Here is a 44,042-nt window from a genome sequence, read left to right on the forward strand (position 1 = left end):
CCTATGGCCGCTACACCGGGCAACAGATGTATGAGCCGAAGTACTTCAACGTCACCGCCGGCGGCAATTACAGCCTGCAGAAATCCTGTCGCGGCATCTTCAATGGCCTGCGCAGCGATCGGGGCGAAGGGTATTTCTCCATCAAGCCTGACTTCACCCTCGAGACACCGGGCCTCGCCGGGTTCACCCTCGTCATCGCGGTGGTCAGCGATTGCGACAGTACGCTGCTGATCAACACACCGGCCGGAAACTGGTATTACGACGATGACGACAACGGCAATCTCGACGCGATGATCAGCCTGACGGCCCCGTCTTCCGGCATCCTCGACATCTGGGTGGGCACCGCCGACGGCCAATATTGCGACGCCCAACTGCGGTTGGAGACGTTCTAGCCGCCGTTCACCGGCATCGCCCGCAACACCTCGGCCAAGGCCGCGCCGTGCATGTCGCGGTCGCGGCTGCTGCCCTGGATCTGCGGTCGCGGCAGGCTCAGCTTCACGACGTTGAGGTCGGGCAGGTCGAAACGCTTGACCTTGCCGACGCCAAGCCGGGCGGCAAAGGTCTCCGTCGGGATGGCGGCCACGATGTCATAGCCGTCATCATCGCAAAAGATGTCGATCGTGATCCAGAACGGCCCGGCGTTCTTGGACCGGATGCGGTTCGCATGATGGCCCAGTTCAGACATCCATCACCTCCAGTCGAAAGGCATCCATCGAGTCGTCCAGCGGCAAGACATGATGCAGCACGAATTCGTACTGCGGCCCAAGGTCGATTTCCGGCGGGCTGAACGGGAAGGCAAAGGTCGGCATCGGTTCTTCTGCCGTCAACGGATGATGCAGCAAAAGGGGGTTTACCGCCTTGGCAACCTCGCGCGCGACGGCCGCATCGGGGGCGATGACCTGTGCCATCACGCCGATCTCGTTCGGGGTGGCGGTCCCCGGCTCCAACGCGCCCAGCGTCGCGTCGAGGCCGATGCGTCGCAGTTCCAGATCGTAGGACACATCGCCCATGCGTTCGGTGATCTTGGCGCGGGCGCGGGCCTCCAACGAGACGCACCATTCATCGATCTGTGCGACGTAGCGCGGGTCGCGCACCAGCACGAGGGACATGACCCCCTGCCCCGCCACGCGCGCGCCTTCCAACTTGACGGTATAGGGCGCGGTGATCCACTCCGACCCCTCGACACGCACGGCCTTGCCATCGGCGGTATAGGTCGCCGCCGTCACGTCGAGGTATCCCCCCGGCTCATGCAGAACGATGGGATCGGAGTTCTCATAGAGCAGATGCGCCGCCACGGTGCGTTCGGTCGCGACGCTGGCCTCGGCCATCGGCATGACCGTGAAACCGGTCTCGTCGAACGTCAGTTCGATCACGCCGGTATCGGGATGCGTGCAGCATAGCGCACCGCATTCCCCGACCTTGGCCCCATGCCATGCCGCGCCGGGGTGGCAGCCGACGGCAAGGGGCAGCGCCGCGATGATCGCCGTGTCGGTGGTGCGCCCGCAGATCACGATGTCGGCGCCGGTGGCCAGCGCCTCCTGCACCTGTTCGACCCCTGCGAGGGCGACGATATTGGTGCAGTCGGACAGATCCGCCGCGCGGGTATCCGGCGCACCGGGCAGCGGGGTCACGACCTCCCACATCTCAGCCAGATGCTGTGGGTCCTGATCGGAGTAGAGCAACGCCACACGCGCATTGCGCCCCGCTTCCGACAGGCATTCCTGCGTGATCTCATACAGCCAGTCGACCGCGCTGCCCGCGCCGCAGGTGCCCGCCGTTCCGATCACCAGAGGGCACCCGGCGCGGTGGGCCGCATCGATCAGGGTGCCCCATTCCGCCTTGGTCTGGGCCCGTGAATACTTGCTGACGCCCCGTCCGAGGTAGGCAGGTCCGCTATCTGTGGATCCGCCGTCGATCGCGATGATGTCGGGGCGCCGCGCCAGCCCCGCCTCGAGGGCATCGGCATCCCAGCCGAGCCCGAGGGCACCGGCGGGCACGAGAACACGAACATAGCTCATGCGCGCACCTCGGGCATTGCAACGTACCTAGTCGATCGGCTTGGCATGATCCGGCGTCTCCATCGGTGGCACTACGGGTTTCCTGATGACTCTACGCAGGAAAATCGGGGCGACGAAACCCAGGATCGCCGCCGCCCACAGCCCGATCGAAATGCCCGACGAGAACAGGAAGGACACATCGCCATCCGACAGGATCATGGCGCGGCGCAGGTTGTCCTCCATCGCGTTGCCCAGAAGGATGCCGAGGATGATCGGCACCGTCGGGATGTCGAGCTTGCGGAACAGCCACCCCATGACGCCGAACCCGATCATCAGCAGCAGGTCGAAATAGCTGCCCGTCAGGGAATAGATGCCCACGAAGCTGACCATCATCACGCCGGGCAGCAGCAGAGCGGGCGGCACCATCAGGATCTTCACGAAGACCTTCACCATCGGCACGTTCATCGCCAGCAGGACGAAGTTCGCAATCAGCAGCGATGCGATCAGGCCCCAGACGACCTCGGGGCGGTCCGCGAACAGGGTCGGACCCGGCGTGATGTTCAGCGTCATCAGAACGGCCAGCAGGACGGCGGTGGTCCCCGACCCCGGCACGCCCAGCGTCAGCATCGGCACCAGCGCGCCACCGGCGGCCGAGTTGTTGCCCGCCTCGGGGGCGGCGACGCCCTTTGGTACGCCGGTGCCGAACCCGGCTTTGTCACCGCCGATGGATTTCTCCATCATGTAGGTCAGGAAACTGCCCAGCGAGGCCCCCGCGCCCGGCAGGACACCGGCGACGAAACCAAGGGTGGAAGAGCGCAGCATCGTCCACTTGGTGTCCCACAGGTCGCGCCAGGGCACCGTCACCTTGCCTAGCTTGACGCCCAGCGCGCTGCCCTTGCCGTGGCTTTCGATGAAGACGAAAACCTCGGAGACGGCGAACAGGCCGACAATGGCGACAAGGAAGTCGATGCCGTCGAAAAGGTGCAGGTTGCCGCCCGTGAACCGTGGCAGGCCGGTCTGGTTGTCCAGTCCGATCATCGCGATGCCAAGACCGATGGCCGAGGCCAGCGCCGCCTTTGCCTGGTTCTTGGACGCGATGCCACCAAGCGTGGAGAACGCCAGCAGGTAGAGCGCGAAATATTCCGCAGGCCCGAACAGATAGGCCACCCGCGCCAGCATCGGCGCGATCAACAGCAGGGCGATCGTCGCCAGAAGGGCACCGACAAAGCTGGCCACGCCCGAAATCACCAGCGCATCGCCCGCACGCCCGTTCCTGGCCATGGGATACCCGTCGAGACAGGTCATCATCGCGGGTTCGTCACCCGGAATGTTCAGCAGGATGGAGCTGATCCGCCCGCCATACATCGCGCCGTAATATACAGCCGTCAGCAGGACCAGCGCCGCCGTTGCGTCCAGCCCGAGCGAGAACGTGATCGGGATCAGCAGCGCCACGCCATTCGACGGGCCCAGCCCCGGCAGCGCCCCGACGATGGTGCCGATGAAACAGCCCAGGATCGCCAGCATCAGGGTCCAGGGGCTGAGGGCGACCGAAAATCCGAGCGCAAGATTCGAGAGGATATCCACCAGTGTCTGTCCTTGTCATCGCGCGGTGCCCCATACCGTCGGACCCGCGTCTTCAGTGAATTGCGCAGCAGCCGACAGCCGTGCCGCGCCTTTGCGCACCTGCTTGATTACGTCAGCACCGGCTTACCGGTCCGCACCGTATCGCAACCGATCAACGCCGCCTACAGGCCCGGAAACGCAGTCAGGCCAAGGCCCAGAACGAACTTGAAGATCACGAAAAGCCCGACCGACAGGCCAAGCCCCGCGATCACGGCGCCCTTTGCCTTGGGTTCGATCTGATAGGACAGAACCCCTGCGGCAATCGCGGTCGGGATCATGAAACCCAGCGGCTTGATCGCATAGGCATAGCCCGCCAGCACCGCGACGGACACGAGCAGCGACAGCAACGTCTTGCCCATCGGCCAATCCGGGGCATCGTCCGGGCGTGCCATCATCACCAGACCGCAGAGCGCGCAGACGCCTGCAACGATCAGCGGAAAGGTCTTGGACCCGACGGGATCCGTCATGAAGCCGGTCTGTAGCTGTAGGGCGGCGGCAGCATATGCCACCGCCCCCAGCACCACGACCGCGCCGAATGTGCGGTCGTTCAGTGTCACTGAATCACACCGATTTCACGCGACAGCGCTTCGACGTCGGCGATGTTCTGGGTGATGAACGCCTCGAAGTCGTCGCCCGTCACGAGGAACGGGGCCAGACCGTTGGCCGCCATGGCCTCGGCCCACTCATCGCTTTCGCCGACGGCCTGAAGCTTGTCGGCCCATGCCTGGAAATGCTCGTCCGAGACGCCCTTGGGCACGTAGAGGCCACGCCAGTTGACGGCGACCACGTCGAGACCCTGCTCCACCGCGGTGGGGATGTCATCGAAGCCCGGCACGCGCTCTTCGGTCAGGACGGCCAGAACGCGGACGTCCCCGGACTGGATGAAGCCCACGACTTCGGACATGTCGCCCGTCATCCCTTGGGTAAAGCCACCGACCGTCTGGGTGATCGCATCCGCGCCACCGTCCACACCGATGTACTTGATCGAACGGACCTCATCGATGCCGGATGCCTTGGCGAGTTGCAGGACCTTGAGGTGATCGAAACCGCCGGCTGCCGATCCACCCGCAAAGGCGACGGATCCCGGGTCGGCCTTCATCGCGTCCATCATGTCGGACAGCGTCTGGAACTCGCTGTCGGCCCCGACGACGATCACGCCGGGGTCGGCACCGATGGCCCCCAGAAAGCGGACCTGGTCGGCCGTGGCTCCACCATAGGCATTCTGGGCCAGACGCGTCGCGGTGGCCTGACTGGCCGCGATGATCAGATCTTCCTCGTCGTTCCGCTCGTTCACGACCGACTGGAACGCCAGACCGCCGCCGCCGCCCGCCATGTTCGTGACCTGAACGGGCTGCTCCGTCTGGCCGATGTCATACAGGATCTTGCCGATCTGGCGGCAGGTAAAGTCCCAGCCACCACCGGGGTTGGCCGGCGCGATGCATTCGGCGGCGGTGGCAGCGCCACCCACGAAAATGGCGGCACCCGTCAGCAGGGCGCGAAACGTGATTGTCATGTAGTCCTCCCAAAGACCGTAAGGCCCCCTCCCCGAGGGCCCTTGCGAGCGCAGTTAAAGCCCCGCAACCTGACACCAACCTGTCACGAACGCGAAAACACGGCCCGACCATGCGATTCCTGCTTATCGAAGATCATGCACAACTGGCGCAGACCGTGGCAGAACGGCTGGCGCTGGACGGCCATGCCGTCGATCACGCCGCCACGCTGTCGGATGCGCGCGACTATCTGGCGGTCACGGCCTATGACCTGATCCTGCTGGATATCATGCTGCCGGACGGGGACGGACGCGACTTTCTGGCCGACCACCGCGAGGGACGGTCCGGCGACACCCCCGTAATCGTGATGACGGCGCGGTCCGACGTGGCCGACCGCATTGCCCTGCTGGATACGGGGGCGGACGATTATGTCACCAAGCCGTTCGACACGATGGAACTGGAGGCGCGCATCCGTGCCGTCCTGCGGCGCCGCGCGGGCCAGTCGCGCCCGGTCATCCGGCACGGCGACCTGACCTTCGACGTTCTGTCGGCGACACTTTCGATTGCCGGGATCGAGGCACCCTGCGAATTGCGCAACCGGGAAATGCGCCTGCTGGAGATCCTGCTTTCGGCGCCGGACCGCATCCACCCCAAGGCACAGCTGACGGACCGGTTGTTCTCGGCTGCCGACGATGTCAGCGAAAATGCCATCGAGGTCTATGTCGCGCGCCTGCGTCGCAAACTCGAAGACTCCTCGGTGCGGATCGAGACGGTGCGCGGCGTCGGATACCGCCTTGCCTGATCGCGACCGGACAGCCCCCGCCGTGCATGGCGACTGGCACCCCGGCCTGTCGATCCGGCGGCGGCTGACCCTTCTGCTGCTGGCGGGGGCTGCGGCGCTGTCGATCATCCTGTGGCTGCTCGTGCGTGATGTGGCGAACGAGGCGGCGCAGGACACGCAGGACGGGATACTGGGGGCCGCGACACGTGCCGTGGCCGACGAAATGCGGGGTGGGACAGATGGGGTCGAGGTCGATATACCTTTCATGGCCTTCTCGATCCTCGGCGCCGTCGGCGAGGAACGCGTGTTCTACCGCATCGACGTCTCCGGCGAGACGGTGACCGGCTACGGCGATCTGCCCCTGCCCCCGGCGCCCGCCACGCTTGGCCCACGCTTCCTGTCCGCCACTTACCGGGGCGAACCGGTCCGCGTCGCCGTGATCGATCGCACCTTGCTGGCCGATGGGCGGTCCGTAGACGTGCGCGTCGCCCTTGCCCAAGGCAGCCGGTCCCGCGACGCCCTGGCCGGGGGGCTGTCGAACCGGGCCGGGGCCGTCGGCATCGGCTTCTTCCTGCTGGCCGCCGCGATGGCGGTTCTGACCGCGCGCAGCGTGACACGCCCGGTGCGCAATCTGGCCCGGGCAGTCGCGCGCAGGGGGCCGGGCGACCTGCGCCCCGTCGACCGCCCCGTCCCGTCGGAGCTGGTGCCGCTGGTCGATGCCCTGAACGGGTTCATCGCGCGGCTGGAATCCAGCGCGAACCGGACCGAAACCTTCATCGCCGAAGCCGCGCATCATATCCGCACGCCCCTGTCCGCCCTGCGCGGACGGGCCGAGATCGCGTTGCGCGGCGCCACGCCCGAAACGCGCGACCACCTGCGTGCTATCCTGCGCCTGACGGATGCCACCGCGCGCACCGCGGGGCAGCTGCTGGATCATGCGGCGGTGGTCTATCGCTCGGATCAGGCGGGACAGGCGCCGGTGGATCTTGCGCGCTTGGCCGAGGAGGTCGTGCGCACGGCGCGCCCCCTCGCGGAACTGCGCGATATCCAAGTGACCCTGCACCACGAGGGATGGGATCGGGCCATCGTGCGGGGCGATCGGGTTCCCCTCGAGGCGGCGCTGCGCAACCTGATCGACAACGCCGTGAAATATTCGCCCGAGGAATCGGAGGTCGTCATCGATCTGACGGGAACGCAGCCCGTGGTCCTTGCTGTCTGCGACAGGGGGCGTGGCCTGTCCGCCCCCGCGGCGGACCTGATGCCGCGCTTTGCGCGCGGCGACAACGTCACGGATGTCATCGGCTCCGGTCTGGGCCTGTCGATCGTAGAGGCAGCGGCAACCGCGATGGGTGGCAGGCTGACCCTGATGCAAAGACCGGAGGGCGGCACATGCGCCACGCTTACCTTGCCAGCGGCCTGATGGTCCTGCTGTCCCTGCTGCCGCTGGCGACACGGGCCTACGAGGTCGAACAGGACGTGACCTTCGAGGGCGGCGGCGCGACCCTTCTGTCGATCATATCGACTACGGACACGGACGTCTTTGCCCCAATCGTGCGGGCCTTTCAGGCGCTGAATCCCGGAATGGACGTCAGATACGTGACGGCCGCCACCACGCAGGTGCACAAGGCAATCGAAGCCGGCGCGCCGTTCGACCTTGCCATCTCGTCGGCGATGGACCTTCAGATGAAGCTGGCAAACGACGGTCTGGCCCTGTCCGCCCCGGGCACGCCGGGATGGCCCGCGCTGGCCCGCTGGCGGGACGAGGTCTGGGGGTTTGCGCAGGAACCGGTGGTGACGGGCATCGCACCGGGGGCCTTCGCGGGCCAACCACCGCGCACCCGATCCGACCTGATCGCCGCGCTGCGCGACGCCCCCGACAGGTTTCGCGGTCGTGTTGGCACCTATGATCCCGGCCGGTCCGGCGCGGGCTATCTGTTCGCAACACAGGATGCGCGGCAGTCCGAAACCTCCTGGCGGCTGGCCGAGGTGATGGGCGGCCTGCATCCGCGCCTGTATGCCTCGACCGGGGCGATGCTTGCCGATCTCGCGTCGGGGGATCTCCTGCTGGCGTACAACATCCTCGGGTCCTACGCGGCCGCAGAGGGCACGCAGGTGTTGGAGATGCTGGATTACACCCACATCCTCCTGCGCACGGCGCTGGTCCCGCGATCATCGTCCAATCCGGATCTCGGGCGCGCGTTCCTGACCTTCCTGCTGTCACCTGCCGGGCAGACGGCCGTGGCCGAGGCGGGTCTGCCACCGATAGACGAAACCGCCCTTGCCCGTGCGCCTCACCTGCGGCCGATCCGTCTGGATACGGGCCTTCTGGTTCATGTGGACCCGCTCGTACGCGGGCGATTCCTGCGGGAATGGACCAACGCAGTGCGGCAGCCGTGACCGCGCGTCAGACAGCCCCACGCCGCCGCAGGTCCGCGATGTCGTCCGCGGCGTAGCCCAGTTCCGACAGGACCGCGTCGGTATCCTGCCCCAACGGCGGCGGGGCGGCATCCACCGCCGGGGCCTTGCCGTCGATATGCATCCCGGTCCGGAACAGGCGCACGTCGCGCCCATCCGGCAGGTGATAATGCGCGATCTGATCGCGGACACGCATCTGATCCTGGTCCAGCGCCTGTTCCATCGTCAGGATACGACCGGCCGGAACGCCGATGGCATTCAGCTCCTCCTCCCAGTCGGCGGCGGGCCGGGTGGCCAGCACGCCCCCGATCCGGGCATTCAGGACGGTGCGGTTGGTCTTGCGATCCAGCCTCGTCGCGAACCGGTCATCGGCCAGCATGTCGTCCAGCCCCAGATGCCGGGCCAGCGCCTCCCATTGCTCCTGCTTGTTGGCGACGATGTTCAGCGGCCCGTCCGCACAGGGATAGGCCGCCGACGGGGCCGACGTCAGGTTCTCGTTGCCCGCCGGCACGGGCGCCACACCGCCGATCAACCAGTTCGAGACGGCCCACCCCATCGTAGCCAGAAGACTGTCGAGCATGGAGACATCGATGAAGCATCCCCGTGGCCGCGCGTTCAAGGCCGCCGTGATCGCCATGGCCGCCGTCAACCCGCCGACCGTATCGCTGACCGGCCATCCGGCGCGCAGGGGACCGGACGCCGCATCGCCGGTCACCGCCATCGCCCCCGATATGCCCTGCACGATCTGGTCGTAGGCCGGGCGCTGCGACAAGGGCCCATCCTGACCGAAGCCCGATATCGCGCAATAGATCAGCTCGGGTCGCAGGCCGCGCAGATACACAGGACCGACGCCCAGACGGTCCATCACGCCGGGCCGGAAATTCTCGACCAGGACGTCGGCATGCTGCACGAGGTCCTCCAGAACCTTGCGGCCCTCTGGTGTCTTCAGGTTGACAGTAACGGATCGCTTGCCTGCGTTCGGGGCAAGGAAACTGATGCCCATGCCCTGTTCGGACAGGGCTTCGTCCTGCCCGAGCTGACGCGCGAGGTCACCGCCATCCGGCAGTTCCAGCTTGATGACATCGGCGCCCAGATGCGCCAGCTGATGACAGGCGAAGGGGCCTGCCAGAACGTTGGTCATGTCCAGCACACGGATGCCGGCAAGGGGGCGAGATGTATCCATGGCCCCTGTCTATCCAAGCAGGAGGGGCGATTGCCACCTTTTCCCCACTGATTGCGAGGGTTAGTCTTGCGCCGTAGCATCGCAGAGGGAGAGCGAGATGAGCATGGCAGGACAGGTGGCAGTCGTCACCGGGGGCGCACAGGGGATCGGTCTGGCGGTGATGAAGCGCCTGCTGGCCGAAGGGGTGCGCGTCGCCAGCTGGGACATGAGCGACGACCGCAACGCGGAGGCCGTGGCCGACGAAAAGGACGCGATCGCCGTGCGCTGCGATGTCTCGGACTATGCCTCCGTCGAGGCCGCCCTGGCCAAGACGGTCGACGCCTTCGGCGCGCCGTCCATCGTCGTGAATTCCGCCGGGATCGCGGGTCCGAACGTGCCCGTGGCGGACTATGGTCTGAAAGACTGGGCCAAGATCGTCGCGATCAACCTGACCGGCACGTTCCACGTCAATCGCGCGGTCGTGCCGGGCATGCAGACCGCGGGCTATGGCCGGATCCTGAACATCGCCTCCGTCGCGGGCAAGGAGGGCAACCCGAACGCCTGTGCCTATTCCGCCTCCAAGGCCGGGGTGATCGGTTTCACCAAGTCGCTGGGAAAGGAATTGGCGGGTCAGGACATCGCCGTCAACTGCGTCACCCCCGCCGCCGCGCGCACGCCGATCTTCGACCAGATGAGCGAGGAGCACATCGCCTACATGCTCTCCAAGATCCCGCGTGGCCGGTTTCTGGAGGTCGACGAGGCCGCCGAAATGATCGTCTGGGCTGTCAGCCCGGCCAATTCCTTCACCACCGGCGCGGTCTTCGACCTGTCCGGTGGGCGCGCGACCTATTGAGCGGTCGGGCGGTGTCGCATGACCACTGAGGCCCGCCCCCCTGCACGGGCCGCCGCCGCGACCGAAGCGTTGCGGCGGTTGATCTTCGATGGCACCCTGCCCGCAGGGTCCGACCATCTGGAGACTGAACTGGCCGAACGGCTGGGCATGTCGCGCACGCCCATTCGCGAAGCCGCGGTGCAACTGGCCGCGCAGGGCCTCGTGGAACTCCGTCCCCGCAAGGGCCTGCGCATTCTGCCGATATCCCCCGACGACATGCGCCAGATCTACGAGGTGCTGACCGAACTCGAAAGTTTCGCCGCAGGGCGTGCCGCCGAGGCAGGGCATTCCGATGCCGCCCTGGCCCCCCTGAATGACGCGATGGCCCAGATGGACGCCGCGCTGGCGCGGGAGGACCGGCAGGCGTGGGCCGAGGCGGACGACCGGTTTCACGCGGCATTGATGCGCCTTGGCGGCAACGCGCGGGCCGAAGCCGTCGTCGCGATGATGGGGGACCAAGTGCGCCGCGCACGGGCCGTGACCCTCTGGACGCGCTCCCTGCCCGTGCAATCGAACGCCGATCATCGCGCCGTCGTCGACGCCATCCGCCTTGGCGACGCCGACGCCGCCCGCGCCCTGCACCGTGCCCACCGCCAAGCCGCGGGAAAGATGCTGTTGGCATTGATCGAACGGACAAATCTGCGCGCGATCTGACACGCATCAGCCGGGGCATATGTGCCGTTGTCGCCCGACTCGACTGGTCGACTAGTATCAGATCGAAGACCCAAAGTGCCTTTCAACCGATCAACAGGCGGTCGATAGATCGCCATTCCCCGCCTTTCTGCTGCTTTTTTGTGCGTTTCGCTGCAATGCGGCGTCGGACCCTTGCGAAAATGTGGAACCCGCCACTGCACGGATCGCACGGTCCGCTGCGTCACCATCTGGGGAGAGACACAAATGATCCGCACACCACTTCTGACCGCAGCACTTGCCCTTGCGACCGCACCGGCCCTTGCCGACGGGCACGTATCCTGCCCCGTCAAGGTCGGGGTCCTGCATTCCCTGTCCGGGACCATGGCTATTTCCGAGACGACGCTGAAAGACACGATCGAAATGCTCGTCGATCAGCAGAACGAAGCCGGCGGCCTTCTGGGGTGTGACGTGGAGGCCGTGGTGGTCGACCCCGCCTCCGACTGGCCGCTGTTCGCCGAAAAGGCCCGCGAACTGCTGACCGTCGAGGAAGTCGACGTGATCTTCGGGTCCTGGACCTCCGTGTCGCGCAAATCCGCGCTGCCGGTTCTGGAAGAGCTGAACGGCCTGATGTTCTATCCCGTCCAGTACGAGGGCGAGGAATCGTCCAAGAACGTCTTCTACACCGGCGCCGCCCCCAACCAGCAGGCGATCCCGGCGGTCGACTACTTCCTCGAGGAACTGGGCGTCGAACGCTTTGCCCTGCTCGGCACGGACTACGTCTATCCGCGCACGACCAACAACATTCTGGAATCCTACCTGAAGTCGAAGGGCATCGCGGAGGAGGATATCTTCGTCAACTACACGCCTTTCGGCCACTCCGACTGGGCAACCATCGTGGGTGACGTGGTCGAAATGTCCGAGGATGGCCGCCAGGTCGGCGTGATCTCGACGATCAACGGCGACGCCAACATCGGTTTCTACAAGGAACTGGCCGCCGCCGAGATTTCGGCCGACGACATCCCTGTCGTTGCCTTCTCGGTCGGTGAGGAGGAGCTTTCGGGCCTCGACACCACGAACCTCGTCGGTCACCTCGCCGCCTGGAACTACTTCCAATCCGCCGAGTCCGACGCCAACACGGCGTTCATCGAGACGTGGAAGGCGCGCATGGGCGAAGACCGCGTGACCAACGACCCAATGGAAGCCCACTACATCGGCTTCAACATGTGGGTGAACGCCGTCACCGAAGCCGGCACCACCGACGTCGATGCCGTCCGCGATGCGATGTATGGCCAGGAATTCCCGAACCTGACCGGCGGCACCGCCGTCATGCTGCCGAACCACCACCTCGCCAAGCCGGTCCTGATCGGCGAGATCACCGAGGACGGCCAGTTCGACATCATCAGCCAGACCAGCGAAGTCGAGGGCGACGCCTGGACCGACTACCTGCCGGACTCGGCAGTTCTGACCTCGGATTGGCCGGGCCTCGGCTGCGGCATGTACAACACCGAGACCGAGACCTGCGTCCAGATCCAGTCGAACTACTGATCCCGACCTGACGTGACATGCGCCGATCCCCCGATATCCCGGGGGGTCGGCGTTCCCCTGCCCGACCGGATATTCACCATGCCCTTCGCCGCCCTGACCCGCTGTCTCATTGCGCTGATGCTTCTGTCCCAGCCCGTGTCCGCGCAGGATGCGCCGGTGCAGACCCTGCTTCAGACCCACGCCGAGGATCTGGCGAAACCGTCCCGTCGCACAATTCAGCCCGTCATCGACGATCTGGCGGAATCCGGCCTGCCCGGCATCCCGTCGTTCCTCGAGGCTTGGGCTGACAAGGGCATCGTTCAGCGCGACGCCGACGGGTTGTTCTTTTTCGGAACGCGCGAGGGTGACCTCTATGTCCTGCGCGATGTAGACGGAGGTGCCGACGCGGGCACCGTCGGCCGTCGCGAGGCGACCGAGCTGAAACCGAACGCCGGTGTGCGTCGCCTGATCGGCACCGCCCTCGTCCGGTTCCAGCTTAACGACCCGGACCCGGACCGCCGCCGCGCCGCCCTCGAAAGCCTGACGCGCAGTCCCAGCGAAGACCTCCTCGCCCCCCTGCGCGCCTCCATCGACACCGAGGAGGACGCGGCAATCCGCGCGCGCAAGATCGCGCTAGACCGCCTGATCACCGTGCAGTTCGGCAGCGACGTGCCCACCCGCCTCGCCGCGATCGACTGGATGTCCGACCAGGTGTCGCTGGAGGCGCGCGCGGCACTCAACGGGTTGCTGACGACCGACACGCTTGTCGGGACGCCACCGGCCGGGGCGAACGTCGCCCGGATCCTGCAGGTCGGTCGCGACCTGACGGAGCGGCAGGCGCTGGAGCTTCTGGCAGCCGAAGATATCCTGCCCCCCGATGTGACCCGCGCCGACCGCGATGCCGCCCTTGTCGCCGCCATCGATGCAGGCACCGTGAACGGCATCCCCGTCGCCAGCCTGTCGACCGAGGAGGCGCGCTGGTCCGCCTACGAAACCCTCGTCTCGGCCGGCACCGCCCCGCCGCGCCCCCCGCTGGACGCGATCGAGACGCTGCTGTCCGACAACCCGATTACCGAGGTCTATGACGAAGACGATCCCGTCATCACCACCGCCGCCGAGGCCGCGCTGGCCGAGGTCGAATCCCGCGTCGCGCGTGCCCAGGCGGCCGATCTGGGGCTCGATGCGCTGTCGCTTGCGTCGATCTACTTCCTCGCCGCGATCGGCCTTGCGATCACCTTCGGCGTGATGGGCGTGATCAACATGGCGCATGGCGAATTCATCATGCTGGGCGCCTACACCGGCTATGTCGTGCAACAGGTCGTGCCTGACTACACCGTGTCGCTGATCATCGCGCTGCCGCTGGCCTTCGTGGTGGCCGCCGCCGCCGGGGTCGCGTTGGAGCGGCTGGTCATCCGGCACCTCGCCCATCGTCCGTTGGAAACGCTGCTTGCCACCTTCGGGATTTCGGTCGCCGTGCAACAGATCGTCAAGAACATCTTCGGCACCCAGGCCGTCCCCCTGACCTCTCCCGACTGGCTGGCCGGGGCCTGGACGCTGAATGACGTCGTCGGCATCAGCTACATACGTATCGGCATCTTCGTGCTGGCCGCGCTGTTCCTCGGCCTCTTGGTCTATATCCTGCGCCGCACCCGGCTGGGGCTGGAGGTGCGGGCCGTGACGCAGAACCCCGGCATGGCCGCCTCCCTCGGGATCGACCCGGACCGCGTCGGCATGGCGACCTTCGCGCTCGGCTCCGGCATCGCGGGGGTGGCCGGCGTGGCCATCGGCCTGTTCGCACAGGTCACCAGCGAAATGGGTGCCGGATATATCGTGCAGAGCTTCATGACCGTCGTGGTCGGCGGTGTCGGTTCCGTCTTCGGGACGCTGGCGGGTGCGGGCCTGATCGGCGGTCTGCAGAAGGGGATCGAGTTCCTGAACCCGTCCAACACGTTGGCCGCGCAGACCTACATGATCCTGTTCATCATCCTGTTCATTCAGGTCCGCCCCCGCGGCATCGTCGCCCAAAAGGGGAGGCACGCCCAGTGAGCCCCCTTCTTCCCTTCGCAAATATCCCGGGGGTCCGGGGGCTGGCCCCCGGCGCTTTCAGAAGGCGCACCGCATCATGCTGATCCGCAAACCCTCCGTCCTGATCTTCCTGTGCGCGCTGGCCCTGATCACGGTTCTGGCGACGCTGATGGCGCAGATGGGCCTCGTCTCGACATCCTTCGTCAAACTGCTGGGCAAGACCCTGTGCCTGTGCATCGCGGCGCTTGCGATGGACCTCGTGTGGGGCTTCACCGGCATTCTCAGCCTTGGCCATTTCGCCTTTTTCGGCATCGGCGGCTATGCGATCGGCATGTGGCTGATGTGGGACCGGACCGAGGCCATCGTCATGGGCACGCTCGCGCAATCCCCCCTACCCGCCACCCCGCTGGAAATCGAGGAAGCGATCGGCACGCAGGTGTTCGGCGTCGTCGGGTCGTCGGAGGTGCCGTGGCTCTGGGCCTTTGCCGGGTCCCTGCCGCTGCAACTGGCGTTTGCCGTTCTTATCCCCGGCCTGATCGCGCTGATCTTCGGATGGCTGGCGTTTCGCAGCCGGGTCACGGGCGTCTACCTGTCGATCCTGACGCAGGCGGGCACGCTGGCCCTGTCGTTGTGGCTGTTCCAGAACGATAGCGGCCTGCGCGGCAACAACGGGTTGTCCGGCCTGCAGAATATTCCGGGCCTCGACGACGTGCCACAATCGGTGCTGTCGCTGTGGTTCCTCTGGGCCTCGGCGCTGGCGCTTGCGGGCGCCTACCTTCTGGCCGCATGGACCGTCTCGGGCCGTTTCGGCAGTGTTCTGCGCGGTATCCGCGATGACGAGGCCCGCGTGCGCTTCCTCGGCTACGAGGTGGAGCATTACAAGCTGGCCGTCTTTACCGTGACCGCCATGCTCTGCGGGCTTGCCGGGGCGCTGTATTATCCGCAGGCGGGCATCGTGAACCCGGCCGAGATCGCGCCCATCGCCTCGATCTATCTGGCGGTCTGGGTCGCGATCGGTGGGCGCGGACGGCTCTATGGCGCCGTCATCGGGGCGGCAATCGTCTCGCTCGCCTCCAGCTGGTTCACGGGCGGCGGTGCACCCGACATCAACCTCGGCTTCTATGTCATCCGCTGGACGGATTGGTGGCTGGTGCTGCTGGGCCTCAGCTTCGTTCTGGTCACGCTCTATGCACCCAAGGGTCTGGGCGGGTTGGTCGACCTGTGGACGGGCCGCAGGTCGCGGAACGTCGGGCCGATGGGGCCTGATGTGGGCGCCCTGCGGTCGAAGGAGGAACAGGCATGAGCGCGCTTCTCGAAGTCTCCGGCGTGACCAAGACGTTCGACGGGTTCCGCGCCATCAACAACCTGTCGTTCACCGTCAATCAGCCGGAATTGCGCGCCATCATCGGGCCGAACGGCGCGGGCAAGACGACGTTCATGGATCTCGTGACCGGCAAGACGCGCCCCGACTCGGGCGAGATCCTGTACGGAGAGCTGTCGCGCGACCTGACACGCCTGTCCGAAGCGCGGATCGCCCAGTCGGGCATCGGCCGCAAGTTCCAGAAACCGACCGTCTTCGAAGATCAGACCGTGACCGAGAACCTCGCGATGGCGTTGCGGGCGACGCGGGGGCCGTTGGCGGTTCTGCTGCGCCGTCCGGACGAAAGCGCACGTATCGCGGATCTGGCCCGACAGGTCGGCCTGACGGATGCCCTGCCCCTGCGCGCGGGCATCCTGTCCCACGGACAGAAGCAGTGGCTGGAAATCGGAATGCTGCTGGCGCAGGAACCGCGCCTGTTGCTGGTCGATGAACCCGCCGCAGGCATGACCAGCGCCGAGCGCGAGCGGACGACCGAAATGCTGGTCGAAGCGGCCAAGACCCGTGCCGTCGTCGTCATCGAACACGATATGGAGTTCGTGCGGCGCCTCAACTGCCGCGTGACCGTGTTGCACGAGGGCAGCGTGCTGGCCGAAGGGTCGCTGGATTATGTCTGCGCAGACCCGCGAGTCATCGACGTCTATCTTGGACGCCCGGAAGAGGAGGCCGCCAATGCTTGAAGCGAAAGGCGTCACGTTGCGCTATGGCGGCAGCCAGATCCTGCACGGCATCGACCTGACCGCCGCCAGGGGCCACGTCACCTGCGTCATGGGATTGAACGGGATGGGCAAGACATCCCTACTCAAGGCGCTGGCCGGGCGGCACCCGATGGAAGGCGTCGTGACGCTGGACGGCGTTGCCCTGCCGGATGGCGCGCGCGCGCGGGCTCAGGCGGGCATCGCCTACGTGCCGCAGGGGCGCGAGGTCTTTCCGCAGCTGACCGTGGCCGAGAACCTAGAAACCGGCTTTGCCTGCCTGCCGCGCGACCAGCGCGAAGTGAAGCAGGAGATCTTCGACCTGTTTCCCGTACTGCACGAAATGCGGGGGCGGCGCGGGGGCGACCTGTCGGGCGGACAGCAGCAACAGCTGGCCATCGCCCGCGCGCTTGTCACGCAACCCAAGGTCCTGCTGCTGGATGAACCGACGGAGGGCATCCAGCCCAATATCATCGCGCAGATCGGCACCGTCATCGCGGGCCTGCGCAAGCGGGGCGACATGGCGATCATCCTGGTCGAACAACGGTTCGACTTCGCATGGGGTCTGGCCGATCGCATTGTGGCCCTGCGCCGGGGAGAGGTGTTGCGCGACGAGGCGCGCGCCGGTGCCTCGCGCGAGGCGGTGTTGGCGGACGTCTCCGTCTGATCAGGTGCGTAAAGGGCGGAGGGGCCGCCGCCCCCACCTTTCGTGCCCCCCCGAGGTATTCTGGGGCCAAGGGAAGAGGCGACGCGAAGTTTCGCCCGACCGAAGTCGCAGAAAGCTATGCCAGCTCAGCGTTGCGCATTTTGCCAATCCGGATGGATCCAAGGCACCGCATTCGACCGGGGCAGCGGCGCGCGCCCGAGGATATGGTCCGCCGCCTTTTCACCCACCATGATCGATGGCCCGTTGAGGTTGCCGTTCGGAATGCGCGGGAAAATCGAGCTGTCCGCCAGCCGCAAGCCATCGACCCCGATCACGCGACATTCCGGGTCGACCACGGCCATCGGGTCATCCACCGCCCCCATCCTGGCCGTGCCGCAGGGATGATAGGCGCTTTCGACATGGGCGCGGATGAAATCGTCCAGCTCGTCGTCCGACTGAACCGCCTCGCCCGGCTGAATCTCCTTGCCCCGATACGGGTCGAAGGCCGGCTGGGCGAATATTTCGCGGGTCAGACGGATGCAGGTGCGGAAGTCCTCCCAATCCTGCGCAGTGCTCATGTAATTGAACAGGATCGACGGTTTGGCCGCCGGGTCCGGCGACGTCAGGCGCACGCGACCCCGTGAAGGCGACCGCATCGGTCCAACGTGGGCCTGGAACCCGTGCCCCTCGGCGGCGGCCTTGCCGTCATAGCGGACGGCAATCGGAAGGAAATGGAACTGGATGTCGGGGTAATCGACGCCCGCGCGCGAACGGATGAACCCCGTGCTTTCGAACTGGTTGGACGCGCCCGGCCCCGATTTCGTGAACAGCCAGCGCGCGCCGACGTATGCCTTGCCCGCAAGGTTCCAGTACTTGAACAGGCTGACCGGCTGGGTCGCGGCCTGCTGGATATAGAGCTCCAGATGATCCTGAAGGTTCTCGCCCACGCCGGGGCGGTCGGCGACAAGGTCGATGCCGTGGTCCGCCAGATGCGCCGCGGGGCCGATCCCGGACAGCATCAACAGCTTCGGCGAATTGATCGAGGATGCCGCGAGGATCACCTCCTGCCGCGCCTCGATGATCTCGGTCTTGCCACCGCGCGACACCTCCACCCCCGTGGCGCGCCCCTCGCGGATCACGACCCGGCGGGCCAGACCGCGCACAAGACTGCACCCCTGATGGCGCAGAGCCGGGCGCAGATAGGCATTCGCCGTCGACCAGCGCCGCCCCTTGTGGACCGTCATCTCGAACGGGGCGAACCCCTCCTGCTGCTCACCGTTGTAGTCGGCGATGACCGGATAGCCGGCCTGACGCCCCGCCTCGGTAAAGGCACGCGTCAGGGGATTGTCGCGCGGGCCACGCGTGACGTGCAGCGGACCGTCCGTTCCCCGCCATGCTGGGTCGCCCCCATGCCCCCGATCGTTCCACGCCTCCTGCCGTTTGAAATAGGGCAGCACGTCAGCATAGGACCAGCCGCGCGCGCCCGCCTCCTCCCAGTGGTCGAAGTCGCGGGCGTGCCCGCGCACATAGACCATGCCGTTGATGCTGCTGGAGCCGCCGATGACCTTGCCGCGTGGCGTGGCAAGCCGGCGACCGCCCAGATGGGGTTCCGGCTCCGACTGATAGCCCCAATCGTAGAGCGGCATGTTCATCGGGTAGGACAGCGCGCCCGGCATCTGGATCAACGGGCCCGCGTCGCTGCCACCGAATTCGATCACGATGACGGATTTGCCCGCTTCGGCCAAGCGGTAAGCGATCGCGCAGCCCGCGCTGCCCGCGCCGACGATGACGTAGTCCGCGGCCATGCTCATCCCGCCATCCCCTTTTCTTGTCGCGCAACGGTCCCGGATTCCCGTGTGTCCGAACGGATTGCCCCGCGGGCATCAGCCCCCATGCCGAACCGACGCATCAATACGCCGCCTCGACCGGCGTCATGCCGACGTAGATGCTTTGGACTTCGGTGAAGTGATCCATCGCCATCCGGGCGTTTTCCCGCCCGATGCCCGACTGCCGCGATCCACCGAACGGCAGTCCGGGCGGCGTCAGGTTGTACTGGTTGATCCAGCAACTGCCCGCGCGCAGCTGACCGACCACGCGGTGCGCGCGGGTCAGGTCGGAGGTGAAGACCCCCGCGCTGAGACCGAACTGCGTGTCGTTGGCGCGGGCGATCACCTCGTCCTCCTGCTCGAACCGCAGGACGGACATGACGGGTCCGAAGATCTCCTCCCGCACGCAGGTCATGTCGTCGGTCAGGTTCGTCAGCACGGTGGGAGACAGCCAGAAACCGTCGCCATCGACCGCATCGCCCCCGGCGGCGATGGTGGCCCCTTCGCTTCGTGCGGTCGCAAGGTGCCGCAACACGATATCACGCTGGTCGGCGGTGGCCATCGGTCCGAAGTTCGTCGCCTCGTCCAGCGGATCACCCATCACCATACCCGACAACCGTTCGCACAGACGCGCGACGAATGCATCGTGCAGATCGGCGTGCACGAACACCCGCGTGCCGTTCGAACAGACCTGACCCGAAGAATAGAAATTCGCGTTGATCGCGCCGGATACGGCGTTCTCCAGATCGGCATCCGCAAACACGATGAAGGGCGACTTGCCCCCCAACTCCATCGTCACATGCTTCATCTGGCCGGCCGCCGCCGCATAGACACGGCGCCCAGTCGGCACCGACCCGGTCAGCGACACCTTGGCCACCCGCGGATCCTGTGTCAGCGCGGCCCCCGCCTCGCCTGCGCCCTGCACGACATTGAAAAGCCCTGCCGGCAGGCCAGCCTCCGACAGGATCTCCGCCACCTTCAAGGCGCACAAAGGCGTGGCCTCGGAGGGTTTGAACACCATCGCATTGCCCGTGGCCAGCGCGGGCGCCCCCTTCCAGCAGGCGATCTGCGTCGGATAGTTCCATGCACCGATCCCGACGCACACACCAAGGGGGCGGCGAATGGTATAGGCCCAATCGCCGCCAAACTGCATCGTCTGGCCGGTCACATCCGCGGCAAGCCCGCCGAAATACTCCAGCGCGTCCGCCCCGGATGTCGCATCCGCGACAAGCGTTTCCTGCAGGGGCTTTCCCGTGTCCAATGTCTCGAGCTGCGACAAGCCGTGGTTCCGTTCGCGCATCAGATCGGCTGCCCGGCGCAGAATGCGCCCGCGCTCGGTCGGATCGGTCGCTGCCCATGCGGTCTGTGCCCTTTCGGCCGAGGCAATCGCCTGCTCGATGATCGCGGGTGTCGCGGCATGCACGGTCGCGATCACCTCGCCCGTGGCCGGATAGATCACCGGGATAGGGGCGCCGGTCGCATCCTCGACATAGGCTCCGTCGATGAAATGGCTTGCAACGGGCTGTGCATTCGGTCGGGTCATCTGCGCGTCTCTTCTTCCTGGGTCAAATACTCCGGGGGGTGGGCCGAAGGCCCGGGGGGCGGCGCCCCCCTCCCCCGCCTACTCACCACGTGGGAACTTCTGGTTCTCTTCCAGCACGTTGAGATCCATGTGGTTGCGCATGTAGCGCTCGGAGGCGACGCGCAGCGGTTGGTAATCCCACGGATAGTAGCCGCCCTGCCGCAATGCCTCGTAGACGACCCAGCGGCGCGCCTGGCTTTCGCGAACCTCGGCGTCGAAACGGTCCAGATCCCAGCGCCTGTCGACCTCGGCACGGAACGAGGCGATCACGTCCGAATGGGCAGGGTCATCGGCGAGGTTGGCCAACTCATGCGGGTCCGCGACCAAGTCGAACAATTGTTCCGGGTCCAACCTGCACTGGGTGTATTTCCACCGACCCTGTCGAAGCGCGACCAGCGGCGCATAGGACCCTTCGGCTGCGTATTCCATCGCCACCGGCGTCTGCCGCGGGGTGCCATGGCACAGGGGCAGCAGGCTCTCCCCCGTTGTCCAGGGCGCCACCTCGGAGGTGTCGACGCCCGCAATCGCGCAGAGGGTCGGGCAGACGTCGATGTTGGAAACGGGCGTCTCGACGAGGCCGGGCTCGATGCCCGGCGAGGCGAGCATCATGGGCACGCGGGCCGATCCCTCCAGGAACGACATCTTGTACCACAGCCCCCGTTCGCCCAGCATGTCGCCGTGGTCCGACACGAACAGGATCGTCGCCTCCTGCCGCGTGTCCTCCAACACTCGCAGCACCTCGCCGATCTTGTCGTCGAGATAGCTGATGTTCGCGAAATACGCGCGACGGGAGCGGCGGACATCCTCCGCATCCACGTCGAAATTGCCCCGGTCATTGGCATCCAGGATGCGCCTGGAATGGGCGTCGTGATCCTCGTACGCCCATTCCCCCACCGGCGGATCGAGATGCGCGCAATCCTCGTAGAGGTCCCAGTACTTGCGCCGCGCCACGTAAGGATCATGCGGATGCGTGAAGCTGACCGTCAGGCACCAGGGCCGTGTGTCGTGGCCGCGGGCCGCATCGTACAGCCACATGCGCGCGTGGTGCGCGACCTCGTCGTCGTATTCCATCTGGTTGGTGATCTCCGCCACGCCGGAGCCGGTGACCGAGCCCATGTTGTGATACCACCAGTCGATGCGTTCGCCCGGCTTGCGGTAGTCCGGCGTCCAGCCGAAATCGGCGGGATAGATGTCGGTGGTCAGCCGCTCCTCGAACCCGTGCATCTGGTCGGGGCCGACGAAATGCATCTTGCCCGACAGGCAGGTGCGCCACCCCGCGCGCCGCAGGTGGTGCGCATAGGTGGGGATGTCGGAGGCGAATTCGGCGGCGTTGTCATAGACCCGCGTGCGCGACGGCAGCAGGCCCGACATGAACGACGCCCGCCCCGGCGCGCAGAGCGGCGAGGCGGTGTAGCAGTTCGCGAACCGCTTTGATCGCGCGGCCAGCTTCTTGAGGTTCGGCGCATGCAGCCAGTCGGCGGGCCCGTCAGGGAACAGCGTCCCGTTCAACTGGTCGACCATGAGGATCAGGATATTCGGCTGGGTCATGCGCCCTCCAGCAGGTGGTCTGTGGTCGTTTCGATCATGCGGATCAGACGCGCGGCATCCGCCGGACCATCCTGCAGCGCCTCGCGCAGGTAGTGGCCGTCGATCAGGGCCGCGAGGGTATCGGCAATTTCTGGTGCATCCGGTGTCAGGGGGCGCAGATCATGGATCAGGTTCGACCGCAGCCGCCCCTGATAGACGCGCAGCAGGCGCCGCGCCGCGCCACCCTTCTGCGCACTGACATAGAACGCCAGCCATGCGGCGACCACGTCGCGATGAAAACCCTGCGCGCCGAAACATGCCCGGATGGTTGCCGCAAGGCGGCCGCGCGGTGTCGTCGCCCCGATCAACTGGCGACGATGTTCGATGGCGAGTTCGCGCAGGATATGACGCATCGCCGCGGTCAGGATCTGATCCTTGGAACCGAAATAGTGATGCGCAAGTGCAGTGGACACACCCGCCCGGCGCGCGATCCCCCCCACGGTGACATCGAGCGAGCCCTGGGCGCCGATCTCGCCGATAGCGGCCGTGACAAGCGCCGCGCGCCGAGGTTCCGTCATATCAGGTCGTGCCATGTCCACTCCTCAGGTCATGCCTCGGGACGTGCCCAAAATTGATTGATCAGTCAATCAATCATTTTCTGGCCGGCATTGCGCGCTGGGTCTGCCCACAACAGCGCAGGCCCGGATCACCGGTCGCGCCCGCCCCCCGTCGCGGGGGGGGGCAATCGAGGCGTGGCCCTGTTCAAACCGTGTGGTGGCAGACATCGTTGGGCTGAATGGCAACCTGCCGGTCGAAAGCCGGAAGAGGCCGGCCTCAGGCGGTAATCTGAAAACCCCGGGCAACGTAGTTCCGCGTAAGGAACACGAGGACGATACCCGGCACGAGCGATAGCGTCGTCATGGCCATCACCAGACCGACATCTGTCTGAAACCCGAACAGCCCTTCGATCGCCATCGAGATCGGCTTGCCGCCTGTCGACGTCAGGATGCGTGCGAAAACGACTTCGACCCACGAGAAGATGAAGCAGAAGAAGGCCGCCACGGCCACGCCGGGGGCAATCAGGGGCAGCATATGCCTGACGAAGAAGCCGGGAACCGAATGCCCGTCGAGGAAGGCATTCTCGTCGAATTCACGCGGCACGGCTGAAATGAAACTCTCCAAAATCCAGATCGTGATCGGCACGTTGAAGAGACAATGCACAAGGGCGATTCCGAGGGGATTGTTCAACAGGTCAACCTGCGCGAACAGCAGGAAGACCGGCAGGGACAGGACCACGGGCGGCGTGATCCGAAAGGCGATCAGCAACAGGAAAACATGCCTGTCGCCGACAAACGAATAGCGTGACAGCCCATAGGCCGCGGGCAGGCCGACAACGATACAGATGACCATGTTCGTGGTCACATAGCTCAGCGAGGCCCAGATCGACCGCACCAGATCGGGGTCCTGAAACAGATTTCGATAATTCAGCAGGGTCAGGGCGCCTTTGGCTATGTCATCGCGCGGCAACGTCGAGACAAAGCTCAGCAGCAGGGTCTGAACCAGAGGGGCAAGCAAGGCGATCGTCAGAACCGCGAGCCCGAGAATGCGACATACGTGCAATATCATCCGTTGGTCCCGCCATGCCGCCTGAGTGTCGCCGTCATTGTCCAGGCCACCAGCAACACGATCAGGAAGTAAAGCACCGAGCGGGCGGCAGCGGGGCCATAGTTGAACGCAGCGATGTCTTCGCCCAGTTCCAGCGCCAGAAAGGATGTTGCCTTGCCGGGGCCACCGGCGTTGATGCCGAAGGCTTCGGTATAGATCATGAGGCTGTCCATGATGCGCAACACAAGCGCCATGGTCAGGACACCCCGCAATCTGGGAAGCTGGATGAACCGGAACACGGCCCACCGCCTCGCGCCGTCGATCCGCGCGGCCTGAAAGTAGGGGGCGGGAATGCTGGAAAGGCCGGAATAGGCAAGAATGGCCACGAGCCCGACCCAGTGCCAAGTGTCCATGGCCAGCAGCAGCAGCCACGTATGAACGGCGTTGAACTTGTAGTCGAAGGTGATGCCGGTGCCCGCGATGATCCGCCCCAGAAGGCCCAGTTCCGGATCGATGAGGCCGAGCCACATGCCGGGGATCATGTTCCACGGCACGAGAAGGGGAAGCGCCAGCACGATTAACAGAATGCTCCGCCCCAATCCATTTTTGGGTATGTTCAGGGCAATCAGAAGCCCGAGCGGAAACTGGATCAGCAGGGCGAGGCCCGAGAACAGCAGGCTACGTCCGAGGGTCACGTACAGATCGGCGGATCCGACCAGCTCGTCAAACCATTCCGTGCCGACCCAAAAGCGGCTTTCGAGTGTGAAGATGTCGAAGAAGCTGTAGTTCACGACCGACAGAAGCGGGATCAGCCCCACGAAGCCGAGGATCGCAAGTGCCGGGGCCACGTACCACCATGCCGCATTGCTGTGACGTTTCATCGTACCTCGGTCGAACGAAAATTCGGGCTGGCGCGCGAAGGATCGGACGCGGAATGCGCCCTACCCCGTGGTCGCCGCACTTCGATCATGGGCAAGGTCCGGTCCCTGTCGGGCAGACAGCATCCTGCATGTGGCTCCTGTCGCGGCATTGCCGGGGACAAGAATTGTCGCGATATCACCCGGTCGCAAAGCGGGAGCATGCCGGTCAAAGGGCTTGGGAAATGATATCCGCAAACTCCCGAGGGGTCAGTTTCACGGGGTTCTTCAGACTGGATGATGCCGTGGTCGATGCCCCTGCCAAGGCTTCGACATCCCCAAGCGTCACACCCCAGTCGGCCAATCGCGGCAGATCCTGATCGGAAAGCCAGCTTTCGAGGCCCGAGAGTGGATCGTCGCCCTGAGTCGGCGCGAATTGATCGCAAATGACCGCGATGCATTCTTGGATGTCGTCGCGAACGGCCGGCGAGCACGCGGATGAGGCGAGATTGGCACGGATGACCGGCGCCAGCAGGCGTGCACACACGCCCCCGTGTGGGGCCGGAAACGCACCGCCCACCACGGATGCAATCCCGTGGACCGCCCCCAACCCGCCATTGGCAAGGGCAATACCGCTGGCCAGACTGCCGCAGGCAAGGTCAGCCCATGCACCCTCGTCACCCGTTTCCAAGATTTCCACCAGCGCACCCAAGGTGGTGGCCATCGCGGGCTGGCTAAGCGCGCGGGTGAAGGGGGTCGCCTTTGCGGAGGTGAAACTTTCGATATTCTGGACGACGGCATCCATGCCCGCGAACAGAACAACCCTGCGCGGCGCGTTGCGCATCAGATCGGGATCCACGATGGCAATGTCCGCCTGAAGCCCGCGACCGCGCAAACTGACTTTGGCATTGCTCGTCGCGGCGCCGAGGACGGCATTCGCGGTCACCTCGGACCCGGTACCGGCCGTGGTCGGCAGGACGATCAGGGGGATCTGGCCCATTGGGCCATGGTTGACTGCAAAATCATCATCCGTGAGATCCGCACCCTTGAGGAGCGCAACCCGGAGCGCCTTGGCCGTATCGATGACCGAGCCGCCGCCACAGGCAACGATGCAATCGACGGAGCGTGAGGCCAGAGACCGGTAGGCGTCGTTGACGGTCCGCACGCCAGGCTCTCCGGCACAGACGACCGGCTGGACCTCAAGCCCGGCAGCCGACAGCAGTTTTCGGACGGGACCGGACGCCGTGTTCGAAGAACCTTTCACCAGCAGGATCGACCGAGCCGATGGCGGCAGCACCTCGGTCAGGCTTTGCAGGGCCCCCGCGCCGAAACGCACGTCGGTCGGGCACGAGAACGAGAACGGGCCGGGATGTGGCATTGCGTCAAAACTCCAGCGTTGCCTGAACGGCGCGCTTCCAGTTGTCGTATTTCTCCGTGCGGACGGATGCAGGCATCCGGGGCTGAAACTGACGATCAAGCTCCCACTGCCTTGCGAACTCTTCCTGACCGGGCATCGCGCCCATTTGCATACCGGCAAGCCAGGCCACACCCAGGGCAGTCGTCTCCAACGTCCGGGGGCGGTCGACGGGCGCGTCGGTGATGTCGGCCATGAACTGCATCGCCCAGTCCGAAGCGCTCATCCCGCCGTCCACCCGCAGGACGCTGTCGGCCGCATCGCCGGACCAGTCTGCGCGCATCGCGTCCAGCAAGTCGCGCGTCTGGTACCCGACGCTTTCAAGGGCCGCCTTGGCCAGCTCCTTCGGACCCGAGTTCCGCGTAAGACCGAAGACCGCCCCCCTGCATTCAGGGTTCCAGTAGGGCGCCCCCAGACCGGTGAATGCGGGCACCAGAACGACCGATTGCGTGTCGTCGGCCTGTTCGGCCAGGGATTGCGTCTCCGACGCCTGCCGAATGATCTGAAGCCCGTCGCGCAACCATTGAACCACCGCGCCCGCGATGAAGATCGACCCTTCGAGCGCATAGGTCGGCTTGCCATCCAGCTGGTAGGCTATGGTCGTCAACAGCCGGTTCTTCGACGCGACCGGCGTATCGCCCGTGTTCAGAAGGGCAAAGCACCCCGTTCCGTAGGTGGACTTGAGCATGCCGGGCTGAAAGCAGGCCTGCCCGATCGTGGCGGCCTGCTGATCGCCGGCGACCCCGCAGATCGGGATCGGCTTGCCGAACAGATCCGCACGGCTGTCACCGAAGGTATCCGCGCTGTCCTTGACGCGGGGCAGCATGTCCATCGGGATATCGAACAGGTCGCAGATCGTCCGGCTCCAGCGTCCCTTGCGAATGTCGTACAGCATGGTGCGTGCGGCATTGGTGGCATCGGTGACATGGGACGCGCCCCCCGTCAGCTTCCATATCAGGAAGGTATCGACCGTTCCGAACAGAAGATCGCCATTGCGCGCCTTGTCACGCGCGCCCGGCACGGTGTCGAGGATCCATTTCAGCTTGGTTGCCGAGAAATAGGGATCGATCAGCAATCCCGTTCGACTTGCGAACAGCTCCGAATGGCCCGCGTCGCGAAGCTCCTGACAGAAGGCGGCCGTGCGCCGGTCCTGCCAGACGATGGCGTTGTAGATCGGTGCGCCCGTATGACGATCCCAGACGACGGTCGTTTCGCGCTGGTTCGTGATTCCGATGGAGATGACGTCCGAAACGCTGATGTTGGCCCGCTCGATCACTTCGCGACATGTGCCGGCGGTGGTGCCCCACAGATCGCTTGGATCGTGCTCCACCCAACCGGAATTCGGAAAGATCTGCCTGAACTCTTCCTGTGCCTGCGCGACGGCCTTCAGGTCTTCGTCGAACAGGATTGCGCGCGTCGACGTCGTGCCTTGATCGATGGCGAGTACGTATTTCATGTCAGACCTCGTTTGGCCGCAGGAAGGGCGGACACGGTGGAACCGCCCGCAGGCACATGCCACCGAATGGCATCCTCAAATTGTAGATTCTTTCAAATGTGGGGCGCATGACGCGCCCCACATTCAGGGAGGGAACCCTACTGCCAGGATTTGATCAGCTCGTCATAAGCGATCGTGACCGGCTCTTCGTCCTCGTTCTCGAGCTTGGCGTACGGGGCGCCCGGCTGCGAGAACCAGTGCTCGGCGCTCATCTCGTCGTTCAGCACCGGGCCCAGGTCACCCTGAACACCTGCGCGCTCCAGACGCGACAGCACCTTCTCCTGATCGGCGCAGAGCGCATCGAGCGCTTCCTGCGGGGTTTTCGCACCGGACATCGCGTCGCCGATGTTCTGCCACCACAGCTGTGCCAGCTTCGGATAGTCGGGGACGTTGGTTCCCGTCGGCGACCACTGGACGCGTGCGGGCGAACGGTAGAATTCCACCAGACCGCCAAGACGTGGGGCACGTTCCGTGAAGTGGTCGGAGTCGATCGTGGATTCCCGGATGAAGGTCAGACCGACATCGGACTTCTTGAGGTCCACCGTCTTGGAAACCACGAACTGAGCATAGAGCCACGCGGCCTGCGCACGGTCCACAGGCGTGGATTCCATCAGGGTCCAGGAACCGGCATCCTGGTAGCCGATCTTCTGACCCTCTTTCCAGTAGGCCCCATGCGGGGAAGGCGCCATCCGCCACTTCGGCGTGCCGTCCTCGTTCATCACGGGCAGGTCGGGCTCGACCGTTGCCGCGGTGAACGCCGTGTACCAGAACATCTGCTGGGCAACGTTGCCCTGTGCCGGGATCGGGCCTGCCTCGGAGAAGGTCATGCCGGCGGCAGCAGGCGGAGAGTACTTCTCGAGCCATTCGATTGCCTTGGTCACGGCATAGACGGCAGCCGGCGCATTGGTTGCCCCGCCGCGCGCGACGCAGGATCCGGTCGGCTGGGAGTTTTCGTTGACGCGAATGCCCCATTCATCGACCGGCAGGCCGTTCGGCTCACCCACGTCGCCCATACCGGCCATGGACATCCACGCGTCGGTATAGCGCCAACCGAGGGACGGGTCCTTCTTGCCGTAATCCATGTTGCCGAAGACTTCGCCTTCGACATCGAGGTGGCTCAGATCGCGACCGGTGAAGAACTCCGCGATATCCTCATACGCGGACCAGTTGACCGGCACCCCGAGGTCGTATCCGTACTCGGCCTTGAAGTCGGCCTTGTTCTTCTCGTCGTTGAACCAATCGTAGCGGAACCAGTAGAGGTTCGCGAACTGCTGCGTCGGAAGCTGATAGAGCTTGCCATCGGGACCGGTCGTGAACGATGTGCCGATGAAGTCCTCGACGTCCAGCGTCGGCAGGGTCACGTCCGCGCCTTCGCCGGCCATCCAGTCGGTCAGGTTGCGCACCTGCTTGTAGCGCCAGTGCGTCCCGATCAGGTCGGAATCGTTGATGTAGGCGTCGTAGATGTTCTCGCCCGACTGCATCTGCGTCTGCAGCTTCTCGACGACATCGCCCTCGCCGATCAGGTCATGCGTGATCTTGATGCCGGTGATGGCCTCGAACGCCGGGGCGAGGACTTCGCTCTCGTACTGGTGTGTCGCGATGGTTTCGGACACCACCTTGATCTCCATGCCCCGATAGGGTTCGGCGGCATCGACGAAGAACTGCATCTCGGCTTCCTGCTCGGCACGCGACAGCGTCGACAGGCCGGCGATCTCGCCGTCAAGGAACGCCTTGGCCGCCTCCATGTCTGCAAAAGCAGGCGTGCTCAGCAGACCAAGCGACAGCACCAGCGCTGTACTTGATTTAAGCGTTTTTTCCATTTTTTCCTCCCGTTATGGAAATCGTTTTCCGTAATCGCCGCGAGGAACCGCTATGCCCCCGCAGCGACGACCGCCCATCTACACCCAGCGGAACACCGCAGCGGCGTAGACGAGACAGACAAGCAGCGCGAACGGTTGGTTCGCACCGACAACACCCAGCCATGCCAGATTGATGAAGGCAGAGCCGAGGAGTGTGATGAAGAGACGATCCCCCCTGGTCGTCTCGATCCTGAGAACCCCTTTACGAGGGGTCTCGGGAAACTTGATCGCAAGCACCGTGAAGACGGTCAGGATACAGGCGATACAGATGAAGAAGATCGCCGTGGGCCATGTCCATGCCATCCATTCCATAGTCTTGTCCTTTCGAATTCGGGCTTACACGCGACCCAGGGCAAAGCCCTTGGCGATGTAGTTGCGGACAAAATAGATCACCAAGGCACCCGGCACGACGGTCAGGACGCCAGCCGCGGCAAGGACCCCCCAATCGATACCGGCGGCCCCTTGGGTGCGGGTCATGATCGCTGCGATGGGCTTTGCATCGACGGTCGTCAGCGTCCGGCTGAGAAGCAGTTCGACCCACGAGAACATGAAGCAGAAGAAGGCGGCGACCCCGATACCGGAGGCGATCAGCGGCGTGAAGATCTTCACGAAGAACCGACCGAAGCTGTAGCCGTCGATATATGCCGTCTCGTCGATCTCCTTGGGCACGCCGCGCATGAACCCTTCGAGGATCCAGACCGCAAGCGGCACGTTGAACAGGCAATGCGCCAGCGCCACGGCGATATGCGTGTCGAACAGCCCGACGGACGAATAGAGCTGGAAGAACGGCAGGGCGAACACCGCAGGAGGCGCCATGCGGTTCGTCAGCAGCCAGAAGAACAGGTGGTTGTCACCCATGAACCGATAGCGCGAGAACGCGTAGGCCGCAGGCAGGGCGACCGCCAGGCTGATCACCGTGTTCATCACCACGTAGATCAACGAGTTGATGTACCCGTTGTACCATGCCGGATCCGTCAGGATCGTCGCGTAGTTCGCAAAGGTCAGGTTCCTCGGGAACAGGGTGAATTCGCTCAGGATTTCCGTGTTGGTCTTCAGGCTCATGTTCAGCAGCCAATAGAGCGGCAGCATGAGAAACAGCAGATAAAGGGTGATCACGACCGTCGAGCTCTTGATGCGAAAACGGCTCTGCGGCTTGTTGACGATCTTGGAGGTCGAGGTTGCGAGAGTTGCGTCAGTCATGTGCCTAGCCTCCCTTCTTATCTAGGTTGGTCATCACGGTGTAGAACACCCAGGAAATCAGAAGGATCACGAGGTAATACATGATCGAGAAGGCAGCGGCCGGTCCGAGGTCGAACTGTCCCAGCGCCATCTTCACGAGGTCGATGGACAGAAGCGTCGTGGAGTTGCCGGGCCCACCACCGGTGACGACGAACGGTTCGGTGTAGATCATGAAGCTGTCCATGAAGCGCAGCAGGATCGCGATCATCAGAACCCCCATCATCTTGGGCAGCTCGATGTACCTGAAGATGGCCCAGCGGCTTGCCTGATCGATCTTGGCCGCCTGGTAATAGGCGTCCGGGATCGACTTCAGCCCGGCAAAGGCCAGCAACGCCACCAGCGACGTCCAGTGCCAGACATCCATCACGATGATCGTGGCCCAGGCCGCAAAGCTGTCCTGCGTGTAATTGTAGGAGATCCCGATCGCATCCAGCGTGTAGCCCAGCAGACCGATGTCCACGCGACCGAAGATCTGCCAGATGGTGCCGACCACGTTCCACGGGATCAACAGCGGCAGCGACATCACCACGAGGCAGAAACTGGACCAGAAGCCGCTTTTGGGCATGTTCAGCGCCACGAAGATACCGAGCGGGATCTGTATCGCCAGAATGATGGCCGAGAACATCAGCTGACGCCCCAGCGCGTCCCACATCCGGTCGGAATGGAGCATGTCCTCGAACCATTCGAGGCCAGCCCAGAAGAACACGTTGTTCCCGAACGTATCCTGAACCGAGTAGTTCACGACCGTCATCAGCGGGATCACCGCCGAGAAGGCGACCAGGATCAGGACCGGCAGGACCAGAAACCACGCCTTTTGGTTTACTGTCTTTTCCATCAGGCGGCCTCCCCATCTTTCAGCCAGTCGTCGACATAGACATTCACGTGTTCGGGATCGAACACGACACGGTTCAAGTCGGGCGTGATCTGCACATCCTCACCGGCGAGGATATTGATTTCCTTGCCGAACAGGTCTGCGCGCACGATCTTGTGGCGGCCGACATCCTCGACGCGGCGAACCGTCACCGGCAATCCCTCGCCTTGCGTCAAGGTGACGAATTCCGGACGCACGCCGATTTCGACCTTGCCGGTCAGGTTGCTGTATCCGCGATCAAGATCGACGGAGGCCCCATGCACGGTCGCGACCTTGCCGGTCACGTCGGCGGGGATCACGTTCATTCCCGGTGAGCCGATGAAATAGCCGACGAAGGTGTGCGCCGGCCGCTCGAACAATTCCTGCGGCGTGCCGATCTGGACGACGCGGCCGTCGTACATGACGACGACCTTGTCGGCAAAAGTCAGAGCCTCCGTCTGGTCGTGCGTCACGTAGATCATCGTGTGACCGAATTCGTGGTGCAGCGATTTCAGCTGTGTGCGCAATTCCCACTTCATATGCGGATCGATGACCGTCAGCGGCTCATCGAACAGCAACGCGTTGACGTCCTCGCGCACCATGCCGCGTCCGAGGCTGATCTTCTGCTTGGCATCCGCCGTCAGACCGCGCGCGCGTTTGTCGAGCTCGGCCTCCATCCCGATCATCTGCCCGATCTGCTGGACGCGCTCGGCGATGTACTTGGGGTCGGCCCCGCGGTTCTTCAGTGGGAACGCAAGATTGTTGCGCACCGTCATCGTGTCGTAGACCACCGGAAACTGGAACACCTGCGCGATGTTGCGATCCGCCGTGGTCGCATGTGTCACATCGTGACCGTCGAACAGGATGCGCCCCTGGGACGGATGCAAAAGCCCGGAGATGATGTTGAGCAGCGTCGATTTCCCGCAACCGGAAGACCCGAGCAAGGCATAGGCCTCTCCGTCGGTCCAGTCGTGGTTCAACTCCTTGAGTGCAAAATCCTCTTCGCCCTTGGGGTTCGGATAGTAGGAGTGCGCAAGGTTATCGAGTGTGATTTTCGCCATGATCCGTCTCCCTATGCCGCAATCGCGTAAGACGCGGGCGCAACGAGGTCGCCGTTCTCACTGAAGATGTAGACGTGACTTGGATCGATATGGACCTGTAGCGGCGCGCCGAGTTTCAGGTCGTGGATCCCGTGGATCAGGCCGACCCATTTCTCACCGCCATGATCGAGGTGGATGAAGGTCTCGGACCCGGTCAGTTCCGTCACGATCAACGTCGTGTCGAAGACCATGCCATCGGGCGACTGGGGTCTGATCTCGACGTGGTTGGGACGAAAGCCCGCGATGTAGCGGCCGTCAGCCAGGCCTGCCAGCGGCCCGGAGGCCTGTGTCGCCTGTCCGTCGCCGAACATGACCTTCGCACCCGCCTTGCTGACGTTCAGGAAGTTCATCGGCGGATCGCTGAACACGCGCGCGGTCGTGGCGTCGACGGGCTGTCGGTAGACCGTCGGCGTCAGATCGAACTGACGCACCCGCCCTTCCCACAGGGCCGCGGTGTTCCCTCCCAGAAGCAGCGCTTCCTCGGGCTCCGTCGTGGCGTAGACGAAAATGGACCCGGCTTCTTCGAAAATCTTCGGGATCTCGACGCGGAGTTCCTCGCGCAGTTTGTAATCGAGGTTCGCAAGCGGCTCGTCCAGCAACACGAGGCCCGCATCCTTGACGAGGGCCCGGGCGAGCGCGCAGCGCTGCTGCTGACCGCCGGACAACTCCAGAGGCTTGCGCTGCAGCATCGGGGTCAGCTGCATCAACTCCGCAGATTTCCTGACGGCAGCATCGATCTCGGAGGAGGATTTGCCCATCAACTTCAGCGGAGACGCGATGTTCTCGTAGACCGTCATCGACGGGTAGTTGATGAACTGCTGGTACACCATCGCAACCTTGCGATCCTGCACGCGCATTCCGGTGACGTCCTGCCCTTCCCAGTGCACGGTCCCCGTGGTCGGCGCATCGAGGCCGGCCATGAGACGCATCAGGGATGTCTTCCCCGAGAGTGTCGGTCCGAGAAGAACATTCATCGTGCCCTTCTCAAGCGTCAAATCCGTGGGGTGGATATGGGTCGCACCCTCCACGGACTTTGAAACACCTTTCAATTCTAGCGTCATTATTGTCGTTCCTCTACTCGGCCGCAGCGGTGAACAGCGCGTTCAGCCGGTCTTTCATCCACTCATCGAGTGTGCTGATCTGTTCGTCGGTCAGACGCAGACCAAGTTTGCTTCTGCGCCAGACAACGTCTTCGGCGTTTCTTGCGTATTCGTTTCTCATCAGCCACTCGACCTCGGCCTGAAAGAGGTCGGCGCCGAAATCCCTGCCCAGATCGGCCAGTTCCCCGGCATGACCCAAGACGTCCGCCACCTCGGTCCCGTAGGCCCGGACAAGACGCAAGGCCCATCGATCCGACAGGAACGGGAAGGCCTGCTTGGCATCCGCGACAAGCGCACCGACGCCGTCCACCTCGAAATCCCCACCGGGCAAGGCGACGCCTGCCGTCCAAGGGCTTGCAGCAACCGGCAGGACTTTCCGGATCTCTTCCATAGCACTTTCGGCAAGGCACCGATACGTCGTGATCTTGCCGCCAAAGACGTTCAGCGATGGCGCACCACGGGCCGTGTCTAGCTGCAGGACATAGTCGCGCGTTGCCGCGGAGGCGGAACTTTCGCCGTCATCATAGAGCGGCCGAACCCCCGAATAGGACCATACCACATCGTCCACGCCTATGGGGGTGGCCAGATATGCGTTGATGAAGTCGATCAGGTAATCACGCTCCTGCGACGTGCATTCCGGCTTTACCGACGGATCTTCGTGGTCCTGATCCGTCGTGCCGATCAGGGTAAAATCCGTCTCGTAGGGGATCGCGAAGATGATCCGCCCGTCGGTGCCCTGAAAGAAGTAGCATTTGTCGTGCTCGAAGAGCCTTTTGGTGACGATATGGCTGCCGCGGACGAGGCGAACGTCCGCTTGCGAATTGCTCCGCAATGTCGTGCGCAGCACATCGCCGACCCACGGCCCACCTGCATTGACGACCATCGCCGCGGTCACCGTCGATTTTTCACCAGTTGTCGTGTCCTGGATGTCGACGCGCCATTTTCCATCGACCACCTCGGCGCCAATGACCTTGGCGCGCGTGCGAATGTCCGCACCACGCGCCTGCGCGTCACGGGCGTTCAGGACCACCAGCCGGGAGTCCTCGACCCAGCAATCCGAGTATTCATAGGCTTTCTCGAACTTCGGCTTCAGCCCGCGCCCCTCGACGGTCGTCCGAAGGGAAATGCTCGACGTTGCAGGCAGGATTTTGCGCCCGCCCAGATGATCGTACATGAACAGACCGAGACGGATCAGCCATGCAGGACGGCGCCCTTTCATCCAGGGCATGACCGTGCCGAGCAGCTTCGATGTCGGCGTCGACATGTCGAACCGCATGCTGTGATGGTACGGCAGGACAAAGCGCATGGGCCATGAGATGTGAGGCATCGCGCGCAGAAGGTTCTCTCGCTCGACAAGGGCTTCACGCACCAGCCTGAACTCGAAATACTCAAGGTAGCGCAGACCGCCGTGGAAGAGCTTGGTCGAAGACGCGGAGGTCGCGGACGCAAGATCATTCATCTCGGCCAGACACACCTTCAGACCACGCCCTGCCGCGTCCCTGGCGATGCCGCAGCCATTGATGCCGCCACCAATGATCAGAAGATCATAGTCCGAAGTCATGTATTCCCCCCAACTTCACTTCCCCGGTGAAGTTCACAATTGGTGACAAGATTCGACCATAAAAGGAAGCAAAAAATGTTCGTTTAGGATCGAAATCGCGCAAACTATTGTTTTCAAACGTCCCATGAATGTCCTGCCGACGCCCATCGGGTGCGGTTCGCTGCACTTGCAGCGTGAGATTCCCCGCGACTGCCCGTCGACAAACGTGACATTTTGCGAGTTTGCGCTAAAACGATCATAAGCGAAAAGGGTGGGCATGTGGGACTGACGATCAGAAAACCGGAGATCATCGCCATCGCGCGCCGCGAGGGTAAGGTGACGGTCGAGGGCCTTGTCGAGTATTTCGGCGTCACCCCGCAGACCATACGCAGAGACCTGACCGAACTGGCTGAATCAGGGGAGCTGGAAAGGGTCCACGGCGGCGCGATCCTTCCGTCGACCACCGTAAACATTGCCTACAATGAACGGCGTATCCTGAACCAACCGTCCAAGGTGGACATCGCGCGGGCCTGCGCACGGATGATACCGAACGATTGCGCCATCTTCCTGAGCATCGGAACCACGACAGAGGCCATCGCGACGGAGTTGCTGACGCACGAGGGTCTGCTGGTCGTCACGAACAACGTGAATATCGCCAGCATCCTGTCTGGCAACAAGAGCGTCGATGTCGTCGTGACCGGGGGACAACTGCGTCGCATGGACGGCGGCCTGATCGGAGAGATCGCCCGCCACACCATTCAGCAATTCCGCTTCGACTACGCGATCATCGGATGCTCGGCCCTTCGCCAGAATGGCGACCTGATGGATTTCGACATGCAGGAGGTCAGCGTCAGCAAGGCCATCCTGCATCAGAGCGAGCAGGTCCTGCTCGCGGCAGACAGCTCCAAGTTCGACAGGAAAGCCCCGGTCTTCGTGGCGTCGATGGAGAGTGTCACGAAATTCATAACCGACCGACAGGTGCCGGAAGACTGTAGTGCTCAGTGCGAACTCTCGGGCACGGAGATCGTCTACGCGAACACGGACTGATGCCGACGATAGGACCCTGGCACAAGCCGGCGCGCCGCGTCATCAGCTTTCGGGGAGAAGGTGGTACCACCGCCCCGGCTCGAACGGGGGACCTCCTGATCCACAATCAGGCGCTCTAACCAACTGAGCTACGGCGGCACTGGGGCGGAATTAGCGAAACCTCCGCCGCAGTGCAAGACCGTGATGAAACTTCATGTAGCCCTGTATCGCCCCATGGTTGGGGGCGGACTTTCCGCTGCGGACCAGAAGGTTAGACAAGACACTGGCCTGCCGGCGGGCGGTCGGATGGTCCCGGACAGGGGGAAGCAGGTCTTTTTTGTCCTTGGAATCGGTCCGTGCCACGCCCTCCGGCGTGTGCCGGCGATGACCAGCGACTTGCGCAAGCCAAAGGCCGCGTTTAACCGGAAGACATGGGTATAAACGACGAATCCGACATCGAAGCGAACCTGCAGATCGGGCCAACCGATCAGGGCATGGTTCGGTTGTTCATTCTTGGCGATGGAATCGAGATCCCGATGGACTTCGATCCTGAAGAGGCGCTGGAAATCGCCGAGGAAATTCGGGCTGCCGCCGCAATGGCCGAGCGGACCCGCGGCTGACGCTTTCCCGTCCTGTCATCGGGCGGGCGTCCGCGATATTCTCAAAAACGGCGGAGGACCTGCGGCGTCACGACGCGCCCACCGCCATCGGGTCGCGCGTGATCTGCATGCGCAAGGCGGCCGCGCGTGCGAACCGCAGGGTCAGCGCCTTGCGTCTGGCTGGTGCCAGCGGGTGCGCCGTGGGCATTCGCACGACGTCCGCGGAGAAGGCATCCGCGATGATCAGGCCGCTTTCCGCGGGCAGAAGGTCCACCGGGAAATCCGTATCGACCGCCCAGAAGAACCTGTCAGCCCATTCAAGATAACCTGTCCACTTGGCGTCGGACGTATAGTCGGCGCGGCTCGACTTGCATTCCACCACCCAGAACTCGCCCTTGGGGCCCAACGCCATCACGTCGAGACGTTTGCCCCGTTCGGGGGTGAATTCTTCGAGGCAGGCAAAATCGTGGGTGCGCAAATGGCGGCACACGCCACGGGCCAACAGCTGACCGGGCATCTGCATCTGGGGTGGGGGCGTTTCCATCATTCCCGTATCATGAACAAAATGGAAACATTGGTCCACCCCCTCCCCCATCGCCCTTGCCAGCAACCGGGTCGCATCCTATCTGCGCTGTGACGGTGTTTCTGTGCTTCTCGTCACCCGGACATAATTCCAGTGGCCTTAAGCAAATCCGAGGGAGCTGGCTCTGTCGCGGCCCTGGTCGCGTTACCTGGCGCCCACCTGTATATACAGGTCCTCGGGAATACATGATCCGACGGCTGCCACGGTTCATCGTCACCCAAGCGGCCCCCACGAGGGGCGCGTGGCTTGCAAGCCTCCAGCGCAGCAGCGCATGGGCCGAAGCGGCGCCCTGCGATGCAGGACGCCGAGGTCTCGCCGAAGCCTCAGCCTTTGGCCAACAATGCCTCCAGATCATCGAGGCTGTTCTGGCCCCAGAACCTTTCATCGCCGACGATGAAGAACGGTGCGCCGAACACGCCGGCATCGACCGCCTCTTCGAGGTTTCTGGCATAGGTCTCGGCCCCCTCCATCATGCCGCTGTTCACGAGCGACCGGTCGAAGCCCGCGGCCTCCAAGGCGTCGGCGATGACGTCATCCTCGGCAATGTCACGTTCCTCGGCCCAGCAGGCCCGTGTCAGGCCGGCCACCAGTGCCCCGATATCGCCGGACCCGTCCCGTGCCGCCGCGATAATGGCATAGGACGACGGGGCCGGATTGGTCGGCCAATGCGCGGGCTTGAGATTGATCGGCATGCCAAGCCGATCGGCCGACCGTTGCATGTCGATCAGGCGGTATTCCTGTCGGCTGGGGTGGCGATCCTTTGGCGGTGTGCCGCCCGTGCGGGCAAACAGGTCCATGATGCTGAGCGGCTTGTAGGTGATCGTGGCCCCGTGCCGCTGTGCCATCTCCTCCAGCCGCGTTCCGGTCAGATAGGTGAACGGGGAAATCGTGGCGAAATAATAGTCGATCTGCATGGCCCTGCTCCTTCGGTTGGCGATGCGAAAGCCCTAGCCCGCGCACATCGTGACGGCAATCATGCCCCATTCGCGCAGCATCGGCGGCAAGCCGCTTGGCCACGGGGGCAACGGGGTGCTAGGCGGACCGCACCTATCTGGCGACGATTCGAAAGGTCTGCCCATGCCCAGCCCCGATCCGAAGATTATCTCCGGCAATGGCAACAGGCCGCTGGCGCAAGCCGTCGCGCGGCGGATGTCCATGCATCGCGGCATGCGGGTGGAACTGGTCGATGCGCGGGTAGAGCGGTTCAACGATCAGGAAATCTTCGTCGAAGTCTTCGAGAACGTGCGTGGCGAGGACATGTTCATCGTCCAGTCAACGTCGAACCCGGCAAACGACAACCTGATGGAACTGCTGATCATCTCGGATGCGCTGCGCCGGTCATCCGCCGCGCGGATCACCGCCGTGATCCCGTATTTCGGTTACGCCCGCCAGGATCGCCGGACCAAGGCCCGCACCCCGATCAGCGCGAAACTGGTCGCGAACCTGATCGCCAATTCGGGGATCGAGAGGGTGCTGACGATGGATCTGCATGCCGCGCAGATTCAGGGGTTCTTCGATATTCCCGTCGACAACCTCTATGCCTCGCCAATCTTCGCGCTCGACATCATGCACAACTTCAAGGGTCAGATGGACGACGTCATGATCGTCTCGCCCGACGTTGGCGGCGTCGCCCGCGCGCGCGAACTGGCCCAGCGGATCGGCGTGCCCTTGGCGATCGTCGACAAACGCCGCGAGAAGGCGGGCGAGGTGTCCGAAATGACCGTGATCGGCGATGTGTCCGGCAAGAAGGTCATCATCGTCGATGACATCTGCGATACGGCGGGCACCCTGTGCAAGGCGGCGGATGTCCTTGCCGATGCAGGCGCGACCGAGGTTCACGCCTATATCACGCACGGTGTCCTATCCGGCCCGGCGGTCGGGCGGATCACCAACTCTCGCCTGAAATCGCTGGTCATCACCGACTCGATCCATCAGCCGGATCCGGTCAAGGCGTGTCACAACATCCGGATCGTCCCGGCGGCGCCGATGTTCACGCAGGCGATCCTGAACATCTGGAACGGCACAAGCGTATCGTCGTTGTTCGATACGTCCACGCTCGAACCGATCTACGAGCCCTTGTACCCCGGCCTCGCCCTCGACAACGGCGGCTGATGCCGGAGGAGCGACGGCGTCAATCCCAGAGGCTGAGCACCAGCAGGATGGGCGAGACGAACGCAACCCATATGCAGAACAGCATCGCGAAATAGCCGCCTTTGTGGTAGAGCTTCATCGTTTCGTTTCCGGGATCCGTCCGCGGCATCGCGCCGCCGGTTTCATTCGCATATGCCGTGCTGGCCTGCACGAAGGTCCGGGCGCGGTCCATCTCCTCTTGCAGTCGATTGCGGTAAAGGGGGGTGAGGTCCTGGGCGTTCATCGAAGTCTCCTGCTGCTTACGGGCAAATGGCGCGCTCTGGGAGTTTGTCCACCGGCCCCCGCCCCAATTCTTCGATGCGCCGAAGATCCCGTGATTGACCCTACCCGTGACGCGACAAAGCGACTACTGCGTCAGCGATGGACCGATTTGAGATCTTTCTGATGGCCCCGCCGGGGTTGGAGCCTGTCCTGGCGGAAGAAGCCCGCGAAGCAGGCTTCGATGTCGCGCAGGTCGTGCCGGGTGGCGTGACGATAGAAGGCGGTTGGCCGGATGTGTGGCGCGCCAACCTGACACTGCGCGGAGCAGGCCGCGTTCAGGCGCGCATCGGAGAATTTCGCGCCTTCCACCTCGCCCAGCTCGACAAGCGTGCACGCAAGTTCCCCTGGGGCGATGTGCTGCGCCCCGATGTGCCGTTCCGGGTCGAGGTAGCAACAAATCGCAAGTCGAAGATCTATCATGCCGGCGCCGCGCAACAGCGGATCGAGACCGCCATCGCCGAGGAACTTGGCGCGCCGTTGGACCCGAAGGCCGACCTGACCATCCGGGCGCGGATCGACGACAATCTCGTGATCCTGTCTGTCGACACCTCCGGACAACCATTGCACAAGCGTGGCCACAAGGAGGCCGTAGGCCGGGCCCCATTGCGCGAAACCATGGCGGCCCTTCTGCTGCGCGCCTGCGGTTATCGGGGGACGGAGCCTGTCCTGGACCCGATGTGCGGCTCGGGCACCTTCGTGATCGAGGCCGCAGAAATAGCAGCCGGCCTTGCTCCCGGACGCACACGCAGCTTCGCGTTCGAAACACTTGCGACCTTCGACGCGGATGCCTGGGCGAAGATGTCCGGATTCAGCGCGCCTGCCCTGCCTGACCTGCGCTTTTACGGGTCAGACCGCGATGCCGGGGCGTTCGGGTCGGCAAATGCAAACGCCGAACGTGCAGGCCTGAGCGACGTCTGCACCTTCGCCAAACGCGCGATCAGCGATCTGGAGGCGCCGGAGGGGCCGCCGGGCCTCGTGATGGTGAACCCGCCATACGGAGCGCGGATCGGGGACAAGAAGCCCCTCTACGGACTGCACGGAGCATTGGGAGAAGTCCTGCGCAGCCGCTTCTGCGGCTGGCGCGTCGGTATCGTCACCAGCGAAGCCTCGCTGGCGCGGGCGACCGGCCTGCCCTTCGCATCCGAGAGCAAACCCATTGCCCACGGCGGCCTGCGGGTGCGCCTGTATCAGACTGACGCCCTGCCGACGCCCTGACCCCCGCAGACGCAGCCGATGGCGGGGCGACCGATACATCCGTGCCAAGGTTACAGCCGACGGCGCATTTCCCGTCACACCTGTAACATGAAGCGTCATGAGGCCCTTCCGGGCACACAAGGACACACGTGCGCGTGAGGGTGGCTATCTTCGTAACGGGCCACGAGGCAGGTAGTTCGGGAAACCGGGCAACCACAGGCCCGCGCCCCTGGACAACGGACAAGACCCCATGCCCGATCGAACGATAGACCGCCCCGAACAGAAATCCGGCATCGCCCGCTATCTGCCCCTTACGGTGATCCTGATCACCGCCCTGATCGGCGCTTTCTTTCTGCGGGACTACCTGTCGTTCCAGACGTTGGCCGACAACCGCGAAGCATTGATCGCCTTCCGGGACGCGAATTATGCCTTGACCGCCGCGGCCTTCATCGGCGCCTACATTCTTATCGTCGGATTCTCCCTGCCCGGTGCCGCCATTGCGACGCTGACCGGAGGGTTCCTGTTCGGCCTGTTCCCCGGGGCAATCTTCAACGCCGTCGGGGCAACCGTTGGCGCGACAGCGATCTTCCTTGCCGCCAAGTTCGGCTTGGGCGATCGGCTTGCGGCCAAGATGGACACGTCTGGCGGTGCCGTGAAGAAGATCAAGGATGGCATCCGCGAGGATGAGACCTCCTATCTCTTCATAATGCGCCTGGTTCCGGCCGTGCCCTTTTTCGTTGCCAACCTGATCCCTGCGTTCGTCGGCGTCAGCCTGACGAAATACGTCGTCACGACCTTCCTCGGCATCCTGCCCGGATCGATTGTCTACACTTGGGTCGGTGCCGGTCTGGGCGAAGTTTTCGCCCGCGGGGAAACACCGAATTTCGGCATCATCTTCGAGCCGCAGATCATTGGTCCGATCCTCGGGCTGGTCGCGCTGGCCGTCATGCCTATCCTCATCAAGAAGTTTCGGCGCAAAGCCTGATCCCCCACGCATTCGGAAGGACCAATCCCATGAAGACAATCAAGACGGACGTATTGGTGATCGGCGCCGGCTCCGGTGGCCTGTCCTTTGCAGCGGGTGCTGCCCAGATGGGCGCGGATGTGACCTTGCTCGAAGGGCACCTCATGGGCGGAGACTGCCTGAACTTCGGGTGCGTTCCGTCGAAGGCGTTGATCGCGGCCGGCAAGCATGCGCACGCAATGAAGACCGGCGCGGCCTTTGGCGTCACCCCCGTTGCCCCCCAGGTCGATTATGCCGCCGCGAAAGCGCACGTTCACAAGGTGATCGAAACGATTGCCCCCGTAGACAGCCAGGAACGGTTCGAAGGCCTGGGCGTCCGTGTGATCCGCGAATACGGCCGTTTCGTCGATGCGGACACGGTCGAAGCGGGCGACCACAGGATCACGGCACGTCGCATCGTCATAGCGACCGGGTCCTCCCCCCTCGTCCCCCCTATTCCCGGCATAGATGATGTCACCGTCTATACGAACGAGACGATCTTCGACCTGACCGAAAAGCCGGATCGCCTACTGATCGTCGGCGGGGGCCCCATCGGGATGGAGATGGCGCAGGCCCATGTTCGCCTCGGCTGCGAGGTCACGGTGATCGAGGGCAGCACGGCCATGGGCAAGGACGACCCCGAAATGGCGAAGATCGTCCTCGACCGCCTGCGCGACGAGGGGGTGAAAATCGTCGAGAACGCCAACGCCGAACGGATCAGCGGCGCCTCGGGGATGATCACCGTTCATACGCCGGAGGGGGATTTCACCGGAACGCACCTGCTGATGGCCGTTGGGCGCAAGGCCAACATCGACAAGCTAGACCTCGACAAGGCCGGCGTCGCATACGATCGGGCGATCAAGGTCGATGCGCATCTGCGGACATCGAACCGCAAGGTCTATGCAATCGGCGACGTCGCGGGCGGTTTTCAATTCACCCATGTCGCGGGCTATCATGGCGCCACGGTGATCCGCCCGATTCTGTTCGGCCTGCCGACCAAGGCCCGGACCGATCACATCCCGTGGGCAACCTATACGGACCCCGAACTGGCACAGGTCGGCCTGACCGAAGCGCAGGCACGCAAGCAACATGGCACGAACCTCGAAGTCCTCCGCTTCCCCTACCATGACAATGACCGTGCGATCGCCGAAGGCAAGACGGAGGGCCTGATAAAGGTCATGGTCGTAAAGGGCAGACCCGTCGGGGCGTCCATCGTCGGCGCTCAAGCCGGAGAGCTCATCGGCCTATGGGCGCTGGTGATCGCCAACAAGCTCAAGATCGGCGCAGTGGCGGCGATGGTTGCCCCTTACCCGACACTTGGCGAAATCTCGAAACGTGCCGCCGGGCAGTATTATGTGCCACGCCTGTTCGAAAGCGACCTGGTCAAACGTGTGGTCCGCCTTGTTCAACGGTTTCTTCCCTGAGGCTTTCCCGGGTCGTGTCAAAGTGTCCAGAGCACGGCCCCAACAGCCACGGCGGAAATGGAGAAAACCGTCGATAGAATTGTAAACAGGGACGTCGACTGGGTGTCGGCGTCATGCGTGTTAAGACGTCCCGAAGCCTTGCAGGCTTGCCGTCTTGCGGACCAGAAGATCATGAGGGCCGCCACGATGAACACGCTGGCGACCAGTTTCGGCACCCAGGTCGGGTCGGCCTCCCGGAAAACAGCGCGCAAACCGACAGCAATGGCGATCGCCGCCATGCCGGTACGCATCCACCCGGCAAATGTCCGTTCGTTGGCTAGCGCCGTACGATCCTCTGCCCAGTTGGTCCGATGTTCGGCCCATTCAGTCGCTTTGTCTTTATCGTCGTCTTGTTCGTTCATCAGTACCGAACGACGGGTATGCGACGTTTGTTCCTGCTGTTTTTATTGTTTTGGTGTGTTTGCGACGCAAGAACCCCCGGTTGGTGTTTATCCAACTGGGGGTTTTTGTGTTTTATTTGTGTTTATGGAGAATTGGTGTGATTTT

42 protein-coding genes and 1 tRNA gene (1 of these 43 only partly in view) are annotated in these 44,042 nt (G+C 64.0%); 17 read left to right on the forward strand and 26 right to left on the reverse strand.

Annotation, left to right across the window (positions count from 1 at the left end):
* Positions 1 to 392: the 3' portion of a hypothetical protein gene (locus V6N07_RS14795; RefSeq protein WP_371157144.1), read on the forward strand. It extends 97 nt beyond the left edge of the window; 392 of the gene's 489 nt are visible here — the last part of the coding sequence; its start codon lies beyond the left edge, outside the window; the stop codon is at positions 390 to 392.
* Here V6N07_RS14795 and V6N07_RS14800 read toward each other — a convergent pair.
* The 5 genes from V6N07_RS14800 to V6N07_RS14820 all read right to left on the reverse strand — a co-directional run bounded on the left by V6N07_RS14800 (position 389) and on the right by V6N07_RS14820 (position 5,133).
* Positions 389 to 685 (reverse strand): DUF4387 family protein, encoded by a 297-nt coding sequence (locus V6N07_RS14800; protein WP_371157145.1) that lies wholly within the window; start codon positions 683 to 685, stop codon positions 389 to 391. The two genes, V6N07_RS14795 and V6N07_RS14800, sit on opposite strands and share 4 nt — an antisense overlap.
* Positions 678 to 2,018: an acyclic terpene utilization AtuA family protein gene (locus V6N07_RS14805; protein WP_371157147.1), complete on the reverse strand. Its 1,341-nt coding sequence runs from the start codon at positions 2,016 to 2,018 to the stop codon at positions 678 to 680. The genes V6N07_RS14800 and V6N07_RS14805 overlap by 8 nt, the downstream gene beginning before the upstream one ends.
* 27 nt (positions 2,019 to 2,045) lie before the next feature.
* Positions 2,046 to 3,581 (reverse strand): tripartite tricarboxylate transporter permease, encoded by a 1,536-nt coding sequence (locus V6N07_RS14810; RefSeq protein WP_371157148.1) that lies wholly within the window; start codon positions 3,579 to 3,581, stop codon positions 2,046 to 2,048.
* 161 nt (positions 3,582 to 3,742) lie between these two features.
* The gene (locus tag V6N07_RS14815) at positions 3,743 to 4,177 is read right to left on the reverse strand and encodes a tripartite tricarboxylate transporter TctB family protein (RefSeq protein ID WP_371157150.1); all 435 of its coding nucleotides are present in this window, start codon (positions 4,175 to 4,177) and stop codon (positions 3,743 to 3,745) included.
* On the reverse strand, positions 4,174 to 5,133 hold the full coding sequence (locus tag V6N07_RS14820; protein ID WP_371157152.1) for a Bug family tripartite tricarboxylate transporter substrate binding protein: 960 nt from the start codon (positions 5,131 to 5,133) through the stop codon (positions 4,174 to 4,176). Before V6N07_RS14820 ends, V6N07_RS14815 begins: the two co-directional genes overlap by 4 nt.
* A 110-nt stretch (positions 5,134 to 5,243) precedes the next feature.
* Between V6N07_RS14820 and V6N07_RS14825 the strand changes: the two genes are divergently transcribed.
* From V6N07_RS14825 to V6N07_RS14835, 3 genes are read left to right on the forward strand one after another with little or no spacing between them, the layout of a single operon-like run.
* A complete protein-coding gene (locus V6N07_RS14825; RefSeq protein WP_371157153.1) occupies positions 5,244 to 5,912 on the forward strand; it encodes a response regulator transcription factor in 669 nt (222 codons plus the stop codon).
* Positions 5,905 to 7,311 carry a sensor histidine kinase gene (locus V6N07_RS14830; RefSeq protein ID WP_371157155.1) on the forward strand — a complete coding sequence of 469 codons (1,407 nt, stop codon included), beginning with the start codon at positions 5,905 to 5,907 and terminating at the stop codon, positions 7,309 to 7,311. Before V6N07_RS14825 ends, V6N07_RS14830 begins: the two co-directional genes overlap by 8 nt.
* Positions 7,281 to 8,288: an ABC transporter substrate-binding protein gene (locus V6N07_RS14835; protein WP_371157156.1), complete on the forward strand. Its 1,008-nt coding sequence runs from the start codon at positions 7,281 to 7,283 to the stop codon at positions 8,286 to 8,288. The genes V6N07_RS14830 and V6N07_RS14835 overlap by 31 nt, the downstream gene beginning before the upstream one ends.
* Positions 8,289 to 8,295: 7 nt before the next feature.
* Here the strand turns inward: V6N07_RS14835 and V6N07_RS14840 are convergent, their stop codons facing one another.
* Complete coding sequence (locus V6N07_RS14840) at positions 8,296 to 9,489, reverse strand: CaiB/BaiF CoA transferase family protein (protein ID WP_371157158.1); 1,194 nt, start codon at positions 9,487 to 9,489, stop codon at positions 8,296 to 8,298.
* Between the two features lie 97 nt (positions 9,490 to 9,586).
* Between V6N07_RS14840 and V6N07_RS14845 the strand changes: the two genes are divergently transcribed.
* From V6N07_RS14845 to urtE, 7 genes are all read left to right on the forward strand, one after another.
* Complete coding sequence (locus V6N07_RS14845; protein ID WP_371157160.1) at positions 9,587 to 10,321, forward strand: SDR family NAD(P)-dependent oxidoreductase; 735 nt, start codon at positions 9,587 to 9,589, stop codon at positions 10,319 to 10,321.
* 18 nt (positions 10,322 to 10,339) lie between these two features.
* On the forward strand, positions 10,340 to 11,014 hold the full coding sequence (locus V6N07_RS14850; RefSeq protein ID WP_371157162.1) for a GntR family transcriptional regulator: 675 nt from the start codon (positions 10,340 to 10,342) through the stop codon (positions 11,012 to 11,014).
* A 243-nt stretch (positions 11,015 to 11,257) separates the two neighbouring features.
* On the forward strand, positions 11,258 to 12,538 hold the full coding sequence (gene urtA / locus V6N07_RS14855) for an urea ABC transporter substrate-binding protein (RefSeq protein ID WP_371157164.1): 1,281 nt from the start codon (positions 11,258 to 11,260) through the stop codon (positions 12,536 to 12,538).
* A 78-nt stretch (positions 12,539 to 12,616) separates the two neighbouring features.
* The gene (gene urtB, locus V6N07_RS14860; RefSeq protein ID WP_371157166.1) at positions 12,617 to 14,563 is read left to right on the forward strand and encodes an urea ABC transporter permease subunit UrtB; all 1,947 of its coding nucleotides are present in this window, start codon (positions 12,617 to 12,619) and stop codon (positions 14,561 to 14,563) included.
* A 76-nt stretch (positions 14,564 to 14,639) separates the two neighbouring features.
* Positions 14,640 to 15,845 carry an urea ABC transporter permease subunit UrtC gene (gene urtC / locus V6N07_RS14865; RefSeq protein ID WP_371157168.1) on the forward strand — a complete coding sequence of 402 codons (1,206 nt, stop codon included), beginning with the start codon at positions 14,640 to 14,642 and terminating at the stop codon, positions 15,843 to 15,845.
* On the forward strand, positions 15,842 to 16,600 hold the full coding sequence (gene urtD / locus V6N07_RS14870; RefSeq protein WP_371157169.1) for an urea ABC transporter ATP-binding protein UrtD: 759 nt from the start codon (positions 15,842 to 15,844) through the stop codon (positions 16,598 to 16,600). Before urtC ends, urtD begins: the two co-directional genes overlap by 4 nt.
* Positions 16,593 to 17,282, forward strand: a complete 690-nt coding sequence (gene urtE / locus V6N07_RS14875) for an urea ABC transporter ATP-binding subunit UrtE (RefSeq protein ID WP_371157171.1) — start codon at positions 16,593 to 16,595, stop codon at positions 17,280 to 17,282. The genes urtD and urtE overlap by 8 nt, the downstream gene beginning before the upstream one ends.
* Positions 17,283 to 17,407: 125 nt before the next feature.
* On the opposite strand, the gene betA is transcribed toward urtE, so the two are convergent.
* From betA to glpD, 15 genes are all read right to left on the reverse strand, one after another.
* Positions 17,408 to 19,066 carry a choline dehydrogenase gene (gene betA / locus V6N07_RS14880; protein ID WP_371157236.1) on the reverse strand — a complete coding sequence of 553 codons (1,659 nt, stop codon included), beginning with the start codon at positions 19,064 to 19,066 and terminating at the stop codon, positions 17,408 to 17,410.
* A 103-nt stretch (positions 19,067 to 19,169) separates the two neighbouring features.
* Positions 19,170 to 20,630, reverse strand: a complete 1,461-nt coding sequence (gene betB / locus V6N07_RS14885) for a betaine-aldehyde dehydrogenase (protein ID WP_371157173.1) — start codon at positions 20,628 to 20,630, stop codon at positions 19,170 to 19,172.
* A 78-nt stretch (positions 20,631 to 20,708) separates the two neighbouring features.
* Positions 20,709 to 22,217 carry a choline-sulfatase gene (gene betC, locus V6N07_RS14890; RefSeq protein WP_371157175.1) on the reverse strand — a complete coding sequence of 503 codons (1,509 nt, stop codon included), beginning with the start codon at positions 22,215 to 22,217 and terminating at the stop codon, positions 20,709 to 20,711.
* On the reverse strand, positions 22,214 to 22,789 hold the full coding sequence (gene betI / locus V6N07_RS14895) for a transcriptional regulator BetI (RefSeq protein WP_371157177.1): 576 nt from the start codon (positions 22,787 to 22,789) through the stop codon (positions 22,214 to 22,216). The genes betC and betI overlap by 4 nt, the downstream gene beginning before the upstream one ends.
* Positions 22,790 to 23,030: 241 nt before the next feature.
* Complete coding sequence (locus V6N07_RS14900) at positions 23,031 to 23,822, reverse strand: carbohydrate ABC transporter permease (protein ID WP_371157179.1); 792 nt, start codon at positions 23,820 to 23,822, stop codon at positions 23,031 to 23,033.
* Entirely contained in the window at positions 23,819 to 24,682 is an 864-nt protein-coding gene (locus V6N07_RS14905; RefSeq protein ID WP_371157181.1) for a carbohydrate ABC transporter permease, read from the reverse strand. The genes V6N07_RS14900 and V6N07_RS14905 overlap by 4 nt, the downstream gene beginning before the upstream one ends.
* Positions 24,683 to 24,887: 205 nt before the next feature.
* Positions 24,888 to 26,036, reverse strand: coding sequence for an iron-containing alcohol dehydrogenase (locus V6N07_RS14910; RefSeq protein WP_371157182.1), 1,149 nt, complete (start codon positions 26,034 to 26,036; stop codon positions 24,888 to 24,890).
* 4 nt (positions 26,037 to 26,040) lie between these two features.
* The gene (gene glpK / locus V6N07_RS14915) at positions 26,041 to 27,528 is read right to left on the reverse strand and encodes a glycerol kinase GlpK (protein ID WP_371157183.1); all 1,488 of its coding nucleotides are present in this window, start codon (positions 27,526 to 27,528) and stop codon (positions 26,041 to 26,043) included.
* Between the two features lie 137 nt (positions 27,529 to 27,665).
* A complete protein-coding gene (locus V6N07_RS14920; RefSeq protein WP_371157185.1) occupies positions 27,666 to 29,387 on the reverse strand; it encodes an ABC transporter substrate-binding protein in 1,722 nt (573 codons plus the stop codon).
* A gap of 78 nt (positions 29,388 to 29,465) precedes the next feature.
* The gene (locus tag V6N07_RS14925; RefSeq protein WP_371157187.1) at positions 29,466 to 29,738 is read right to left on the reverse strand and encodes a DUF2160 domain-containing protein; all 273 of its coding nucleotides are present in this window, start codon (positions 29,736 to 29,738) and stop codon (positions 29,466 to 29,468) included.
* A gap of 24 nt (positions 29,739 to 29,762) precedes the next feature.
* Entirely contained in the window at positions 29,763 to 30,626 is an 864-nt protein-coding gene (locus V6N07_RS14930) for a carbohydrate ABC transporter permease (protein ID WP_371157189.1), read from the reverse strand.
* A 4-nt stretch (positions 30,627 to 30,630) separates the two neighbouring features.
* Positions 30,631 to 31,500: a carbohydrate ABC transporter permease gene (locus V6N07_RS14935; protein WP_371157191.1), complete on the reverse strand. Its 870-nt coding sequence runs from the start codon at positions 31,498 to 31,500 to the stop codon at positions 30,631 to 30,633.
* Positions 31,500 to 32,576: an ABC transporter ATP-binding protein gene (locus V6N07_RS14940; RefSeq protein ID WP_371157192.1), complete on the reverse strand. Its 1,077-nt coding sequence runs from the start codon at positions 32,574 to 32,576 to the stop codon at positions 31,500 to 31,502. Before V6N07_RS14940 ends, V6N07_RS14935 begins: the two co-directional genes overlap by 1 nt.
* 11 nt (positions 32,577 to 32,587) lie before the next feature.
* Positions 32,588 to 33,676, reverse strand: coding sequence for an ABC transporter ATP-binding protein (locus V6N07_RS14945; protein ID WP_371157194.1), 1,089 nt, complete (start codon positions 33,674 to 33,676; stop codon positions 32,588 to 32,590).
* 13 nt (positions 33,677 to 33,689) lie between these two features.
* Positions 33,690 to 35,276, reverse strand: coding sequence for a glycerol-3-phosphate dehydrogenase (gene glpD / locus V6N07_RS14950; RefSeq protein WP_371157195.1), 1,587 nt, complete (start codon positions 35,274 to 35,276; stop codon positions 33,690 to 33,692).
* Between the two features lie 258 nt (positions 35,277 to 35,534).
* Here glpD and V6N07_RS14955 point away from each other — a divergent pair, with 258 nt between their 5' ends.
* Positions 35,535 to 36,302: a DeoR/GlpR family DNA-binding transcription regulator gene (locus V6N07_RS14955; protein ID WP_371157197.1), complete on the forward strand. Its 768-nt coding sequence runs from the start codon at positions 35,535 to 35,537 to the stop codon at positions 36,300 to 36,302.
* 61 nt (positions 36,303 to 36,363) lie between these two features.
* Here the strand turns inward: V6N07_RS14955 and V6N07_RS14960 are convergent.
* Positions 36,364 to 36,440 (reverse strand) — tRNA-His (locus tag V6N07_RS14960).
* 272 nt (positions 36,441 to 36,712) lie between these two features.
* On the opposite strand from V6N07_RS14960, the gene V6N07_RS14965 reads away from it, so the two are divergent.
* Positions 36,713 to 36,901 (forward strand): DUF6324 family protein, encoded by a 189-nt coding sequence (locus V6N07_RS14965; protein WP_371157199.1) that lies wholly within the window; start codon positions 36,713 to 36,715, stop codon positions 36,899 to 36,901.
* A gap of 67 nt (positions 36,902 to 36,968) precedes the next feature.
* Here V6N07_RS14965 and V6N07_RS14970 read toward each other — a convergent pair whose 3' ends face one another.
* On the reverse strand, positions 36,969 to 37,427 hold the full coding sequence (locus V6N07_RS14970) for an MmcB family DNA repair protein (RefSeq protein WP_371157200.1): 459 nt from the start codon (positions 37,425 to 37,427) through the stop codon (positions 36,969 to 36,971).
* Positions 37,428 to 37,786: 359 nt separating this feature from the next.
* Complete coding sequence (locus V6N07_RS14975; protein WP_371157202.1) at positions 37,787 to 38,377, reverse strand: 2-hydroxychromene-2-carboxylate isomerase; 591 nt, start codon at positions 38,375 to 38,377, stop codon at positions 37,787 to 37,789.
* Positions 38,378 to 38,540: 163 nt separating this feature from the next.
* Here V6N07_RS14975 and V6N07_RS14980 point away from each other — a divergent pair, with 163 nt between their 5' ends.
* The gene (locus V6N07_RS14980; RefSeq protein ID WP_371157204.1) at positions 38,541 to 39,575 is read left to right on the forward strand and encodes a ribose-phosphate pyrophosphokinase; all 1,035 of its coding nucleotides are present in this window, start codon (positions 38,541 to 38,543) and stop codon (positions 39,573 to 39,575) included.
* 19 nt (positions 39,576 to 39,594) lie between these two features.
* Here V6N07_RS14980 and V6N07_RS14985 read toward each other — a convergent pair whose 3' ends face one another.
* Entirely contained in the window at positions 39,595 to 39,837 is a 243-nt protein-coding gene (locus V6N07_RS14985; RefSeq protein ID WP_371157205.1) for a hypothetical protein, read from the reverse strand.
* 137 nt (positions 39,838 to 39,974) lie between these two features.
* Here V6N07_RS14985 and V6N07_RS14990 point away from each other — a divergent pair, with 137 nt between their 5' ends.
* From V6N07_RS14990 to V6N07_RS15000, 3 genes are all read left to right on the forward strand, one after another.
* Positions 39,975 to 41,090: a class I SAM-dependent RNA methyltransferase gene (locus tag V6N07_RS14990; protein ID WP_371157207.1), complete on the forward strand. Its 1,116-nt coding sequence runs from the start codon at positions 39,975 to 39,977 to the stop codon at positions 41,088 to 41,090.
* Positions 41,091 to 41,319: 229 nt separating this feature from the next.
* Complete coding sequence (locus V6N07_RS14995) at positions 41,320 to 42,054, forward strand: TVP38/TMEM64 family protein (protein WP_371157209.1); 735 nt, start codon at positions 41,320 to 41,322, stop codon at positions 42,052 to 42,054.
* A 29-nt stretch (positions 42,055 to 42,083) separates the two neighbouring features.
* On the forward strand, positions 42,084 to 43,496 hold the full coding sequence (locus V6N07_RS15000) for an NAD(P)/FAD-dependent oxidoreductase (protein WP_371157210.1): 1,413 nt from the start codon (positions 42,084 to 42,086) through the stop codon (positions 43,494 to 43,496).
* A 17-nt stretch (positions 43,497 to 43,513) separates the two neighbouring features.
* Here the strand turns inward: V6N07_RS15000 and V6N07_RS15005 are convergent, their stop codons facing one another.
* Positions 43,514 to 43,897 (reverse strand): YidH family protein, encoded by a 384-nt coding sequence (locus tag V6N07_RS15005; RefSeq protein WP_371157212.1) that lies wholly within the window; start codon positions 43,895 to 43,897, stop codon positions 43,514 to 43,516.
* Between the last annotated feature and the right edge of the window lie 145 nt (positions 43,898 to 44,042).

Source organism: Jannaschia sp. 2305UL9-9, from assembly GCF_041403465.1.
Lineage (GTDB): Bacteria > Pseudomonadota > Alphaproteobacteria > Rhodobacterales > Rhodobacteraceae > Jannaschia.

Excerpts from the sequence above, each read along its gene's own strand:
- V6N07_RS15000 (WP_371157210.1), top strand. The coding sequence starts at position 42,084 with ATGAAGACAATCAAGACGGACGTATTGGTGATCGGCGCCGGCTCCGGT.
- V6N07_RS14990 (WP_371157207.1), top strand. The coding sequence starts at position 39,975 with ATGGACCGATTTGAGATCTTTCTGATGGCCCCGCCGGGGTTGGAGCCT.
- V6N07_RS14980 (WP_371157204.1), top strand. The coding sequence starts at position 38,541 with ATGCCCAGCCCCGATCCGAAGATTATCTCCGGCAATGGCAACAGGCCG.
- betI (WP_371157177.1), bottom strand. The coding sequence starts at position 22,789 with ATGGCACGACCTGATATGACGGAACCTCGGCGCGCGGCGCTTGTCACG.
- V6N07_RS14900 (WP_371157179.1), bottom strand. The coding sequence starts at position 23,822 with ATGATATTGCACGTATGTCGCATTCTCGGGCTCGCGGTTCTGACGATC.
- V6N07_RS14995 (WP_371157209.1), top strand. The coding sequence starts at position 41,320 with ATGCCCGATCGAACGATAGACCGCCCCGAACAGAAATCCGGCATCGCC.
- V6N07_RS14905 (WP_371157181.1), bottom strand. The coding sequence starts at position 24,682 with ATGAAACGTCACAGCAATGCGGCATGGTGGTACGTGGCCCCGGCACTT.
- betA (WP_371157236.1), bottom strand. The coding sequence starts at position 19,066 with ATGGCCGCGGACTACGTCATCGTCGGCGCGGGCAGCGCGGGCTGCGCG.
- V6N07_RS14985 (WP_371157205.1), bottom strand. The coding sequence starts at position 39,837 with ATGAACGCCCAGGACCTCACCCCCCTTTACCGCAATCGACTGCAAGAG.
- V6N07_RS14965 (WP_371157199.1), top strand. The coding sequence starts at position 36,713 with ATGGGTATAAACGACGAATCCGACATCGAAGCGAACCTGCAGATCGGG.
- V6N07_RS14840 (WP_371157158.1), bottom strand. The coding sequence starts at position 9,489 with ATGGATACATCTCGCCCCCTTGCCGGCATCCGTGTGCTGGACATGACC.
- V6N07_RS14945 (WP_371157194.1), bottom strand. The coding sequence starts at position 33,676 with ATGACGCTAGAATTGAAAGGTGTTTCAAAGTCCGTGGAGGGTGCGACC.
- V6N07_RS14970 (WP_371157200.1), bottom strand. The coding sequence starts at position 37,427 with ATGATGGAAACGCCCCCACCCCAGATGCAGATGCCCGGTCAGCTGTTG.
- betC (WP_371157175.1), bottom strand. The coding sequence starts at position 22,217 with ATGACCCAGCCGAATATCCTGATCCTCATGGTCGACCAGTTGAACGGG.
- urtC (WP_371157168.1), top strand. The coding sequence starts at position 14,640 with ATGCTGATCCGCAAACCCTCCGTCCTGATCTTCCTGTGCGCGCTGGCC.
- V6N07_RS14850 (WP_371157162.1), top strand. The coding sequence starts at position 10,340 with ATGACCACTGAGGCCCGCCCCCCTGCACGGGCCGCCGCCGCGACCGAA.
- glpK (WP_371157183.1), bottom strand. The coding sequence starts at position 27,528 with ATGAAATACGTACTCGCCATCGATCAAGGCACGACGTCGACGCGCGCA.
- V6N07_RS14935 (WP_371157191.1), bottom strand. The coding sequence starts at position 31,500 with ATGGAAAAGACAGTAAACCAAAAGGCGTGGTTTCTGGTCCTGCCGGTC.
- V6N07_RS14930 (WP_371157189.1), bottom strand. The coding sequence starts at position 30,626 with ATGACTGACGCAACTCTCGCAACCTCGACCTCCAAGATCGTCAACAAG.
- urtA (WP_371157164.1), top strand. The coding sequence starts at position 11,258 with ATGATCCGCACACCACTTCTGACCGCAGCACTTGCCCTTGCGACCGCA.
- V6N07_RS14925 (WP_371157187.1), bottom strand. The coding sequence starts at position 29,738 with ATGGAATGGATGGCATGGACATGGCCCACGGCGATCTTCTTCATCTGT.
- V6N07_RS14975 (WP_371157202.1), bottom strand. The coding sequence starts at position 38,377 with ATGCAGATCGACTATTATTTCGCCACGATTTCCCCGTTCACCTATCTG.
- urtD (WP_371157169.1), top strand. The coding sequence starts at position 15,842 with ATGAGCGCGCTTCTCGAAGTCTCCGGCGTGACCAAGACGTTCGACGGG.
- V6N07_RS14825 (WP_371157153.1), top strand. The coding sequence starts at position 5,244 with ATGCGATTCCTGCTTATCGAAGATCATGCACAACTGGCGCAGACCGTG.
- V6N07_RS14800 (WP_371157145.1), bottom strand. The coding sequence starts at position 685 with ATGTCTGAACTGGGCCATCATGCGAACCGCATCCGGTCCAAGAACGCC.
- V6N07_RS14845 (WP_371157160.1), top strand. The coding sequence starts at position 9,587 with ATGAGCATGGCAGGACAGGTGGCAGTCGTCACCGGGGGCGCACAGGGG.
- V6N07_RS14920 (WP_371157185.1), bottom strand. The coding sequence starts at position 29,387 with ATGGAAAAAACGCTTAAATCAAGTACAGCGCTGGTGCTGTCGCTTGGT.
- V6N07_RS14820 (WP_371157152.1), bottom strand. The coding sequence starts at position 5,133 with ATGACAATCACGTTTCGCGCCCTGCTGACGGGTGCCGCCATTTTCGTG.
- urtB (WP_371157166.1), top strand. The coding sequence starts at position 12,617 with ATGCCCTTCGCCGCCCTGACCCGCTGTCTCATTGCGCTGATGCTTCTG.
- V6N07_RS14835 (WP_371157156.1), top strand. The coding sequence starts at position 7,281 with ATGCGCCACGCTTACCTTGCCAGCGGCCTGATGGTCCTGCTGTCCCTG.
- V6N07_RS15005 (WP_371157212.1), bottom strand. The coding sequence starts at position 43,897 with ATGAACGAACAAGACGACGATAAAGACAAAGCGACTGAATGGGCCGAA.
- V6N07_RS14910 (WP_371157182.1), bottom strand. The coding sequence starts at position 26,036 with ATGCCACATCCCGGCCCGTTCTCGTTCTCGTGCCCGACCGACGTGCGT.
- urtE (WP_371157171.1), top strand. The coding sequence starts at position 16,593 with ATGCTTGAAGCGAAAGGCGTCACGTTGCGCTATGGCGGCAGCCAGATC.
- betB (WP_371157173.1), bottom strand. The coding sequence starts at position 20,630 with ATGACCCGACCGAATGCACAGCCCGTTGCAAGCCATTTCATCGACGGA.
- glpD (WP_371157195.1), bottom strand. The coding sequence starts at position 35,276 with ATGACTTCGGACTATGATCTTCTGATCATTGGTGGCGGCATCAATGGC.
- V6N07_RS14940 (WP_371157192.1), bottom strand. The coding sequence starts at position 32,576 with ATGGCGAAAATCACACTCGATAACCTTGCGCACTCCTACTATCCGAAC.
- V6N07_RS14805 (WP_371157147.1), bottom strand. The coding sequence starts at position 2,018 with ATGAGCTATGTTCGTGTTCTCGTGCCCGCCGGTGCCCTCGGGCTCGGC.